Genomic DNA, 57,671 nt, shown 5'->3' with positions numbered 1-57,671 from the left:
CGCGGGCTGCGCCTCTGATCGCACGCTTTCTCTCTATCCCCGGATCGTACGCCGCCATCATCTCGCGCCGGGGGGCGGCGTGATCCCGCTGAAAACGATCGGCCCCCTCCGATCCCGGTTCTATCTTCGGGGTCATGAAATCAGGACGGGTGTGATGATCAAATGTGCCGTCCCTCATCACCGGATCTGTTCTGCTGTCTCGCGAGAAGATAGTGCGGGGGAGGGCACGAACGCGTGATCCCGTCGAAGAGTGATCAACCCTTTCCCGTCCGGTTCTATCTTCGGGGTCATGAAAATAGAACGGCGTCATGATCTGAATTGCCGTCCCTCCTCACAGAATCATTTCTGGTACTTCGCGAAAAGATAGGGCGGGGGGCGGTACGGGGTGGCGTGATCCCCGGAATAATGATCGGCCCTCTCCCGTCACGGTTCTATCTTCGGGGCCATGAATACAGGACAGATGTGACGACCGGATGTGCCGTCCCCTCATCACCGAACCCGTTCTGCCGTCTCGCGAGAGGAGAGGGTGGGGACGGCGATGGCCTGAGTTCATTTCTGTTGTTTTGCCGTGCGTTGAAACGCGAGGGCCGCCGGCGGGGCCGTCTCGCGAGAAGATCGGACGGAGGCGGCGACGAACTCAGATCTCTCAGATGCCCTCTCGCAACGATCGGGATCTCCCCACACGCTGAAGCACCGCTCAGAAAATGTTCGACCGCGTATGCTTGAACCGCAGGTTCATGCCGAATTTTACAAAGCCAAAAAAAAGATTTCAGAACCTCGTGACAATCGTCACGATGTCCTCGTCGGCGAGGGTGTGCTGGAGACCGACCCGCTGGGCGTCGTGCTTCACCGACTTACCCCAGATCTTGGCATACTTGAACTTCTCGACGAATTCACGATGGAGCCGGTTACAGACGTCCTCGATCGTCGAACCGCTCCTGACGATCAGGGGCTCCTCCAGATCGGCCGGGCCGCCGAGCGGTTTCATGTAGACCCGCATGAAGCCCAGGTTCTCGTAGATCGCGTCCTTGAGGGCCTCGATGTTGTAGCCGGAGTGGGCCGAGATCATGTAGGGTTCGTCGCCGAAACGCTCGACGACTTCTTCTCTGACCTCGTTCCTCATCGCTTCGTCGACGAGGTCGACCTTGTTGATGGCGACGAAGGCCGGGACATAGATGCGGTTGCCGATCATGGCGTCGATGAAGTCGTCCTGGGAGACGTTGCCACGGACCAGGACGTCGGCATTGGTGGTCTTGTTCTCCGCGAGGATCGAGCGGACTTCGTCGATCTCAAGCGCCTCTTCGCCGACATAGTTGAGCCTGATACCCCCGTTGGCCGCCTTCTTGATGGTGATGTCGGGCTTGGGCTTGTTGATCCTGATGCCGGCGTCGTAGAGTTCTTTCATCAGGACGTCGACGTGCCGGCCATTGTAGACATCGCCGAGGATCAGGATGAGGTCGGCGCTCCGCACGACGGCGATCACCTCCTTGCCCCGCCCCTTGCCCATCGCGGCACCGGCGATGAGCCCCGGGATATCGAGGACCTGGATCTTCGCACCCTTGTGCTCGAGGACGCCGGGCACGACCGTGAGAGTGGTGAAGGCATAGGCCCCGACCTCGCTGTCCTTGCCGGTGAGCCGGTTGAGGAGGGTGGACTTCCCCACCGAGGGGAAACCGACCAGAACGACGGTGCCGTCCCCGGACTTCTTGACCGAGTAGCCCTCGCCGCCTCCGGCCGACTTCATCGCCCGCTGGACGGCCTCTTCTCTCATCTTGGCGACTTTCGCCTTCAGGCGGCCGATGTGCTTGGAGGTGGCCTTGTTATAGGACGTCCGCTGGATCTCATCCTCGATCTCTTTGATCTGATCTTCAAGACCACTCATTCCTCAATACTCTGTCTGCCGACTACATAAGGGTCATGGATAGGGAACGCTGGCGCTCTCTCGCGCGGCTCGTATCGCAGAGTTATGGTCATGGTCTGATCCGGCGGCGCGGACAGGAATGGTTAAATACCGTCATATCAAATATTGTAGAGCACTGAGGTGCAATCACTCGCTGCTATAGTGTAGACCGGCCAATCATGCAGGACTCTCACTCCTGCGACTGGGGTTCGAATCCCCATAGCAGCATTCTCTTGTTTTGCGACGTTTTGATACCATCCATCCCATCCCACGGTTCCGTCATAGTCAAAATCCGCACTGAAGAAAAGAATAATGAATAGATTTCAGGGACGTCTAACAGGAAAGAGGAGCTTCAGACGCCCCCCCATACAAATTCTGTACCTCTGTTTTCAATAACTGGAACTTTCTGAGCGTCGAGTCCCTTTCCCGCCTGTATGAAGGCCAACAGACCAGAGAGCATAGACTTGATCGTACCTTCATTATCAGATTCCGCCAGGGGAATCTGCAACTCACCCTGCATTGCATACAGAACATATTTTGATCTTGAGGGATTTACCCCGAGGAAGATCAAGTCAATATTCTCCGCATTTACAAGAGTAGAGTCGCCAAACAGCTTTACTTTGATCCATACAGCCATAATTTACCCCATCACAGAACACGAGATCGATTCATGATGAAAATGATTATTTTCTGGAGTTTTTCTCTCCAGCAGCCTGTGCACGGGCCTTGAAGTCCTGGTTCTTTCCGGCCCTGTCCGCGTGTGCCTGGATCCTCGATGCCGCTTCAGAGGTCATTTTCTTATCTGCCATGTTTTCGTTCACTTCCTGGGGCAGGGGAGTTCCCTGCACCCATAGAAAAGATCTCTCCCCACATTTATAAATGCATGTATTTGCATGCATATGCATATGCATGGACAAGGCTAAAAGGCAGAACCGCCCATTACCATAGGAGAGATGCATGGCACCACCCGATAAAAAACGGACATCTATTGCCCTTGACCAGGAGACAAAAGACGTCTTCGACTGGTCGATGCAGAAGAACGGAGCGAAGAACATATCCGGATATCTCCGGAAATTGCTTGAGAACAAACACGGAAAACCATGGGACCGACTGGTCGAAGAGGCATATAACGAGACGTTGGTCTGCGAAAAGCACAACCAGCCCTACATTGCCTACTGCATGGACTGCGACATCGCCCTCTGCGCAGGGTGCAACATCAAGGGACACCTCGAGGCCGGCCACGACATCCAGAACTTCTGCCGTCGACACCAGATTGCATACAAAGAATCCTGTCTCCTCTGTGAAGCAGACCGATGGAGCGGGATCGCGGACATCCCTACAATCAAGGCACCCGGACTCAGGTCCATCCTCGAATCAGACGAACCGATCATCATCATCGACGTCAGGACCGAGAAAGAATGGGAAGAAGGTCACCTCCCCACACAATGCCGCCCCTATAAATATCTCTTCAATATCCCCTGGTACTATTTTGACCTCAGGGAAAAAGACCAGTACAAAACCCTTGAAGAGATCACCGGCAAGCACCCCGACTATCGCTACCTCATCATGAGCCAGGGGCAGCCGAAGAGAGAGGGAACGATCACCGGATCGGCACGAAGCCTCATCTCGGCTGTCAAACTGAAGGTCTTCTTCCAGGTCGAACACATCGAATATGTTGACGGAGGATGGGCCGCCTTCCACCATGCCTACCCCGATATCGTCGAGGAACACCGTGCAAACGGCCACTGCAGGATCTGTGAATTTTACGAATAGAAGGCCAGCATGGAATACCAGGCACATACTCCCACATACCCAGGAAAAGCCGGGCGAATGCTCCGTGAACTCATCGCCGTCTACCCCTGGCGGTTCATCGGGTTCATCATCCTTGCCTCCCTCATCCCAAAAGTCTATGACCTCACGAATATGTTCTGGGTCGGCCAGATCAGTTACGACGCCCTTGCCGTCACCAAACAGTACGACTTCCTCGCCGTCGCCGTCGAGGTGATCAACGAGACCGTACCCTTTGGTGTGCTGGCCCTCATCGCCCAGAACTACACCGACCGGAAAAAAGTGCTCTCCATCCTCAAGTCAGGCCTTGTGATCCAGGTCGCCCTCTCGGCCGTGCTGACGGCGGTCGTCTTTCTCTGCACACCGACATTTGTCTCGACGATCGGAACCCCGGCCGAGATCGTCACCCTGACCGAGTCCTATATCCACCTCATGGCCCTCGCGCTTCCCTTCGACGCCATCGCCTTCCTCCTCCTCATCGCGGTCAAGGCCATGAGAAAAGGAAAGGCCGCCATGCTGATCGTCCTCCTCTCGGTCGTCCTGAATGTCGTCTTCGACCTCCTGTTCATCTCCACCCTTGACATCTCCCTCCACCTCGGCGTCATGGGGGTCGCGCTCGGCTATATCCTCTCAAAAAGTATTCTGGCGGCGGTGTCCCTCGGCTACCTTGTCCACATCCTTGATCTCAACATCCTCAGGTTTGTCAGGGAGATCCCCGCACGCCTCTGCATGATCCCGATCTTCAAGATCGGCGGGTGGACCGGCCTTGACTCCCTCGTCAGGAATGCCGGTTATGTCGGCATCCTCATGGCCCTCAACCTCATCGGCGTCAGCCAGTTCGGCGGGTACGGCCTTGCCATGACCGTGATGTGGACGCTCCTCGTGCCGGTCCTCGCCCTGGCAGAAGCGACCAATGTCGTTGTCGGCAACTATTATGGTGCAGGCAACTACCTGGCCATCCCAAAAGTGCTCGCGATGTCAGAGATCCTTGCCCTGGGCGTCATCGGATGTATCGCCATGGCCGGCCTCCTCTCCTGGGACTGGCTCTCTGCGGTCTTCAACCCCAACCCCGAGATGGTGGCGTACTCGGTACAGGCCTTCCACTGGCTCATCGTCCCGTACATCTTCTTCGCCGCCGGGATCATCCTCAAGAGTCTCTTTTACGGGACAGGTATGACTAAGTACATCTTCTTTGTCTCTCTCATCGTGCAGGCATGTGTGGTCTTCCCGTTCGTGATCCTCATGAAGGCCGGCGCGATTGTCCCGGTCTTCACCACCGTGATGACCCTCTTTGTCTTCACGTTCACCCTTGACCTCATCTGCACGGTATTCTTTGCACACCATCTGCTCGGGACGTTCCCGCAGGCAGAGAGAGGGGAGGCGGCGCATGCCTGAGAAGAGAGAGTCCCTCCCACCGGCAAAGATCCTCCTTGTCGGCACTCTTGGGAGCGGGAAGACGACGGTGGCAGAGCATCTCTCAGATAGGACCGGCATCCCGTACCGGTCCATCGACCGATACAGGGAAGAGCACGGTGACGGCACCGTCGCCGGCGAATACCGGGCACAGACCGCTTTCATGGAGGCATGCAGCGCCACCCGCCCGGCCGTCATCGAGTTCTCCGGATGCGGTCCTCACGCCGGCATGGCGGCCGTCGCACTCAGGGAGTCAGGTCTGCCGGTCTCTGTCATCTGGCTGGACGCCCCGGAGAAGATCTGTCTGGAAAGAGCAGAGAGGCGGAGCGGTCAGGTGCCCTACCCTCTTCCCTGGGGGGATGTCGCCCTCTCCATCTCCTCCATCTCATGCGACCTCAAAAAGACGTGGGAATGGGTCTGGACGTCTGGCAGGAGATTCCGTACCCTCCATCTCCCTCTCAATGGAGGAGAGACGGCCGAAGAGATCACGGACAAAGTTGTCGCATTTGTATGGGAGTAGGGACAGTGTATGGGACGATCGTACTCGAAGAAGTCCGGGGCTTTGCCGGGTCGCACAAAGACGTTCGCGGCATGGTGCTCACAGGCTCGTGGGCACGGGGCGAGGAGACCGAACAGTCTGACCTCGACCTCTTCCTGATCGCGAGGACAGATCCTGATACTCTCCTGCACGACCTTGCCGATGCCATGGACGCGAGGGAGGTGATCAGGTCAAAGCCAGAGAAAGGGGTCTTCTTCCTGGGTGATACCTATCTCAAGGCCGACATCACGGTCGTCTCTGATACTTCAGAGATCGAGAAGATGTACAGGGGCTCACGGATCACCGACCCCTCGCGCTCGGTGCTGGTAGACAAAGACGGGACGGTCAGGGCGGCCGTCAGCACATGGATCCGGCCGCCCGAGATACCTGACCTCATGCCCGAGATCGCAAAGGTGACAGAGAGTTTCATGGAGATGTTCGAACTCGCGTCCAGATACGCCGCCCAGAACGATGCCTACCGTTTCTACTTCACCTACAACATCGCCCTCGCCCGCTATGCCGCTCTTCTTCAACTGCAGAAGGGAAACGATGCCTACCTGTACACCCCCCGGTCCCTGCTGGAAGAGATGGATGCCGAGGGGCAGAGAGCGTTTCGCAACCTTGCCGCGAGCCTGGATCTCAAAGATGCCGCGGAGTTATTGGAGAGGCTCTCGAAGGCCTTTGTCCGAGCATACCGTCACCTGCACTCCCGGCATCCAAACCTGCCCCGGGAAACAAAAGAGATCTACTTTTTTTTGACAGCGATCAGAAGACGAGACACAATAGAATAGCGGTGTAGAATTACACCTCTGGATTCTATATTGGGGGGCACAACCCCCCTCACAGTCATCCGTCCGCCTTTCCACTCCCATCGCCATCCCGGGGGCTCGGTGGCTGCGACCGGAGGGGGAAGGTGCGATGATCAGACGCACCGCCCTGATCGCAGACCCTTTCCCGCCGCCTCGCGTTGGGAAGACGGCGAGACGCAGCGTTCCTGATCATGGGTCCCCTCCACACCCCAAAGATCTGCTCAAAAATTTTCCACAGCATGCTTCAGGTCTGCCCTTCACCCACGCCCGGTTCCCCGGCAACCCGCGTGACCAGCACCTTGTCCACCCGGTTGCCGTCCATATCCACCACCTCGTAGCGCAGATTGCCCAGTTCAATATAATCGCCAGTCCGGGGTATCCGTTCCAGAACATACATGATCAACCCGGCAAGAGAGTGGTACCGCCCCTCTTCTTCTCCTGGAAAGACATCCACCGACAGGATTTCCTTGATATTCTCGACAGCGGTGCTCCCGTCGATCAGCCACGAACCGTCCTCACGGACGACCACCCCTACCTCGGCCCGCTCCCTCAGAGTACGGACATCCCCCACGATCGCCTCCAGCACATCATGGAGCGTCACAAGGCCCTGGACACTCCCATATTCGTCGGTTACCAGCGCGATATTCAGCCCGGTCTCCTTGAACGCCTCGATCAGTTTCAGGACCTGGAGTCCCTCGGGGACAAAGAAAGGCTCTGTCACGGCGGCCCTGATCGCGGGCGAAGTGCCTTCCTCCATCTTTGCCATGACCTTCTTCACCGAGACCATGCCGACGATGTTGTCCGGGTCTCCCTCGTACACCGGAAACCTGGAGCGCCCGCTCTGGACCATCTTTCTCAGGTTTTCCGTATCAGGGTCATCGAGATCGAGCGCGACGATATGGGGGCGAGGCGTCATCAGCGACTCGACCCGGCGGTCATCCAGATCAAAGACACCTTCCAGCATATGCAATTCAGATCGCTCAAAGACGCCGGCCCTGGTCCCTTCCTCGAGCATCATCATGATCTCCTCTTCGGTGACCGGGGGCTCTGCGGCATCCCGGATCCCCATGACCTTCAGCACCGCCTCGGTCGAACGACTGAGGACGAAGACGACCGGCGTCGCGACGACCGAGAGCAGGCGCATCGGCCGGGCAACCGTGGACGCGATCGTCTCCGCGTTCGTGAGGGCGATACGTTTCGGGACGAGTTCTCCAAAGATCAAGGTCAGATAGGTGATGACCAGGACCACCAGCGTGATGCTCAGCACCTGGCTGTACGGCGCCAGGGCGGGGATCTCCTGGAAGAAGGGGACGACGCCCGCAGCAACCGTCGCGCCGCCAAAGGCACCGGCAAGGATCCCCACCAGGGTGATCCCGATCTGGATGGTCGAGAGGAACGACGTCGGGCTCTCCGCAAGGGCAAGCGCCGTTGCCGCGCCGGCATCCCCTTTTTCCGCACGTTGCTGGAGTCGGGCCTTCCTGGCCGAGACGATAGCAAACTCAGACATCGCAAAGATGCCGTTGAACACAATCAGAATAACGATAATCGCAATCTCGATGAGATATGACATTTGACTGAGAGAGTGTTGGAGACCGGGTTTATAAATCCATTGAGAGCGATGAATCTGCAGGCGGAGATATTCGATTTACTATGAGGCCATCTCAAAACTTCTCTGGCCTTGATAGGTGAGTGGAAGAAGGTTCTGAAGCACGGTGTCGTTCGAGAAATTGTTGCCGCCCCGCCCCTATCTTTATCGTGGGGGGGCTCGGGCGGTCTCCCCCAGGCAGGAGAAAGCAAGGAAACACTTTTTATTCTCTCTGTGGGCGGCACATCGGATCAATCATACCTTCCTCCGTCACTCGCACCGGGGCTGCCGCCCTCTGACCCCTCCGATGGTGTGAAGTGGGGAGGGCGGAGGAATGGCCAGAAAGTGTCTCGATCCAGATGATTGATCGAGCCAGGGATACTTTTGGGATATGCTCAATGACAATACAGCAACCTTCCCCCTTATCTTCTGCGGGAGAGGGTGCGAGAGTTCTGGGATAGCTTGAGTCGGGATCAGTATCTGCCGGCAGTGACACTTGCAACATTGCAGCAGATGCTGCAAAGATCAAACGGCCTGAAAAGGGGTTGAATCATGCTGTACTGAGAGAGAGAGAAACTTCTCTCTCTCAGTATTATGTTACAGCAAAACCCACACCCACACGGTGGTATCGGTTCTTCCGTGTCCGGGTGCGTGCGTGTGTGATACCCGAAATGTTGCAAACGATCCGCCGATCCCGGAGTGCAACGGAGGAAAACCGGATCAAAACCCCATACGTCGCCCGTTGAATGGCGGCACCTTCCGCAACCTGCTGCAAACTGCTGCAAAAAAGGGGGGTCTGCTGCAAAAGATCCCCTGCACCATCTTTCCCCTGATCTCCTTGCATGAGGTCTTGCGACGATGCGTCGTACACCGAAGGTGTTCCCGACCGACACATAATACTATGCCTGAACATCGCGAACCTCTCCGGCAATCTTCATCGCCATCCTGGCACGGACATTCATGGTTTCCCCGGACATCGGAGAGGGCGCGGCTCCACATCCAGGATAATTTTTTTATCATCATTCCACCCGGAGCAAAACTCTCCCACGGGGCAAACTTCGGCATGCTATCTTCCACCGCGACACATTCCATAATATAGGTCGAAGATCCTCTCAAACGGCTGAAAAGATTTAAAAACGACACCATTATCAGCACTGAGAGCAACATGATCGGCTCCTGCCCGGCGACGACCGAATGCATACAGAAAAGGCACTTCACCTCCTTTTCCGGGAGCATCTGTATGAACAAACTCTAATCTGAAGGATACATTATGACAGAAACCACCATCACCTCCAATCCTGACCCAAAAACGGCGGACCACCAGAGAATGATCACCGAAGGCGTCGCCGTCCTCACCGGCGACCCGAAAAAGGCCATCCTCATGATCGCCGGCCCGATCATGGTCGCCATGCTCTTCCAGGCGGTCTACAACCTCGCTGACGCGGTCTGGGTAGCGGGCCTCGGTGACGACGCCCTCGCCGCCGTCGGGTTCATCACGCCGATCTTCATGATCCTCGTCGGCCTGGGCAGCGGCCTCGGGGCCGGCGTCACCTCGGCCGTCTCCCGCCGCATCGGCGCGGAGAATAAGGCCGGAGCAGACAACGCCGCGATGCACGGCATCGCCATCATCCTGATCCTCTCGGTCGTTGTCACCCTGGCCCTCCTCCTCTTCATCGAACCCCTCGTCCTTGCCCTCGGCGCCGGGGAGACCGCGGGCTATGCCATCGAGTACGGCCGCATCATCTTTGCCGGGACCATATTCATTCTCTTTGCCGACGTTCTCTATGCCGTCTTCACGGCCGAAGGGAACACCCGGAGGACGATGTACGCCTGCGCCGGGTCCGCGGTCCTCAACATGGTCCTCGACCCCATCCTCATCTATGGTGCTGGCATGGGCATCGCGGGAGCGGCCTGGGCGACACTCATCTCGATGGCCTTCGTCTGCGTCATCCTCCTGTACTGGCTCCTGGTGAAAAAGGACACCTATGTCTCCATCGAATGGCAGCGTTTCTCCCCTGAGAGGCACACGACCATGGACATCTTCGCCGTCGGGATCCCTGCAAGCCTGGAATTCGTGCTGATGTCGGTCGCCGGGATCATCATCAACGGCACCCTCGTCCATCTCGCCGGGTCGAATGCCGTCGCCGTCTATACCGGCGGGTGGCGGATCGTCTTCTTCGCCCTGATCCCGTTCATCGCCATGTCCATCGCCGTCGTCTCGGTCTCGGGCGCGGCTTACGGCGCGAGGAAGTACGACAGGCTCAGGGTCGCCCACGCCTTCGCGGTTCGATCGGGCATCCTCATCGGCCTCGGTCTCTCTCTCCTCACCTGGTTTCTCGCGCCCTTCATCTCCTGGATCTTCACCTACTCGGCCGGGAGCGCACACCTGGCCGGAGGGATCACCGCCTTTCTCATGACGATGTGCTTCTTCTACCCCTTCATCGCACCGGGCATGATGTCTGCCGGAGTCTTCGAGGGGACCGGGAAGGGCCTCTTCGCCCTTGCCGTCGAGTTCCTCAGGAACCTTGTCTTCATCGTCCTCGCCGTCTGGGTGCTCGGCGTCGCCCTCGGTTTCGGGGAAGTGGGAGTCTGGTGGGGGATCGTCACGGGGAACATCCTCGGCAGCATCGTCGGGTACCTCTGGGCGCGGGTTTACCTCTCGCGGCTCATCAGGCAGCGGGCCGGCCACTCCACTCCCGCCCCTGTGCAACGCCCTGATCACGAAGGGTAAGGGATGCGGGCGTCGGGAGAAGGAGACCGGGATCAACAACCCCGGATGTTCTTTTTTTGTATTGGACCGGATTGATCTCGCCACAAAAATGCCTGATAAATCACAAAAAGATCTAATTCTATCATAACCAGGCATAGCAGCCCAGGCAAATGGTTTATATTTGATTTATAGAGCGGCAGAAGTACATTATATAGATTGCTCTGCCCCCATAGAAAAGAATCTATATCATACTGTTATTTTTATTATATCGCTCCGGAGGACACCATTATGGAAAAAGAAGTTCCTGAGATTATAATAAATCCATCAAACATCTTCAGAATTCTCATCTGCGTATCGATCCTCGGATATCTGGTATCCGGGGTGGCGGCCTCCCCTCCGCCTGCGTACTCGGTGAACGCCACCGGGTGGTGGGACGAGACCGGTGCTTTCAACCCTGCCCCGGCAAACCCCATCCAGGCGGCGCTGACCAACGCCTCTGCCGGCAGCGTGGTCACTGTCGTTGAACAGACATCCTATCCTTCTTCCCTCGTCTTCGATGCAAAATCGATCACCCTCGACCTCAACGGATCGATACTTGACGGGTCGGCGATCACGGACCGGCCAGGGATCACGCTTGCAGGCGCGAATGACGTCACGATCAAAAACGGTCAAATCGCCCATTATCAGGACAGCATCCAATTCACGGGGAACTCTGACGGCGTTTCGATCTCTGACGTGGCCATTGTGAGTTCCGGGCGGCACGGGATCTACTTCTACAGGGACTGTGCAAACACCGTCTTCTCGAACATCACCATCACCGATCCGAAGAAGACGGGCATCACGAAGTACGATTATTCCAAACTTGCAAACATCACCGTCCGCGACAGCACGGTGACCAACGCCGGCAACAACGGCATCGTCCTGAATGACTACAGTTCCTATCATGTTCGCGACATCGTCCTCTCAAACGTCACGGTTACGAACGTCACAGAAACCGGCATCAGCGTCGGGCAGGACCGCATATCACAGAGCAGGAACGTTACGGTGCGCGACTGCACCGTCAAAGGGGCAGGTGAGAACGGCGTCCGAGTGCTTGGCCGGGGCACGGTGGTCATCGACGGCGTCGAGACCGGAGAGAACGGGAACAACGCCGGGGACGGCTCCTATTATGGCCTCTATCTCAAGGGATTCGACGCCCCGACCGTCACCCTCACCAACACCACCGTCGAGAACAACAGGAACGGCCTCTATCTGGATGGAGTCTCCGATCTCCTCCTGGACGGCGACGTCATCGTCCGGGACAATGGCGGGTATCCCTATTATCTGCGAAGCTGCGACAACATCACCGTCCGGGACAACACTCTCGGCCCGAAGAAACCCTATACCCACGGCCTCTACCTCGCCGCAGTGACGAACAGCACCTTCCAGAACATCACCGTCGCCTCCCCCGACCAGCACGGGATCTACTTCAGGGAGGACTGTGCGAACACTCTCTTCTCGAACATCACCATCACCGATCCGAAGAAGACGGGCATCACGAAGTACGATTCTTCCAAACTTGCAAACATCACCGTCCGCGACAGCACGGTGACCAACGCCGGCAACAACGGCATCGTCCTGAATGACTACAGTTCCTATCATGTTCGCGACATCGTCCTCTCAAACGTCACGGTTACGAACGTCACAGAAACCGGCATCAGCGTCGGGCAGGACCGCATATCACAGAGCAGGAACGTTACGGTGCGCGACTGCACCGTCAAAGGGGCAGGTGAGAACGGCGTCCGGGTGCTTGGCCGGGGCACGGTGGTCATCGACGGCGTCGAGACCGGAGAGAACGGGAACAACGCCGGGGACGGCTCCTATTATGGCCTCTATCTCAAGGGATTCGACGCCCCGACCGTCACCCTCACCAACACCACCATTGAGAACAACACGAACGGCCTCTATCTGAACGGAGTCTCCGATATCCTCCTGGACGGCGGCGTCATCGTCCGGGACAATGGGGGGTATCCCTATTATCTGCAAAACTGCGACAACATCACCGTCCGGGACAACACTCTCGGCCCGAAGAAACCCTATACCCACGGCCTCTACCTCGCCGCAGTGACGAACAGCACCTTCCGGAACATCACCGTCGCCTCCCCCGACCAGCACGGGATCTACTTCAGGGAGGACTGTGCAAACATGGTCTTCTCGAACGTCACCATCACCGATCCGAAGAAGACGGGCATCACGAAGTACGATTCTTCCAAACTTGCAAACATCACCGTCCGCGACAGCACGGTGACCAACGCCGGCAACAACGGCATCGTCCTGAATGACTACAGTTCCTATTATGTCCGCGACATCGTCCTCTCAAACGTCACGGTTACGAACGTCACAGAAACCGGCATCAGCGTCGGGCAGGACCGCACGTCACAGAGCGGGAATGTTACGGTGCGCGACTGCACCGTCAAAGGAGCAGGTGAGAACGGCGTCCGGGTGCTTGGCCGGGGCAAGGTGGTCATCGACGGCGTCGAGACCAGAGAGAACGGGGGCAAAGCCGGGGACGGCTCCTATTATGGCCTCTATCTCAGGGGATACGATGACCCGACCGTCACCCTCACCAACACCACCATTGAGAACAACACGAACGGCCTCTATCTGAACGGAGTCTCCGATATCCTCCTGGACGGCGGCGTCATCGTCCGGGACAATGGCGGGTATCCCTATTATCTGCAAAGCTGCGACAACATCACCGTCCGGGACAACACTCTCGGCCCGAAACCCTATACCCGCGGCCTCTACCTCGCCGCAGTGACGAACAGCACCTTCCGGAACATCACCATCGACAGAGCAAACGGCGACGCACTCTGGTTTGAGGGCACATCCACAGGACTTGTCTTCGACGCCATCACCATCACGAAACCAGGCAAAAGCGGGATCTACTTCTACAGGGACTGTGCGAACACCGTCTTCTCGAACGTCACCATCACCGATCCGGCGGCGGGCATCACGAAGTACTATTCTTCCAACCTTGCAAACATCACCGTCCGCGACAGCACCGTGACCAACGCCAGGGGAGACGGCATCGCCCTCGACGACGACTCTTCTCACGCGGTCCGCGACATTGCCCTCACCAATGTCACGGTCAGGAACGCAACAGGAAACGGCATCATCATCAGGCAGGACAGTCGTGAAGAGAGCAGGAACATCACTCTCCGGGACTGCACCGTCGAAGGAGCAGAAAAGTACGGAGTTGAACTCAGGGCGAGAGGGACGGCCGTCATCGACGGCGTCGAGACCAGAGAGAACGGCGACAACGCCGGGGACGGCACCTATTACGGCCTCTATCTCAAGGGATACGACGCCCCGACCGTCACCCTCATCAACACCACCGTCGAGAAGAACAGGAACGGCCTCTATCTGGAACAAGTCTCCGATCTTCTTCTGGACAACGGCGTCACCGTCCTGGACAATGGTGGGTATCCCTATAATCTGCAAAACTGCGACAACATCACCGTCCGCGACCACGCTCTCGGCCCGAAATCCTATACCCACGGCCTCTACCTCGCCTCAGTGACAAACAGCACCTTCAAGAATATCACCGTCGCCTCCCCTGACCAGCACGGGATCTACTTCAGGGGGGACTGTGCGAACACCATCTTCTCGAACATCACCATCACCGATCCGGCGGCGGGCATCACGAAGTACTATTCTTCCAACCTTGCAAACATCACCATCCGCGACAGCACCGTGACCAACGCCAGCGAAAACGGCATCGTCCTCGACGACGACTCTTCTCACGCGGTCCGCGACATCGTCCTCACCAATGTCACGGTCAGGAACACAACAGGAAACGGCATCATCGTCGGGCAGGAAAGTCGTGCGGAGAGCAAGAACATCACCCTCCAGGACTGCACCGTCGAAGGATCCGGGAACCACGGCATCGAACTCAAGGCCAGGGGCGGAGTACGGGTTCTCGACTGCGAGGCCAGCGGGAACGCCCGGACCGGCATGGTCCTGACCGGCATCGAGCGGCCCCTCCTTGTCTTTGAGAACGCCACAATCACCGGAAACAACCAGGCCATGCAGATCACCGGCATCAACGCCACGATCACCGACTCCGCCCTTGCCGGCACCACCGGAGACCTCGACCTGAGAGGGAACGCACACATCACGCTCTCGAACACCACCCACGACCGGACAAAGGTCACGCTTGACGGAACCTCCCGCCTCGCCGTCCTCTGGCCGCTCATCGTCACGACCACCGATCTGACAGGGAACGTCGTCGCCGGCGCGGACGTCACCGCCGCCGACGTGAACGGGACCGTGGCACTCACCGCACAGACCGGCGCAGACGGCCGGACCGGCCCGCACCTCCTCACAGAATACACCCGGAACGGCACCGCACCCGCGGTCCTCTCCACACCCTACACCTTGACGGCCAGCGCTCCGATCGGTTCGGCCTCAGACACCACCGACCTCTCCAGCCCCACGACCGTGACCCTCCGCCTCTTCAAGGACACCGAACCCCCGGCGATCACCTATGTGGCGCCGACCCCTGAGGACGGGGCCAGGTCGCCCGCGAACGTCACGGTAAAGGTACTCGTCACCGACGACGTCGGCGTCGCCGGGGCACTCCTCGAAGTGAACGGCGTCAACGCCACGATGAATCTCGACGGAGCCGGGACGACAGTGTACGCCAGCGCGAAGATCACCGGGGACGGCGTCCACCGGTACCGCGTCTATGCCAATGACTCTGCCGGGAACATGAACGTCACCGGAATGCGGAGCGTGGGCATCAGCACCACTCCCCCGCCCGGCGTCACCGATCTCGCCGCCACCACGATCTCGGAGACCGCGATCACATGGACCTGGACCGACCCGGCAGACCCGACCTTCGACCGGGTGATGCTTTTCCTCAACGGCACCTTCCTGACCAACGTCTCGGTGGGCGTCGGCACCTACACCACGACCGACCTCGCACCCGACACCGCTTACCTCCTCAGCACCAGGAGCGTCGACTTCTGCGGCCAGGCCAACGCCACATGGGTGAGCACCACCGCGAGGACCGCACCGGACCGCACCCCGCCGGCAAGCGTCACCGACCTGACCGCCGCCACGGTCTCGGAGACCGCGATCACCTGGACCTGGACCGACCCGGCAGATGCGGACTTCGACCGGGTGATGCTCGCCCTCGACGGCACCTTCCTGACCAACGTCTCGGCGGGCGTCGGCACCTACACCACGACCGACCTCGCACCCGACACCGCATATCTCCTCAGTACCAGGACCGTCGACATCGCTGGCAACCTCAATCAGACCTGGGTGAACGCCACCGCAAGGACCACACCGGACCAGACCCCACCGGCAGGCGTTACCGACCTGACCGCCGCCACGATCTCGGAGACCGCGATCACATGGACCTGGACCGACCCGGCAGATGCGGACTTCGCCGCGGTCAGGGTGTACTGGGACGGTGCTCTCGTGGAGGTACCCGCAGGGGAAGAGCACTTCAACGCAACCGGGCTTGCACCCGATACCGGGTACCAGATCGGCACCAGGACCGTCGACACCGCGGGCAACCTCAACCAGACCTGGGTGAACGCCACCGCGAGAACCGCACCGGACCGCACCCCGCCGGCCGGCGTCACCGACCTGACCGCCGCCACGGTCTCGGAGACTGCGATCACCTGGACCTGGACCGATCCGGCAGATGCAGACTTCGCCGCGGTCAGGGTGTACTGGAACGGCACGGACGTGGAGGTACCCGCAGGGGAAGAGCACTTCAACGCAACCGGGCTTGCACCCGATACCGGGTACCAGATCGGCACCAGGACCGTCGACACCGCGGGCAACCTCAACCAGACCTGGGTGAACGCCACCGCGAGAACTGCACCGGACCGCATCCCACCGGCAAGCGTCACCGACCTGACCGCCGCAACGATCTCAGAGACTGCGATCACCTGGACCTGGACCGACCCGGCAGATGCGGACTTCGACCGGGTGATGCTATCGCTCAACGGCACCTTCCTCACCAATGTTTCGGCGGGCGTCGGCACCTACACCACGACCGACCTCGCACCCGACACCGGCTATCAGATCGGCACCAGGACCGTCGACACCGCGGGCAACATCAACCAGACCCGGGTGAACGCCACCGCGAGAACCGCACCGGACCAGACCCCACCGGCAGGCGTTACCGACCTGACCGCTGCCACGATCTCGGAGACCGCGATCACCTGGACCTGGACCGATCCGGCAGATGCGGACTTCGCCGCGGTCCGGGTGTACTGGAACGGCACGGACGTGGAGGTACCCGCAGGGGACGAGCACTTCAACGCAACCGGGCTTGCACCCGATACCGGGTATCAGATCGGAACACGAACCGTCGACACCGCGGGCAACATCAACCAGACCTGGGTGAACGCCACCGCGAGGACCGCATCTGTTCAGCCCTCACCGACCCCCACCTCCTCGTCATCAGGCAGTGGCGGCGGCAACTCCAGGACCTCTGCCGCCTCGGCAAAACCTCTCTTGCCTGACCAGCAGAGCAGTCTCAGTTTCAAAGGGACGGCGATCTATGTCATCGATGTCATCGCTGCGGACGCCACCCGCGACCTCCTCTTCACCGTCGAAGACGCCGGTTCTCTCCCGGCCGGCATACCCTGCCCCGACGATGAGACCTACTGTATCGAGCACGTGGAGCAGTACCGCACCAATGACAGCGACATCGCCACCGCAACGATCAGGTTCAGCGTGTCGAAGGCATGGCTCGACGAGAGGGGTTACCATTTCTCGGACATCGTCCTCCTGCGCTTCCACAACGGCGTATGGACCGAGATCCCGACGACGTTTGAAGGAGAAAAAGATGGGTATTACTACTACTCCGCCGAAACCCCGGGCTTCTCCTACTTCGCCATCGTCTATCGAGAGAACGGGACAATCGTCCCCGAAGTGACCGCACCGGCACGGGAAGCGGCGGCCAACACCTCCGTCACGTCAGAACCGACACCGCCCCCCGAAGCCACCAGGACAACCCCGACACAGAGCCCTTCGGTTATCTTCGGGATTCTGGGCACCTCAATTGCCATCATCGTTGCCTCAGGTGCGGCCAGGATAAGAAAGCGGTGACTTCCGCGTTCCTCCCACCTCTTTTTTCCGGCCCTCTCTTCAGCAGGGTGCCGTTCCGGACCCTCAACCCCCCTGTAACCTTCATCCATCGCCTTCCCTCATGCTCACGCCGGGGGAAACCCCCCGGACCCCCCCACGGACGAAGATAGCCGAGGGCCGGCGAAGTGAACACGATCCCCACCGATTCTCCCCTCTTGAAAAAGCGCGATCAAGCGACGGGAAATTTTCATCCCGTATGCTTGAACCCCACGTTCATGCCCGATTCTACAAAGCCCTTAAATATCGTCTCTCCCTATCCCCGGCATGGACCCGACCGCGTTCTTCGCCGCGTTCTTTGCCGCTCTCTTCGCGATCGCCAATCCGATCGGCAACGTACCCTTCTTCATCATGTACACCGCAGACGTCTCATCGACCCGCACCAGGCACGCCGTCGCCCTCCTCCTCGGCGGGGTCATCGCCGGGACGATGCTGCTGTGCATGTTCTTCGGCGCCGACATCCTCAAGTTCTTCGGCATCTCGATACCGGCCTTCCAGATTGCCGGGGCGATCATCCTGCTGACCATCGCCTTCTCCATGCTCTCGGGCACCCACACCGACCGTACCCACGCTCTCACCGCCGCGACAGGCGAAGGGTCAGTCTGGGAGCGTGCAGAGGCCGTGATCCCGAAGGTCATCGTTCCCCTCGTCATCCCGATCTATGTCGGGGCAGGCACGATCAGCGCTCTCGTCCTCTACGGCCACCAGGCCCTGGCCGACGATGCCCTCCTTCTCCCGGCCCTCGGCGTTGTCCTGACCGTCTGCATCCTCATCACCCTCTGCAACTTTGCCTCGGACTACATTCTCCAGTTCTTCGGCAAGCAGGGGCTTGAGATCGTGGTCAGGATCTTCGGGATCGTCATCGCCGGCATCGCCATCCAGATGTTCTTCCAGGGACTCGGCGGACTGACCGTCGGCTTCGTCAACCCGAGCATCTAATGAGGCTGGCCGGCAAAATCCTACTTCAATTTCTTCGGCCCGGTAGAATCTCATGAGATGTGCTTCCGCGTCATCTCTCGTTCTATACGGCCCTCTTTCCGGCTTTCTCTCGAACCCCTCCATCCTCCCAATCGCAGTGATTTCCATGCGATATCCCCGGCCATATGTCGCCGTCCGGGGGGTCCATGGACGATTGTATCACCCCCAGTCATACGGCCCCTCAGGAGACGGGATAGATCTATGATATCGGACCCGTTTCGTGAACAGACGCAGATTTATCCGATCCTCGGATCTCTGCAATGTGAGCCCGGATCAGAGGGTGGGATCGCGGAACGGAGGTTGATCTGAGCGTGATTTTGTTGGGGTGGGGTTATGATTGCAGACAGACAACGGGCGACCAGGTTCCCGCTCTGGCCCTTACCCCCCCGGGTCATCACCCCCGGTCACTTCCCCATCATCGGCACACCGCACTTCGGGCACTCGGTCTCCCGGCAGGGCACGCCCATGACCTTTGGTTTTTCATACCCGCACGCCGGGCATACACAGGTTCCAGGCGGCACGCCCCGCCGGCCTTGCCCCCTTCCGGGCGGTCCTCTCTGAACATCAGGCATGACTGATTCACCTCAGGCGGCAATTGGCCGCCAGCATTAAAAAGGATCGGGTGGAGCTAGTTGTCGACCCAACAGTTGCGTCGGCAACCATTATCCCTTCACGGCACCAACCTGATCTCCATGCGACCCCCTCACGAGAAGATTCCGCTCGGGGCCCTCGTCTCGGTCATCCACCGGACCCACCACATCATCATCGACGAGCGGATGAAGCGGTACGGCCTCTCCTCAGGCCAGCTCTTCACCCTCATCCACCTTGCCCACCAGCAGGGGATCACCCAGGAGACCCTGGCCCGCCGCTTCCACGTCGACAAAGCCACCGTCGCCCGGGCCGTGCGGCGACTGGAGGACGCGGGATATATCAGCCGCACCGTCGACCCCGAGGACCGCCGGGCCGTCAGGATCTTCCTGACTGAAAACGGAGAGAAGATCGTCCCCGAGATCGTCAGGATCGATCACGAATGGGAAAAAGAGGTCTGCGCCGACCTCACCGACGAAGAACAAACGATGGTCCGCACCCTCCTCAGGACCATCGCCCAGAACAGCCTCGACATCATCCTGGAGAATGAGTATGCAGGAAACGAAAACAAAACGCCCTGAAGAGACCGGCACCACAAAGGGCGTCTCCATCCTCACCGGCGACCCGAAGAAGGCCATCATCAAACTCTCGGGCCCGATGATCATGGCGATGTTCCTCCTCTCGGTCTACAACCTCGTCGACGCCGTCTGGGTTGCAGGACTTGGTGACGACGCCCTCGCCGCCGTCGGGTTCGTGACCCCGGTCTTCATGATCCTCATCGGCCTCGGGAACGGCCTCGGGGCCGGGGTGAGTTCGGCCATCTCGCGCCGGATCGGTGCAAAAGATAAATCAGGAGCAGATCGTGCGGCCATGCACGCGATGCTCCTGACCATCCTCCTCTCGGTCATCTTCACCCTCCCCCTCGCCCTCCTCGCCGGTCCGGTTGCCGCCGCCCTCGGTGCCGGCGAGACCGCAGACCTCGCGGCGACCTATGGGAGCATCGTCTTCTCCGGGACGATCTTCATCCTCTTCACCAACATCGCCTATGCCGTCCTCAGGGCCGAAGGCGACACCAGACGGACGATGTACGCCATGGGGGTGTCCGCCGTCGTCAACATGGTCCTCGACCCCATCCTCATCTACTGGGCCGGGATGGGCATCGCCGGTGCAGCCTGGGCCACCGTCATCGCCGTCGCCCTCGTCTCGGTCGTCCTGCTCTACTGGTTCCTCGTCAGGAGAGACACCTATGTCACCCTCTCCTGGCAGGGTTTCTCCCCTGACCGGGCGATCGTCAAAGACATCCTCAGGGTCGGGCTCCCGGCAAGCATGGAGTTCTTCCTGATGTCGATCGTCGTCATCGTCATCAACGGCCTCCTCGTCCATGTCGCCGGCACCGAAGCCGTCGCCGTCTATACCTCAGGGTGGCGGGTCGTGATGTTTGCGATCATCCCCTTCGCCGCCATCGGCACCTCGGTCGTCTCGGTCGCCGGTGCGTCCTATGGTGCGCGGCTCTTTGAAAATCTCAGGACCGCCCACACCTTCTCGGTCGGCCTGGGGGTGGCGATCGCCCTCGCCATCAGTGCCGTCACCTGGATCTTCGCCCCGCAGATCGCCCTCATCTTCACCTACTCCCCGGAGAGCGCCCACCTCGCCCCGACGATCGTCGCCTTCCTCCGGACGATCTGCTTCTTCTATCCCTTCGTCCCGCCGGGCATCATGTCGGGTTCGGTCTTTCAGGGAACCGGGAAGGGGATGTACTCGCTCGTCCTCAGTCTGCTGCGCAACCTCGTCTTCATCGCCGTCTTCGCGTACCTGCTCGCCCTTCCCCTCGGCCTCGGCGAGGCGGGGGTCTGGTGGGGGATCGTCATCGGCAACATCCTCGGCGGGATCGTCGGGTACGGATGGGCCAGGATCTATATCGCCCGCCTCCTCAGGGTGAGCAAAATGGGTGGGAAGGCGGCCGTCTGAAAGGTGCACCAACCGCGACCTTCATCACCGACCGGGGCAGAGGAGATCAGAGGGATAAACCCATGCGTCAGACAGTCACCTTTGCCCGCCCCGACTTCTCTGCCCTCAGGGAGAGGGGGCTCATGCCGGTGGACATGCACACCCACACGAACCACTCGGACGCCCCGACCCGGGTCAGAGACGCCCTCCGCAAGGCCGAAGACCACGGTTTCGGGCTTGCGATCACCGACCACAACGGTATCGGCGGCGTCCTGGAGGCGCGGCGCCTGGGCACGGAGACGACGGTCGTCCCCGGGATCGAGGTGAGCGCCTGGGACGGTCCGCACATCCTCGTCTATTTTTACGACACCCACGACCTGGAAGATTTTTACCGGTCCCATATCAGGGACGCCCGGAGCAAAAGCCCGTACCTTGCCACCCGTCTCACCACCCCCGAGGTCCTGGAGCGGGCCGCGGGGTACCCCTGCGTCGTCTCGGCCGCCCACCCGTACGGCTACCTCCTCTTCAACAAGGGGGTACAGAAGTGCATCGACCGTGAGTACCTCGAACCTACGATCCTCTCCGAGTTCGACGCCGTCGAAGCGCTCTGCGGCGGCATGGGTAGGGGGCAGAACGAGAAGGCCGCCCGCCTCGCTGAAAAAGAGGGGATCGGGGTCACCGGGGGGACCGACGGCCACCTCCTCTCAGACCTCGGCACCGTGGTCACCTGTGCCGACGCCGCGGATGTGGGATCGTTCCTCGACGCCGTCGCCAGGCGGGAGACGACGGTCGTCGGGCTTGAGAAGAACGCCCTCGAGAAGTGCGCCATGGCCGCCGGGGTCGTCCCCCAGTACCTGCCGTACCTCGGCCCCTCCCTCGCGGTCCACTGGCACCAGAACCTCCCCCGCCTCCTCCGCATCCCCGAGCGGTTGAGAGCAGGGTTAAAGCACCCCTGAAAAGAGCCGGAAGACCATCTCCTTCGCCTTCACCCGCCGCGACCGGGCCGCGTAGACCGCAGGCGTCACCTCGGTGCAGGCGGCCAGGTCGGCTTCGAAGACCGCCTGAAGCCGCCCGGCCACCTCCGCGTCGTAGATGAAGGCGTTGGCTTCGAAGTTCAGGCAAAAACTCCTGATATCCCAGTTGGCGCTCCCCACCGAGGCCGCGGCGCCGTCGACGACGATAGTCTTGGCATGGAGAAACCCGGCGTCGTAGGTGTAGGCCCGCACGCCGGCCGCGAGAAGGTCGCCGATGTACGAGTACGTTGCCCAGTAGACGAAGGGATGGTCGGGCTTGCAGGGGATCATCACCCGCACGTCGACGCCCGAGAGCGCGGCGATGGTCAGGGCGTCGAGCACGCTCCCGTCAGGGACAAAATACGGCGACTGGATGTAGACCGACTTCTCTGCCGAGGAGATGAGTTTGAGGTAGCCCTTCTTGATCTCTTCCCCGAGCGAGTCGGGGCCGCTTGAGACGATCTGGACGACGGCGTCGCCGGTGAAAGTGCGGGCCGGGAAGTAGCGTTCTTCAAACCCGAGATCGTCGCCGGCGGCATAGTTCCAGTCCTGGAAGAACCTGAGTTGCATGAAGGAGGCGGCGCTCCCGGCGATCTTCAGGTGGGTGTCCCGCCAGGGGCCGAGCAGGGGATCCTCGCCCAGGTACTCGGTACCGACATTGAAGCCCCCGATGAACCCGACCGTCCCGTCGACGACGGCGATCTTCCTGTGGTTGCGGTAGTTCACCCTGAGGTTGAAGGGGAGGTAACGCGACGGGAAGAAACTCGCCACCTCACCGCCCGCCTCGGTCAGGGGCCTGAAAAAGTCTGCTCTGAGCCGTCGGCACCCGACGGCGTCGTACAACAGCCGCACCTCGCACCCTTCGGCCGCCTTCTCCGCAAGCGCCGTGATCATCCGCCGGCCCAGGCTATCGTCCCTGATGATGTAATACTGGAGATGGACATGGTCGCGGGCCGAGTGGATCGCATCGAAGAGGGCCGAGAACTTGTCGTCTCCCCCGGTGTAGACCTCCACCTCGTTATCGGGGCAGAGGACCGCCATGTCGTGGCGCAGCAGCATGGAGGCCAGGGGCCGGAAGGCCCCGAGGCGGCCGCTGAGAGGAGAGGTGCCGGCCGTCATCCACCCCTCCTGCTCCCTGAGGATCCCTTTCAGCATCTCGTCGTCCTTTTTTTTCAGGATGAACAGCCGTTTTTTGTAGATGTTCTGGCCGAGGAGAAGGTAGAAGACGAACCCCAACACCGGGATGAAGACCAGGACGACGATCCAGGCGAGGGCGGCGCCCGGATTTTTCCGCTCGAAAAAGATGATCAGGAGGGCACAGACGGCGTTGAGGACGAACAGTCCGGGACATATGATGGCGGGCACTCCCATATCGCCGACCCCCTCGTCTCTCCATGGACGCCGGTACGTCATCAGCCTTTTGTCGGAGAGGAGGGGGTCTGATCCAGTACCCGTCCGTCAAGAACGGCCCCGGCATGGGGCCGCCTTCGGTCCCGGCACCATGTCGGAACCTTCATCATCCCTTCGCCTGAAGACACTTCCCTGAAGAAGGGAGAGGGATGACCGCCGGCGACCCGGGGAGCAGGCCGCCAGACTGGCTCGTGGAGATCACCGAGGCACTCGGGTCACCGGAAGGCGGCGCCGCACTCTGCATGGCCCTCGGCATCCGCCCGCTCCCCTGCCCCCTCCCCCTGGAGAACAGCGGCGTCTTCCTCCTGGCCGGGAGCATGGAAGCGCCGCTCGCCCTCTGGACCAGGGAAGAGATCGAGGTGCCGGAAGGTTCCCTGGTGCTCGTCAGTGCTGGAGAGAAGGGCGCACTGCTCTGTCGGTCGGGAGAAGGGCACACCAGGATCGTCCTCGACCCGGCTGACCCGCGGGAGAGCGACCGCCGTGCGCTGACCGCACTCCGGGACGGCGAAGACTACGGGCAGGCGGCCACCTCGCGCCGGTTCGTGGAGGAGTGCATCCCCCTCTTCGGGTCGGTCTCGCGGGCGACCGGCGACCGCGAGGGCTCCCTCACCCTCTTCGTCGACCTCGTGATGCTCTCCATGCCCGGTGCCGAGGGAGAAGGTCCGGGCGATCTCTGGGAGCGGTACCGTGCCGGGGGGCGGTACGGCACCGACCGGTTCGCCGCCGGGGTGGCCGCACCGTCACTCGCAGCGGCGCTGCAGGGTTGCCGGCCGCCCGACTCTCTCGACGTCCCGGACCGCTTCTGCAAAAATATTCTGGAGATCATAGAGCGGTACCGTTTCACCTGCCGGGAAGAGACGCCTGCCGAGCAGGAGGCCGCCGTCGGACCCGAGGCGATCGCCCTCCTCACCGAGCACCTCGCCCCGGCAGGCGACCACAGCCTCACCGGGGTCTTCTACACCCCCGTCGCGGAGGTCTGGTTCATGTGCCGCCGCGCCCTGGTCGAGGCACTGAGTGTCCGCCTCCCTGAAGTCGGGGCTGAGGCGCTCTACGCTCTCGTCTTTTCGCAGTCTGCAGCAGGGCTGCCCGACCGGGCCCGCGCCCTCGCCGCACTCGACGAGATCACGGCCATCGACCCGGCCTGCGGGTCGGGCTCGTTTCTCGTCGGGATGCTGGGGGTGCTCGAGGAGACGGCCCGGGCCCTGGGGGGGTCCGGGATCAGGACGATGGTGCGGGCCGTCGGGGAGGGGCTGCATGGGACCGACGTGATGCCGGCCGCCGTCAGGGCCGCGGGTCTGCGTCTCCTCCTCAGGCTCCGTGCAGGTGAGGGAGGAGGGGCGGCCAGTCCCTGGCAGAATCTCCGCGTCGGGGACACCCTCGCCGCCCCCTGGGAAGGCTGCTTCGATATCGTCATCGGCAACCCTCCCTATGTCAGGCAGGAACTGATCGCTCCTCCGGGTTGGGAAGGGGCCGGGACGCACGAGCGGCAGGCCTACAAGGATGCCCTGATCCAAAAGGCCGGGACGGTCTTCCCGGCCCTCGGGCGCCCTGACCGCCGGTCGGACCTCTACATCTACTTCTTCCTCTGCGGGCTGGCGATGCTCAGGCGGCCCGGCGGGATTCTCTGCTTCATCACCCCGACCACCTGGCTCGACACCGCCTACGGCAGCGGGCTGCAGGAATTTCTTCTCAGAAATGTCCCGATCATCGCGGTCTACGACCTCCCCGGACGCACCTTCGCCGGCGCCGACGTGAACACCGTCATCACCCTCCTCGGTTCACCCTCAAAAGAGTCGGACAGGTGCCTCGGCCATCCGGCCAGGTTCGTGCGGGTCGCCGCACCCCCCGGTGACCGGGACCTCGCCGGGGACCTCGCGGCAGTCGAGAGGGCCAGGCCCGCGGCCCGGGATGGGAATCTCGCGGCGATGGCCGGAAACCTCGTAAAGGTCGGGAAGTGCCGGGCCTTCCCGGCCCTCCAGGCAGACCTCCTCGAGGAGGGCCGGGACACGCGGGACGGCAGGTACGCCGGGAGTGCCTGGACCGGGAAATTTCTCAGGGCCCCGGAGATCTTCTACACGGTGCTCAGGAAGGGTCAGGGCCTGTTCGTCAGGATCGGCGAGGTGGCGCCGTTCAGGCGCGGGATGACCACCGGGGCGAACGCCTTCTTCTATCTCGACCGGGCGGGGCAGGACCGGTGGGGGATCGAGGACGAGTTCCTGGTCCCGGTGATCAAGAGCCCGCGCGAGTGCCTGACGACCAGGATCGACCCGGCCGCCCTGCAGTACCGGGCCTTCGTCTGCACCCGCGGGAAAGACGTCCTCGCCGGCACCGGTGCCGGTCGTTACATCGAGAGAGGCGAGGAGCGGCAGGTCAGGATGCGGGAAAGGGGGGAGCGAGTGGGAGCGGCCAGGGGATACCAGAACTTCCGCTCTTTTGAAACGAAGAAACGATGGTATGCCCTCGAACCAAAGGGGGGCACCCTCTTCTGGATGAAGGAGACCTACGAGCGGCTCGGCTGTTTCGTCTCCGAGACCGAAATCCTCTGCGACTGCCGTTTCTACTGCGCCAGTGCCCCGGTGGCGGTTCAGAACGCCGTCAACAGTACCCTGGCCCTCTTCCTGGCCGAGACGCTCTCGCGCAGCAGCCTCGGTCTGGGCGCGAGGTCGTTGATGGTCTATGAAGTCAACCGGCTGCCGGTCCCGGCCGGGATCGAAGGGCTCTCCGGGGAACTGCTCCTTGAGGACCGGAAACTCGGTTCGGTCTTCGAGGAGTGCGGGATCGATCCCGGCCGACCGATACGGGACCAGCGGCCCGGGCCCCTCCCTGACCGGGCGCGCCTGGACGCCCTGGTCTTTGAGGCCTTCGGCCTGACTCCCGCCGAGCAGGAGGAGGTCTACCTCGCCCTCTGCGAGATGGTCCTGGAGCGGACCGGGCGGGCGCGGAGTCTCGGAGGTCATCCCCGGACCCCTCCCCGCAGAAGATAGGAGGGGGATGGCGTGCGTTGGAAAAGTACACCGCACCAAGGAAAATGAAGAATGCCGGCCACCTCATGACCGATACGCAGAGGACATAGTCACTCTCAAAACGATCGGCCCTCTGCCTTCCAGGTCCTATCTTCATCCCTGGGGTCAGGGAGCAGCGCCCCCAGCATGGTGGTGTGGGTAGGCACGTCGATCTGATCGGCCGCCCTCAATCGTTGAATCTTCACCACCATCTCGCGCCGGGGGGAGACCCCCCACGACGAAGATAGCCGAGGTACGGCACGACGCTCGACTTCGATTCGCTCCTCGTTCGTAAGGATGAGGGTCAAGAATCGATCCAGTTCTGAGATGATATTTTCATCCCATATGCTTGAGGCGTTCTTTCGCCTCATGCAAGATTACCATGAAAATGATCCTGACGATCATCGCTTCAGGTTTGCATGAGAGTTTGAACTCGCCATATCCCTTTGAAGCCTATACGCAGAGGATAGAATATCCCTCTGATAGATTGGCCGCCCCGAATCGTCAAATCTTTCCCGCAATCTCGCGCCGGGGGAAACCCCCGGACCCCCACGACGAAGATAGGTGGGGGCGGCGATGGAACACGATCCCCCCCGATTCTCCTGTCTTGAATAGAGAAAGAGCAAACGACGAGAAATTTTCATCCCGTATGCTTGAGCCAGGGGTTCATGCCTGATTCTACAGAGCGGAAAAAATCCGTTCCAATCCCGACAATTGTCCTGGCCCGAGCGACTCTTGAGAGATGCTCTTCAGACAAACCTGAACTCCCACAACCTCCTCCCAGAGACCTCCCGCGCTTCGAGGTGCTCCATCTCGTGGGCAACGGCGAACGCCTCGGGGCCCTCGAAGGTGAGGACGTCCCCCGCCACCTCCCCGGCCGAGACCTCACGCCTGGCCGGATCGACCAGCACCCGCACTCCCCTGCGCACCCTGACCTGCACGCGGGAAGGGCGGACGACCAGGAGTCGTTCCGGTTCCTCGCCGCACTTCTCCAGCCTGGCGACCGCCCCCTCCTCGCTGAGAACCTCCGGGTCGACGAGGAGATAGATCTCTTCGATGGTGGCCCCCTTCCCATCATCCTCATAGACCGTCGTCTTCTTCACGACCGAGACCGCCCTCAACCCCTCTGCCGCATAACTCCAGGCGCCCCCAAAACGCATCGAGAAAAAGACCGGGAGGAATGCTTCTGCAGGGAGAGAAAAACGGTCGGCAAGCCTCCACTCGGCCCCAAGAAAAGCGAGCACCCGGCGGGTCTCGGCGTCGTCACCCCCCTCCATCGGTGCAGGCCCTCGACGGCGGAGCAGATAAATACCCCGCCACCCATCTCCCGGCAGAGGGAGATGATGAAACTCACACCGATCCTGGCCATTCTTGCGATCGCCGTTTTCACGGCCGGATGCACCTCCGAACCGCCGGTCGGGCCGCCGAAGGTCACCGTCACCGGCGTCGCCGTCAGTGACCTTAGCCTGGAGAGCATGGACCTGGTGGTCATCCTTGCCGTGGACAACCCCAACCCGATCGAGGTGACGATCAGCAAGGTGGAGCTGGACGTCTCCTACTCCAAAGACAGAGCAGAAGTGCTGCTCGGCTCAGGAACCGCAGGACCGATCATCGTGCCGGCATCCAACCGGACGGAGTTCACGGTCCCGATCACCATGGACAATGCGGCCATGCTCTCTGCGGCCGCGATCCTGCTCCTCTCCGGAGAACTGGAGGTGAAGGCCGAGGGTATGGCGACCATCGATGCAGGCGTCGCTTCGTTCGACGTGCCTTTTGAGAAGACAGAGAACGTCGTGGTGCGGGACTGAAAAGGTGCCACGCAACCGGCACCAACCTTTTTTGCACGCACGCCACCCTGCCACCATGCAGCCTGTGAGCGGGATCGCCCGGCCCCTTGACTTCTCCTATCCGACAAACCGTGCAATTGTCATTTTCTCCCTCGCGGTCTTCGTCACCAGAACGGCGGCGACGGCCCTCACCGGCATCGGGATCGTCGGGTCGACGATCCCGGGCGCCGCCGCTGGCCTGGCCGTCTTTCTCGCCTGGGCCCTCGGGCGGGAGGTCGACCCCGATCATGCCTATTCCGCCCTGCTGGCGGCGGCGCTCACGGCCGCCGCTCTCCTCGTCCTGCCGGTCTTCGACGTCATCACTCTCCTCTGGCTCCTCCTTCTCCTGCGGGTCGTGAACCGGACGACCGGGCGTGCGGCAACGACCACGGACGTCGCGCTCGTGCTCATCCTCACCCTCTGGCCCCTCAGGCAGGGGTTTCTCATCGCAGGGCCGATTGCGGCCGCGGCGCTCATCCTCGACGGAACCTTGAGGAAGCCCGCCCCCCACCGCATCCCCGCCGCGGCCCTCGCGCTTGCGGCCGCGGCGACGGCCTTCTTCGCCGGACGGGGCACCGCGATCACGACCCCTCCCCTCCCGATCGGCATCACCATCGTCGTCGCGACGGTGCTCTTCCTCCGGGCGATCGTTGCCTCATCGACCGTCCGGTCCTCGGGCGACGGCGGAGGAGGACCACTGGACCCGGGCAGGGTGAGGGCAGCACAGGCCCTCGCCCTCGCGACGGCACTCGTTGCTCTCCCCTGGAACCCTGCAGGGGTCGCCCCCCTCTGGGCTGCCGTCCTTGCCGCCGGGATCTGGCAGGTCTGGCTGATGATACGAAAAAACAGGTGAGTTGACCGCAACCTATTTATCCAGCATACCGAGGTACAGGCATGCTCGGACCAATCATCGGGATCCTTCTCGCACTCCTCGTAGCGCTGCTCCTCTTCTTTGTCCTGAGAAAAGGGATCGCCCTCGTGATCAACGCCGTCGTCGGCGTCGTCATCCTCTACCTGATCAACCTCTTCAACGTAATGAGCCTCTTCGGACTGCCCGACATCCCCATCGACATCATCACCGTACTCATCAGTGCCCTCGGCGGGATCATCGGCGTGATCATCGTGGTGATCCTCCATCTCCTGGGGATCCCGCTCTGAGTCTCTTCAGTGCCCGGACAGGGACACAAGGATAAGTGACAACCCCTCCAGCGATATACCGATACCATTATATTTTATTTTGCAAATAAGAACTCAATTATCATGCCATTCATATACTACGGCCAGGGCGTGGCCGACTGGTACGACGACTTTTTGGAGCGCCTGGTTTCCCATCTCGCCCTTGAAGGAACCGAGATCACCGACGAAAAACGGAACGACCAGACCGCCACCATGGGCGTCAAAAGAACCGGCGAGCAGGGTACCCTGCTGGTGATGCCGTCGGGGAAAGACGTGAAGGTCACCTACACCGTCATCCGCGAGAAAAAAGAGGTCGCCCGCGGCCTGATGGGAGGTCTTGTCGGCGCCGGCGTCGGGAGTGTCCTCGGCGGCATCCTCCGCCGCGACGACGGGAGCATCACCGACGCCCTCGGCGGGGCCGCCGCCGGCGGGGCGTACGAGGCCTACCACGGATATGAGGAGTCACGAGAGGACAGGACCGCCTTCGCCGCCCTCGTCGCAGAGAAGGTCAAGGAGGTGGAAGACGAGATCTGGGAGATCAAAAATGCCCAAGCCGAGGCGCAGGAGGCGAACCGCGAACGCGCCAGAGAGAGGCGGGCCGAGGTCGAGGCCGAGGAGGACGAGATCCGCACCGAACTCGAGGAGATCTCCGGGGACCTGCTGACGCTCAGCGAGGAGATCGACCTTCTCGAGGAGGACGGCCAGAAGGGGAAGGGCAGGAAGGTGCGAGCACGGGCCGACCGGGCCGAACGCCTCTTTGCCGAGGCCGAAGAGGCGTGCGACACCGGCGAGTACAGGACGGCCAGGTCAAAAATCCGGGCGGCACGCTCGATGATCGAAGGGGCGATGGCGACCCTCGATGATGAATAGACGGCACGATACCGATCGGTCAGTTCCGTGGCCCGAAGCGACAACGGAACAGGGTGCGGCGAACACAAAACAGAAAAGGATATGAGAATGAGAGGGCCCCGCCTGTTCATTCCTTCTTTTCGCGGCCCTTCCGTGCCTTCTCGGCAACCTCATTGACGGCACGCTCCAGCGCCGACCCGGCGTCCCGTGCCTTCTTCTCCAGGTGGCCGCGTCCCTCCTCGGTGAGGAAGAGGTGACGACCGAGTGCGGTCACGTCTCCAACCGCCCGACGCACCGACTTCGAGGCCTCGTCGATGAGGTCGTCCACCGAGGGTGCCGATGGTGCTGCGGGTGCCGGTTCCTCATATTCGACCCACCGCCCCTTCTCAAAGTGTCCTTCTTTCTGAGTCATCGAATAGATCTTTTCCGCGCCTGAGGGAAATACCCTTGCCGGGCCGTCAGTCCGGTCACCGGGCCGGGCCATAGAGACGAGCCCATAGAACCCGAATTCAAGACTCTGCATAATTGAGCATGAGGGAAAAGCATGCCTCAAGCATACGGAATGAAAAATCCTGGTGGTCTCCGGTGTGTGGATCCTTGTTCTCTCTTCGGAGCAGAACACCACATGGGATCACCACTTCATTGCCGCCCTCAATCGTAGAACTTTTCCCACAATCTCACACCGGGGGGGGGCGAGTGCCCCCCTGATCCCCCTCGACAAGGACAGGCAAAGGCGGCAGTTGAGTGGTGTTCCCACCTGGTGTCCCGCTCCGAGGGAGGAGCACGGATCCACGCACACCCCATAAACCCACAAGAATGTTCATCACGTATGCTTGAGCCCGAGTGTCATACCCGATTCAACAGAGCCATTTAATCTCAAATTTACAAACGCTCCGCAGAGCATAGAAATATATACCGACCCGTCAGAGTGCCATCAGATGGAACAAAATATCGAGGTCTGTGGAATGATCTGTACGGACTGCAACCATTTTTCGGAATGTGGAGGGTGCGAAGCGGTTCGAGGCAGGCCATTCTGGACGGCATATGTCGGAGCCGAAGAGTGCCCGATCTATGGATGTTGTGTGGGGGAGCGGCATCTCGAACACTGCGGACAGTGCCCGGAACTCGTTTGTGAGCGGTTCACACGTTTCAAGAATCCCGAGATGACCGATGAAGAGGCCGCCGCCGCCCTCGACGCGACGAAGAGCCGGCTCCTCACCAGGAGGAGAGAAGAATAAAAGTTATGGGGTCGGCAGACTCCAACCGGATCATTCTTCCTATTCGCGGCCCTGCCGCATCTTTCCAACCACTCCGATGATGGCACGCTCCAGTGTCACCCTGCGTATCAACTTCGGGGCCCCATCAATGAGATCGTCCCTCGAAGGTGCCGACGGTGTATCAGACGCCGGTTCCTCATCCTCAACCCCTGTCCCTTCTCAAAGTGTCCTTCTTTCTGAGTCACCGACACGATCATTTTACTTCCAGGGTCACCATCATCTCTCACCCTTCACGACGTTGGGGACAGAAGCACCGAACAAACCCTCAGGAACAGCCCCAATAAAAAAAATGCATACAATACCGATATGCCATCACAAATATACAAAAATTATAATGCTCATGGCAGGTACATGCTCAATAACATGGCACGCCGCCGGCGGTGCAGCACCCCTCCCACCATAATCCAATCAAGCACCCGAGAGAAACACTAACCAGGATAGCCTATTCTTCAGCGCCCCTCCGGCCGTACCGTCTGGTGATATGCATATGGGCAGAGATCCTCTGAAACTGGCCGTCCTCTCGGCCTGGGCCGCGGCCGGCGGGCTCTTCGTGGTAGGCGGGGCAGGATACATACTCACCGGCAATATCTCTCGGTACCTGGACCATCTGCACGCCCTCTCGGTGGTCGTCCTCCTCCTGGCAGGCTTCACCCTTCTGGTCTATACTCTCTTCGGGCTCAGGGCATGGCTGGACCGTCGTCACCGCGAGAGGATCGGGATGAACCGGGAGTTCGCCGACCTGAAGCGCTCGGTCGACGAGATCAGAAATAAAGTCGAGAAGATCGAGGGAAGACCCGACGACGGGACCGAATGAAACGGCCCATCGGGCCGTGTAGAATCGATCAATGAGTCGAGAGCATGTCTCAAGCATACTGGATGAAAATTCTAGGGGGTTATCAGTGTGTGGATCCTTGCTCCGCCTTTGAAGCTGGACACCGTATCTTCCAGATGCCCTGTCGCAAGGAATGAGGCCATCCACACCCTGAAGCACTGCTCAGAGCAATTTTCATCAGGTATACCTGAGCCCAAAAGGCTCATGCCCGATTTTATAGAGCCAGAATTTCAGCTCTGTAGAATTTTTCATGAGGCGAGCGCCCGCCTCAAGCATACGCGATGAAAATATCAGATCAGATCTGGATCGGTTCGTGACCCTCATCCGTGCGTTCGAGGAGCGAATCAAAGTCGAGCGTCATGCCGCCCCTCGGCTATCTTCGTCCGTGGGGGTCCGGGGGTGAAACCCCCGGTGCGAGATACCGGTGAAGATTCGACGGGAGGGGGCGGCCCCTCGGATCGACGTGCCTTCCTCCATCATACGCGCCGGGGGCGCTGCCCCCGGACCCCGGTGATGAATATAGGGGCGGGAAGGCAGAGGCCTGATCATTCATGAGATGCATCTGCAATCTGCATATCAGTCCTGAAGGCGTTTATGGAACACCTGAAGATAGGATCTTCAGGATCATTTTCATAGTAATTCCTCTAGACAGTCATCTCTGCGGGGGTTGGCCGCCCCCCGGACCCCGCGCGAAGATAGGCGGGGGCGGCGAGTAAACACGATCCTCACCGATTCTCCTGTCTTGAAAAAGAGCGATCAAACAACGGAAAATGTTCCTCTGGTATGTTTGAGGGGTGTCCTCGCTTCATGCCGGATTCTACAGAGCCCAATGTTCATCACATAGGCGTGAACCCGGGGTTCACGTCCGTTTCTCCAGAACTGCTCACTGGATATTCGCGAGCCGCCCCTTTACCTCTTCAAGACTGCAGTGCTTCAACTCCATCAGGGCCGAGAGGACAGCGTCTGAGAAGATGAGGGCGGCTGTCTCGTACAATGTCCCGAACGGAGCAAACGCCGGAGAGACCGACCGATACTCTCCGGTGAGCTGACGGACCTCGTACTGCCCCGAATCAACCTGGATCGGTGGGGCCGAGGCGCCCAGGTCCACGACACAGTCGGCCATGCGCCCGAGCTGCGAATCAGGGGTGGCCGTAATCAGACAGATCCGGCCTTCGAGTTCCTGGGCTGTCTCACAGAAGTCGACGACCGACGTCGTCTCTCCCGATCCCGAGAAAGCGACAAGGGTGTCCCCCTTCCCCAGCGCCGGGGTGATCGTCTCCCCGACCACATAGGCCTCCACCCCCAGATGGCAGAGCCGCATCGCAAACGCCCGGGCCACCAGCCCAGACCGGCCCGCACCGACCACATAGATCCGGCGCGCCGCAAGGAGGTGGTCGATGAAACCCGACGCCTGCTCCTGGTCCAGGCCTCGGGCCGTCTCGGCAACTTTCTCAGAGGTCAGGAGCATCAGGTCGACGATGCTGTAGCACTCCTCTACCATAGTGGAACTTGGAGCATAACGGTACATCATCCTGTCGGTCTGGCTCCGACGGGTTCATGCCGCCATCTCAGCCTCTTTCTTCTTCTTTTTCTCCTGATAATCCTCGATCGCTTCGTGCAGGGCGTCGGCCGCAAGGTTGGAACAGTGCATCTTCACCGGCGGCAGCCCCTCCAGTTCGTCGGCGACGTCCTGGCGGGTGATCGCCAGCGCCTCGTCCAGGTGCTTGCCCATCGCGAGTTCGGTGACCATGCTCGCCGTCGCGATCGCAGAGCCGCATCCGAAGGTCTTGAACTTGATATCGGTGATCACGTCGTCCTCGACCTTGATGGTGACCTGCATCAGGTCGCCGCAGACCGGGTTGCCCACCAGCCCGAGACCATCGGCATTCTCGACCTCGCCCACGTTCCTCGGGTTCATGAAGTGGTCCATGACCCGCTTCGAGTAGCCAATCTGTGGCCTGTCCTCCATATCTTCCACCTCTGAATTATAACGGGGAGATCCCCCTGAGACGCCCCACCGTCTCACGCATCGCATCGGCGACATACTGCACGTCGGCGACGGTGTTCGACCGTCCCAAGGTCATCACCACCGAGCCATGCGCCTGTTCGTGGGTCAGCCCGATCGCAAGCAGGACGTGGGAGGGTTCCAGCGTCCTGGACGAGCAGGCCGACCCGGTCGCCACCTGGATGTCGAAGAAGGTGTCCAGGTTCAGGAGGATGCTCTCCCCCTCGATCCTGCTGAACCTGAAACTCGCGTGATGCGGGAGGCGGGCGGTCGGGTGGCCGGTGAGCGCCGCCTCCTCGATCTCCAGGACTTCCCTGATCAGGCGGTCGCGGATCGCCTGCTCCCGCGCCATCTCCTCGGCCATCTCCTCTGCCGCAAGCCGCGCCGCCTCGCCCATCCCGGCGATGGCAAAGACGTTCTCGGTCCCTGACCGCAGCCCCCGCTCCTGCCCGCCGCCCGGCATCACCGACTGCACCTTCACCCCCGGCCCGACGTACAGCGCCGCCGCGCCCCGCGGCCCGCCCAGGTCGTTTCCGGAGAGGGTCAGGAGATCGATCCCGTCCTCCTGCACATCGATCAAAACCCGACCGGCCGCGGCGGTGGCGTTCACATGGAGATACGCCCCCGCCCCATGCACCAGCCTGCTCACCTCGCGCATCGGTTCGACCGTCCCGATCTCGTCGTTCGCGTAATTCACCGAGACCAGAACGGTCTCGGGCGTGAGTTCTGCCTCCAGGGCGGCCAGGTCGACCGTCCCGTAGCGGTCGACCGGGATGAACCCCAGTTCAAACCCCTGTTTCTGGAGATCTTTGGCCGGGTTCATCACCGAGATATGCTCGACCGCACTGACAAGAACCTTCTTCCCCTTCTTCCGGTTTCGCAGTGCCGTCCCTCTGATCGCCAGGTTATTCGACTCGGTCGCACTCCCGGTGAAGACGATCTTCCGCTGGTCCGCCGCACGGATCAGGGCCGCGACCTGCCCCCTGGCCGCCTCCACCGCCCGCCGCACCGAGAGCCCGCGGTCATACAGGGAAGAGGGGTTGCCGAACTCCTCCTCCAGGTACCGCCTGGCAAAGGCAAGGACACGTGGGTCCACCGGCATCGCCGACGCGTGGTCCAGGTAGACCATTGCTTCCACCCCCCCTTAGAAGGTCAGGACCGCCTCGGCCTCCAGGGCCAGGTCGTTGAGCGTCGCCCCGCCGGCGATCACTCCCTCGGGGATGAACTCGCCCCTCGGGATCCCGAGCAGCTGCGTGCTCTGCTCGCAGATATAGACCTTCACCCCGGCATCGAGCGCCTGCCGCATCACCTCGGCCAGCGGCGGGAAGGCCCCGACCCCGACCTTCTCGGCCTCACCCTGCTTGACGACCATCACCCCCTTGATCATAAAGAAGATTGCCGCCTCGTCCCCCATGTTCACCGCCGTCGCCCCGAGGATGAACGGGGCGTACAGCCGTTCCGGCGTATCGGGTCCGCTCGTCTGGACATACAGTATCTTCGCCATCTCACCACCTCACGTCGTCCTCCTGATATAGAAGGTCAGGATCCCCTCCTCCTTCTCAAAACGAACAATCTCGTGTCCGGTCCGCTTCGCCCAGCGGGTGATGTCCTCTTCAGCCGCCGGGTCGTCGGCCTCGACCTTCAACACCTCTCCGACGGCGACCTTCTCGATCTCCTCTTTCGTTCGTGCAATCGGTTCCGGGCAGAAGAGCCCGACACAGTCCAGTTCCCGTGCCGGAACCTCCTCATCGATCAATCGCACTCACCTCTCGAACAGACATACCCTGAAATCATCTCAGTCCGGCCCCCCCGGTCTGCTGGGCATGGGTTGCCGCGGCGGATAAACCTAACTCAAAAGGGAGCGTGCGGGATCAGAGGGAGTGAAGGAGTGATGATCGGATGGCTGTTGGAAGAGAGAGGATCAGGATCACAGCCAGGAAAATCTCGCTCCTCTCTTCATGCCAGGGTTCAGGGGGCAACGCACCCGGTGTGAGTGGTGGAGGGTGCGATGATCTGAGATGTCGCCGCCTCCCATCGCCGGATCTCTCCTGTCCCGGGTATACCGTCCCCTCTCGCACGAACTGTCCTGCCATCTCGCGAGAAGATAGGGCGGGAGACGGCATGAGGCGCGTGATCCCTCCGAAAAAAGATCAGCCCTCTCCCGTCCCGGGTCTATCTTTGGGGTCATGAAAACAGGACAGCGTCATGATCAAACCATGCCGTCCCCTCATCATCTGATCTTTCCTGCCGTTTCGCGAGAGGATAGGGCGGGGGACGGCAACAAAGATTGACCTTCCCCGTCCGGTTCAATCCTCGGGGTCATGAAAACAGGACAGCGTCATGATCAAACCATGCCGTCCCCTCATCATCTGATCTTTCCTGCCGTTTCGCGAGAGGATAGAGCGGGGGACGGCAACAAAGATCGACCTTCTCCCGTCCGGGTTCTATCCCCGGGGTCATGACGACAGGACGGCGTGATGATCGACCATGCCGCTCCCCATCACCGAATATTCCCGCCGTCTCATGAGATCCTCCGCCCCGGTGAAAAAGACGTGAACCCGATCCTCCGCGCCTGACAGAGGCCGCTCTGAAAAAAGATAGTGGGAGTCTCACACCGGGACGGCGTACTTCTTCTCGAGCCTGTTCGCGACCAGGGTGGTGACCGTGACCAGGAAGAGATAGACGATACCGACCACGATGAAGGTCTCGTTGAAGGTGAAGTACTTTGTCGCCACCAGTTTGCCCGCACCGGTCAGTTCGATGACCGTGATCATGTAGGCAAGCGAGGAGTATTTGATGAGATAGATGAACTCGTTGGTCAGTCCGGGAATGGCACGGCGGAGCGCCTGCGGGAGGACGATGTAGCGGATCCCCTGGGAGCGGGTCATCCCGAGTGCCTGGGACGCGGTCATCTGCCCTTCCTTCACCGAGAGGAGCGCACCTCTGATGTACTCGGAGCTGTATGCCCCATTACAGAAGATAAAACCGACCACCGCCGCCCACTCGGCCGACGGGAACCTGATCCCGATCGACGGCATCCCGAAGTACAGGATAAAGAGCAGGAGGAGGAGGGGCGTCCCCTTGACAAAGGTGACAAAGGCCTTGCAGGGGAACGAGACCCACCGGTCCCCATAGGTCCTGCCGACCGCAAGACCGATTCCCAGAAGAAAACCGAACGGAGCCGCCGCTGCAATGAGGAGGAGGGTGACCAGGACACCCTCCCAGAGGGCGGGGAGGAGAACTGTCGTCAGGAATACTATATCGTCCATCGTCTCGCCACGTCAGTCTTCGTCGAAGTCCTGGAACGATCCGATGAACTCGCGTGTGCGGGTGAAGGTCGGACTGGTCATGAGGTCGTCGGGGGATCCCTGCTCCTGGACCTTGCCGTGCTCCATGAAGACGATCTTGTTCGCAACCGAGCGGGCAAAACTCATCTCGTGCGTCACCACCAGCATCGTCATGCCCTGCCGGGCGAGCGCCTTCATCACCTCGAGCACCTCACGGGTCAGTTCGGGATCGAGGGCGGAGGTCGGTTCGTCGAAGAGGATCACGTCCGGGTCCATCGCCAGCGCACGCGCGATCGAGACGCGCTGCGCCTGACCGCCCGAGAGTTCGGCAGGATAGTTCTCCGCCCAGTCCTCCATCCCGACACGACGCAGTTCCGCAAGCGCTTTCTCGCGGGCGGCGGCGGGGTCCATCTTCTTCACCTTCAACAGCGCGATCTCAACGTTTCGGAGCGCCGTCAGGTGATCGAAGAGGTAGAAGTTCTGGAAGACCATCCCGATCTTCTGACGGAAATAGTTGATCCGTGCACCGGAGTGCGTCACCTCTTCACCGTGCAGGTACACCCGTCCTGCATCCGGTTCGGTCAACTGGTTGATGCACCGCAGCAGCGTGCTCTTCCCGGTCCCGGAAGGACCGATGAAGACGATCGTCTCCCCTTTCTTCACCTCGAAGGAGACACCGCGGAGCACCTCCCGCTCACCATACTTCTTATGAATATCCTCGACCCGGAGGATGCAATCCTCTGAACTCATCTCTTCACACACCTCCCTGTCCAAATCCAGGGATACTGATCCTCTTCTCCAGAATGTGCAGTCCCTTCATCCCTGCATAGTTGAGGAGAATATAGATCCCGGCGGCAGCCAGATAGATCGGCATCGCGATATAGGTCTGAGCCACAATATGCGTCGTCCGTGTCAGGATCTCGGCCACGCCGATCGCATAACAGACCGAAGTATCGGTCAGCACCGTCGGGTATTCGTTCGACCATCCCGGCAGAGCGATCCGTACCGCCTGCGGGAGAATGATGCTCCGGATCGCCTGCATCCGGGTCATCCCGAGCGACCGGGCGGCGATCATCTGCCCCTCGCTGATCGAGAGGATGGCGCCACGGAAGATCTGAGACTGGTACGCCGCCCCCCTCAGTCCCAGCACGACGACAGCGACGAGGAACGGCGAGATGTCGAGGTTCAAGGTGGGGAATATCCCGAAGAAGAAGAGGAACAGGAGCACGAGGACCGGCAGACCTCTAAAAAACCAGACATATACCGATATGACACTCTGGAGAACCCGACTCCCATAGATCTGGCCGAGCGCCATAGGGAGGCCGAAGAGCAGCCCCAGACTGAGGGAGGCAAGCACCAGAGCAAGGGTCTGGACGATTCCTTCAAAGAGATACGGGAACCAGTCCACCAGGATAGTTATAACATCCATGTTCAGTCCCTATGGCCACACAAAGGAGCGGCCACATTCTATGTGTTCACCAGGAATACAGTATTTCATGGTTATCCTGCATTTCAGAAAAGGTTTGGGGTTTAACCCCTTACCCAGCCAGATGCAAAGCATCCGGAACAGAGCGGCCGCTCAGAGCATCTCGTACTTCTTGAGAAGCTCCTCCCACGTCGGGGAGGCCATCAATTCGCCCAGACCTTCGTTGACGGTCGCGAGGAGTTTGTTATCCTCCTTGCGGATAGCCACACCATAGTTCTCGCCGGTGTAGATCTCACCTACGATATGGAGAGGCAGACCCTGGATCGAGTTCATATGCGGGGGCTTGTCGTAGATCGTCGCATCGACCTGCCGGTTGTTCAGGGCAGTGACGGCGATCGGGAAGCTGTCAAAGTACTTCAGGTTCTCCTTGGGTATGATGCCTTTCTCGATGAGGTTCTGCTCCACCCAGTACGCACCGGTCGTCCCACGCTGGGCGCCGATCACGGCCTTGCCCGCCATGATGTCGTCCATCGTAAGTCCGGAGTCATCATGGACGGCAAAGGACTGGTTGATCGTCAGATACGGCACGGAGAAGTTCACCTTCTCGAGACGCTCCGGCGTGATGGTCATGCCTGAGTAGACCATATCGATCTTGCCCTGCTGGAGCGCGGGGATGATGCCGTCCCAGTCCATGCCTTTGATCTCGACCTTGAAACCTTTCTTCTCGGCGATCCACTGGATCGACTCGACGTCAAGCCCGGTGATCGTTCCGTCCTTCTCCATATAGGCATATGGAGGATATGCTGAGTCGACACCGACAATGTACGTGGGGACATTGTCGGAGCCGCCAGCGTCCTGACCCTGGTCGGCCGGGGCCTCGCTCCCTGTACACCCTGCAAAGCAGACTGCAAAGGCAAGTATGAGGACCAGCAGACCACCACCCAACTTCATGTTCATTCATAGAAAATTTGGGTCGGCCCTGATATATCTTTTATGAATTGTGAAACGGAGAGCCAGGAAAGAAAAGACCAGGATCTTCGGATGAATAGAGATACAATGGCTGTTTCGAACCATGCATAGGCCAGGAGCGCCCATGATCATTCATCCGGATCAGGCTGTGTAGAATTGGGCATGAGCCTGAGGCTCAAGCATACGCGAGGAACATTGCTCGTCGTTTGATCTCCCATATTCAGACAGAAAAATCGGTGGAGACCTCAATCCACCGCCGCCCCGCCCCTCTTCGTCGTGGGGGTCCGGGCGTGAAACCCCCGGCGCGATACGGCGGGAAAGAATCTGCGTGTCTTCTATGTTTCAAATCCGTGCGGGAGTGCGGCGTGGAAAAATCTTCATTCACCACTACAGAACCGATCTCCGGGATCATCTTCATGGTAATTCACCATGGACCCCGGGCTCATGCCCGATTCAACAGAAATGATTTCTACAGGGCCCTGAAATAAAAAAATTATTCAGAGGCCTGTTCGTCCACGTCTACGCCTTCATGGTTCCGGTAGACAAAGGCGAGGACCACCGCAACAAGCGGGAGGACGACGACCTCGGCCCACCCGAGCAGGTTGGCCGCGAGCGGGTAGTCGCCATAGGGATCGGCGATCCCGTCGATGACGTTGATGATCAGGGCCAGGCCCAGGAAGAGGGGGATGACGACCCAGATACAGACGTCCCACCAGCGCCCGACCTTCCAGTCAGAGAACCGGTTGACGAACTCGCGCAGCTTCGGAGCGCCATAGACATAACCGATAACGGCCGCCTCGGCAAACCCGACCAGGAGGATCAGGAAGTTGTTGACATAGTGGTCGATGATATCAAGCCAGAGGATACCGGCATCGGTCATATAAATGAGACTGACAGCAAAGGCGGCGATGCAGATCGCACCGGTGAGAACCCAGCGTTCGGCCCGGACGTAATCAGTAAGACTGGCGCTCACCGCCTGCACCAGGGAGAAGGCCGAACCGACCCCGAGGGTGATGAGCATCGCAAAGAAGAGGACGCCGAAGAGTTGGGGAAGGACCGGGAGCGCACTGATAACCGCAGGATAGGTCACGAACGCCAGTTCGATCCCGCCCCTGACCACTTCGGTCACCGAGACGCCGTGAGTGAAGGCAAGATAGCCAAGGGTGGAGAAGACCGCGATACCGGCAAAGATCGAGGTGAAACAGTCGGCGATGGCGATGAACACCGCGTTCTTCACCACATCGGACTTCTCGCCGAGGAACCGGGAGTAGGCGATGATGATCGCCATCCCGATCGACATCGAGTAGAAGACCTGGCCGTAGGCGGCGATCCAGACACCGGGATCCAGGAGGGCCGAGAAGTTGGGGGTCAGATAGTAGGCAAGCCCGTCCATCGCGCCCGGCAGGGTAATCCCCCTGAGCACGAAGATGATGATCAACAGCCAGGGGACGACGACGGTGACCCAGACCATCTTCTCGACCGACCTGACGCCCTTGAAGATGGAGAGATAGATCCAGATCCAGGCGAGAATTGCACCGGCAAGGACCATCAGGTTCAGGCCGCTGATGGAGAAGAACCCGTCAGAGAGCTGGAGAAAGTCGTCGTAGAAGAACGCACTCGGGTCACTGCCCCAGGCAAGACTGAAGGAAAAGCCCAGATAGTCAAAACTCCATGCCACGATCACCGAATAGTACGTGACGATCAGGAACGCAACCAGGACGGCGGCCCATCCGATCACACTGTACCCTCTGCCCAGGAGACGTTTGAATGCCAGCGGCGGACCAGAACGGGTCTTATACCCGACCCCGGTTTCCAGGATGAGGAGAGGGATACCGACGGTAAACAGCGCAAGCAGGTAGGGAATGAGGAACGCACCGCCACCGTTCTCATACGCAACGTACGGGAAACGCCAGAGGTTTCCCAGGCCGATCGCCGAACTGACAACGGTGAGAATGAACATTTTTCGGGCTCTGTAGAATCGGGCATGAACCCCGGGCTCAAGCATACGGGATGAAAATTTTCTGAGCTGCGCTACGGCGTGTGGGCGGGACCCCAATCCTCGCGACAGGACCTTTGAAAGATCTGGTTTCATCGCCGTCCCCCGGCTATCCTCGTCGTGGGGGTCCGGGGGGTTCCCCCCGGCGCGAGATTGCGGGAAAGATTTGACGATTTGGGACGCCCGATCCATCAGAGGAATTTTCTATCCTCCGTGTATCGGCTTCAACGGGATATGACGAGTTCAAACTCTCATGCAAACCTGAAGAGAGGATAGTCGGGATCATTTTCATGGTAAACCATCCTCTTTTCATCATCTCAACCCCCCTGTGAATTGAATCCATCGCCTTCCCTCATGTTCACGCCGGGGGCTCCGCCCCCGGACCCCCATGATGAAGATAGGTTCGGGAAGGTGGAGAAATGACCATGAAAAGGGGGTTTCAGTTCCCCGCCTATCTTCGCGCGGGGGGTTCGGGGGGCGGCAAGCCCCCCGTCGAAGAGAACCATCAAGATGATTTCTACAAAGCCATTTTTCGAGAACTCCAACGCTGATCTTCTGCCATAATACTGAAAAAACGTTTCCTGAGAGTTCAGATTAATGATTTGGTCACAAATTATCATTGAATTCTCTCAGAAGAGCAGATCAATCTGGATTTACGGGGTATACCCCGGTCCCTTCAGAATTATAGTTAGAGTTGTATAATTGGCCCATTCTGGCCGAAAATTGGGAGAGAGCGCCGGATATTCTCAGGACGTGACCATGCCCGGGATGGCGGTCCGCTTCTCCAGCCAGTTGACGGCGATGGTGGCCCCGGTGACCATGATGAGATAGAATACCCCGACCATGGCGAATGCCTCGAAGAATACGAAATATTTGGACGCTATGTCGGCGCCCGCACCGGTCAGTTCGGGTACCGTGATGAGGTAGGCGAGGGACGAGTACTTGATGAGATAGATGAACTCGTTTGAGACCCCGGGGATCGCCCGGCGGAGCGCCTGCGGGAGGACGATGCTCCTGATCGCCTGGAGACGCGTCATCCCGAGCGCCTGGGCCGCGGTGATCTGCCCTTCCTTCACCGAGAGAAGGGCACCCCTGATATATTCGGAGTTGTAGGCCCCATTACAGAGGACAAAACCGATCACGGCCGCAACAAAGGGTTCGAAGACGATCCCGATCGACGGCAGGCCGAAGTACAGGATGAAGAGGAGGAGGAGGAGGGGCGTCCCCTTGAAGAAGATGACATAGAGTTTGCAGAGGAACGAGAGAAGCCTCCCGCCGTAGGTCCGGCCGACGGCGATGCCGGTGCCTAACAGGAACCCGAAGGGGGCCGAGAGGACGATCAACTGCAGGGAGATGATCGTCCCGCTCAGGAGGGCGGGGAGGAGGGTCTCAAGGAAAAAATCTGCTTCAGTCATCCTGCGTTCCAGTCAATGATTCGGTGAATGATCCGACGAACTCGCGTGTGCGGACGAACGCCGGACTGGTCATGAGTTCGTCGGGGGATCCCTGCTCCTGGACCTTGCCGTGCTCCATGAAGACGATCTTGTTCGCAACCGAGCGGGCAAAACTCATCTCGTGCGTCACCACCAGCATCGTCATGCCCTGCCGGGCGAGCGCCTTCATCACCTCGAGCACCTCACGGGTCAGTTCGGGGTCGAGGGCGGAGGTCGGTTCGTCGAAGAGGATCACGTCCGGGTCCATCGCCAGCGCACGCGCGATCGAGACGCGCTGCGCCTGACCGCCCGAGAGTTCGGCAGGATAGTTCTCCGCCCAGTCCTCCATCCCGACACGACGCAGTTCCGCAAGCGCCTTCTCACGCGCCGCAGCAGGGTCCATCTTCTTCACCTTCAGCAGCGCGATCTCCACGTTTTTGAGCGCCGTCAGGTGGTCGAAGAGGTAGAAGTTCTGGAAGACCATCCCGATCTTCTGCCGGAAATAGTTGATCCGTGCACCGGAGTGCGTCACCTCCTCCCCGTGCAGGAACACCCGCCCCGCGTCGGGCTCGGTCAACTGGTTGATGCACCGCAGCAGCGTGCTCTTCCCGGTCCCGGAAGGACCGATGAAGACGATCGTCTCCCCTTTCTTCACCTCGAAGGAGACACCGCGGAGCACCTCCCGCTCACCATACTTCTTATGAATATCCTCGACCCGGAGGATGCAATCCTCTGAACCCATATTTTTATGCTCCTTTTCCGAATCCCGGGATGCTGATCTTCTTCTCAACCCTGCCGAAGAGCCACATCCCGCCATAGTTGAGAAGGATGTACACGACCGCCGCCCCGACATAGACGGTCATCGGCTCGTAGGTCACCGAGACGATCTGGTCGGCCCGGAACAGGATCTCCATCACCCCGATCGCATAGCAGACCGCCGAGTCGGTGAGGAGGATCGGGTACTCGTTCGACCACCCGGGCAGGGCGATCCTCGCCGCCTGCGGCAGGATAATGCTCTTGATCGCCTGCCCCCTGCTCATCCCGAGCGACCTGGCGGCGGTCATCTGCCCCTCTCCCAGCGACTGGATCGCACCGCGGAAGATCTGCGACTGGTAGGCCCCTGATCTCAGTCCCAGGACGATGATGGCCACCACGAAGGGCGAGACGTCTCCAAGACCGATGAGCGGGAAGACTCCGAAGAAGAAGAGAAAGAGCAGCACCAGGTTCGGAAGCGCCCTGAAAAACCAGACATAGACCGATATAAGCCCTTTGACCGCCCTGGACCCATAGACATGGGCGACGGCCATCGGCAGCCCCATCAGGAGGCCCAGGCCGAGAGCGGCAAGGACGAGGACGAGCGTGACCACTATCCCTTCTACAAGATAGGGGAGCGACTGGGCGATCACCTCAAGGACACCGGTCACCTGCACTCACCACACCGCAGGGAACCCCGTCCAGTCCGAAACATGGGGGCTCGAATCACGTTTGATAAGAATTGAGCACCATCATTGAAAAAGGTAGAGGGGATGAAGAAGCGCAAGGGAGGCGCTTACTCCATCTCGTACTTCTGCTTGAGTTCGTCCCACTTCGGGGAGTTCATCAGTTTGTCCAGGCCCTCGTTGATGGTGGCACGCAGCTCGTTGTCCTCCTTGCGGACGGCCACGCCGTACTCCTCATCGGTCTGGATCTCACCGAGCATCACCAGGGGCTTGCCCTGGATGGATTCCTTGATCACCGGGACGTCGTACATCACCGCGTCGACCCGCTTGTTCTGGAGGTCGGTCAGGGCGAGCTGGACGTTCTTGTAGAGCTTGCGGTTGTCTTCGGAGAGCTTCCCGGTCTCGACGAGGTGCTGGTCGATCCAGGTGTGGGCGGTGCAGCCGCGCTGGACACCCATCACGACCTTGCCCTCCTTGACGTCCTCGATGGTGAGGTCGGAGCCCTCACGGACAGCGACAGCCTGGTTGACGATCCAGTAGGGCTTGGAGAAGTTCACCTTCTCGAGGCGTTCGGGGGAGATGGTCATGCCCGAGTAGACCATGTCGATCTTGCCCTGCTGGAGCGCGGGGATGATGCCGTCCCAGGCCATGGGTTTGATCTCGACTTCAAAGCCCATCTCGTCGGCGATCCACTGGATCGACTCGACATCAAAGCCGGTGGGCTTTCCATCAAGGGTCATCGAGGAGTACGGCGGATAGTCGCCGTCGATGCCCACGATGTACTTGGTCTTCTCGCCGGTCTGAGCAGCAGGGGTGGTCTCAGTGGCGTTCGTCTCAGCAGCAGGGGTGACTGCAGGAGTGGGTTCCGGCACATCGGGGGAAGTACCGGTGCATCCGCAGAGAGCAACCGCCAGAACGACGATCGCTGCAACAAAAGCGGTCAGGATCCTTTTGTCCATAAAATATGATCGGCCCACGACAATATATAGCCCTTGTGAAATGGGAACGTCCACGGGCGCAGGTTAACCGAAATGAGCGTAAGTTAAGGAGTTCTGATCGGCCGGGAGAGGGAGTGCCACCGCCCCCTCGCATGGCAAAAGCGCTATGGCGGTCGGCACCCATCAGGGATCTATGCGCATCGGTATCATGGCAGATACTCATGACTGTCTCCCCCTGGTGGAACGGGCGGTCGAGGTGTTGAACAGGGAGGGCGTCGGGCTGGTCCTCCACACCGGCGATTATGTCGCCCCTTTCACCATGAAGGCCCTTGAAAGACTGGAGGCGCCGGTGATCGGCGTATTCGGGAACAATGACGGTGACCGGGAAGCACTCAGAAAAACCGCACTGGATGGTGGCAACGTCGACCTGCGCGGCGACTGCGCCAGGACCAGCGTCGGAGACCTCTCCATCGGGCTTGTCCATGGTCATGACACCGCCCTGCTCACCTCGCTCATGGAGCGCGGCGACCTCGACGTCCTTGTCTCCGGCCACACCCACCATCCCCTCATCGGTCGGCATGGGAGGACGCTGATGATCAACCCGGGCGAGACCTGTGGATATCTCACCGGCACACCGACTCTCGCCGTCCTGGAGACCGGGACGAAAGAGGTGCACCTGATCAGGCTGTGATCAATGGATTTATTCCAGACCGATGCATCTCCCCGGAGGACCGAACGCTCGAAGATCGGCTCTGGAGATATCCTCTGGATCGTTCTCCTCGACGGGAGACGGCACGAGGCAGTGTTCCTCTCTGCTGCACTTTCGTGACAAGAAGAGTCGGGCGCTTCTATCTCCGGGGTCGCGACGAGGGGGAAGCGTGACGATCGAACGTGCCGCCCCTCCTCATCACTTCGTTTGTTCTGCCGTCTCGCGAGAGGATAGGACGGGGACGGCACGGGGTGGCGTGATCCCCTGAAAAGCGATCAACTCCCTCCCGTCCTGGTTCTATCTTCGTGGTCGCGGCGACGGGGGAGGTGCGGCGATTGAGTGATATCTCCATACGCCGCCCTGTTCGAGGAAAGAGATCGAAGATCCTTCCACACGAGCAGATCTCAAAACTCTCCGGGGTTGAACATCTCCTCCAACCGAAGTGCTTCCCTCCAGGCATTCTGACCATATCCTTCACCAGGGGGGCGTCGCACCCCGGACCCCCCACCGATGAAGATTGGCGGGGGATTGCATCTCATCCTCATCTTCTTCGCTCTGCCTTCCTATCTCCATCGCCATCCCTGGGGTCCGCGGGCAAAGCCCCCGGCACAAACATAGAAGGAGGCGATTGCGTCGTGTTCACACCCTGAAATGTGAGGATTTCCACAAAACCAAAAAAAAGATCAGCGCCGCCTGATGGCAGCGGCACACCCGAGAAGACCCGCGGCCAGCGGCACCAGCAGTCCGCCTGAAGAGGTCGGGACGGTCGTGGTGGTGACGGTCGTCGTCGGGACCGCGGTCTCCTCAGGCTCGAAACCGATCGGTGGGTTCACATGGACCAGGAAAACCGAGATCGGTTGTGGGCCGGCTACAACGGGTTGGCCGGGACAGGCGGATGAGAGGGCCTCTCCCCGGATAAAGGTGATCGAAACACTCGAGTTGTCGTTTCTTCCGTTGTACGTGAGGTTTTCACCGGGCTTGAGGACATCTTCAAAGACCTTCATCCCTTCGCTCAGGACGGTAACGTTCATCTCGACGGCCGGGCAGACCGAACCGGTGCAGTTGGCGCAGTCAGGGACCGCTTCGTAGGTGAGCGTGTAGTTGCCGAGAAGCGGGGCCGGCAGGGTGGCCGGGTCGCCGACGATATCGGTCGCATACCAGGTTCCCTCCGAGGGCGTCAGTTTCCCGACGGCGATCCAGCGACCGCCCTCGCCGCCGACCGAGGTGACCTCGACGGCATCGCCGACCTCGAAGACCGAGAAGACGGCCGGGTCAGGGACCGTGCCGTTGACCTCGGCACTCTCGTTCATCGCGGCCCATCCGCACGGCGGCGTCACCGAATAATTGCACTCGTACCTCGCATCAGGCAGAATGGTCATCGTACCATTCTCGACATCAAGTGCTGTGATCGTACCTTTCTCCGTGACCTCGAGGAGCACTGCCGACGCGGCAGGCACAGAACAGAGGAGACACAGAGCCATGGCAAGAAGAATTTTCTTATACATGATATTTTCACCATTCCTCCTCCGACCGGAGCGTATCCCGGAACCGGAGAGATCGATGGTCATTCATCATCAGGGAGAATAAACCTTTGCTGTGCCGCACCTTTATGCCCCTGCCCGCCGCACCAGAGAGGCATGGAGAGGGCAGCGCAGGGCGATGTCGTCCTCGTCGAGTACACCGGCACGCTTGATGACGGCACCGTCTTCGACCACTCTGAGGAACCGCAGGAGGTGACCCTCGGGGAAGGGACGATCAATCCGGCCTTTGAGGAGACACTGATCGGCATGGCACCCGGGGAGACGAAGACCGTCTTTCTCCCGGCGAAAAAGGCATATGGACCTCACAAAATGAGACTGGTCTTCAGGATCAGACGCAAAAAACTCAACCTCCCTGAGGAACCGGTCCCGGGCGGGATTGCACGGGTCAGCCTCGAGAACGGGAAGAGCTCGCTCGTCACCATCAAGGAGGTGAGCGAACGCTGGGTGGTCGTGGACGCCAACCACCCGCTCGCCGGAAAAGATCTCACCTTCAGCCTCACCCTCATGGAGATCAGGAGACGGGCCTAGTCTCGTATCATCACTCAATTATCCGACCGGGATGCCACTGATCACACTCTTCACGACAGGGCACCGAGCGAGACCACCACTTCGTCGCCGCCCCGCTCCTATCCTTACCGTGGGGGGGGTCCGGCGGGTTTCCCCCCGGTGCAGGATGGGGATGAAGATTCAACAATCTGGGCGGCACGAATGGATCGATATGATGAAGAGAGAGGGGGGAAGGCAAGGGCCGAATCATGAAAAAGATCGTGCCGATCCCTACGATCTCTTCACGCGAGGAGAGAGCTCTCGTTCAATTGCATCGTGTTGACAACTTTTCGTTCTTGACTCGACACGAGGTACCGACACCCTTATCTTCACCCCTGCATGAGGGGGGGCGATGGACGAGGTCAGGATTTACGACGTCGCCTTGGGAACGGTGAGGACCGTGGCACGGTGCCGACTCTCCGGGGAGGAGTGGCGGCAGAGGCTCGCCCCCGAGGCCTTCAGGGTAGCGAGAGAAGGAGGCACCGAACCGCCCTTCACCGGGAAGTACCACGCCTGGAAAGCGACAGGGGTCTACCGCTGCGTCTGCTGCGGCACCGACCTCTTCCTCTCGGAGACGAAGTTCGATTCCGGCAGTGGGTGGCCGAGTTTCCGGGCCCCGGTCTCAAACCTGAACATCAGGACACAGATTGACCGGCGTTTCGGCATGGTCAGGACCGAAGTGCTCTGCGCCCGGTGCGACGCACATCTCGGCCACGTATTCGAGGACGGTCCGCCGCCGACAGGACTGCGCTACTGCATCAACTCCGCATCCATCGTCTTCGCCGAAAAGTGAGCAGAAAACGGATGAAAACGCTTAATCCAGATAAAGGAGTAATTCTCTTATGGGAAGCGTGTACGCCGGCGAGGCCGCGGCCCTCAGGGACGAGGTGCGCGAGGCGGTCAGGAGTGCGGAGGAATATAACCGGGGCATGGAAGCGGCCCCACAACGGACCTGGCCTGAAAGTATTGTGCTTTTCCTCGCCGTCGTCACCACCGCCGCCCTCTTTCTCTTCGTCGACGGGGCCCTCCTCTTCTGGATCGTGGCCAGTTTCTATCTTTATATGTTCCACCCGCTGGCCATGTTCGTCCCCTCGGGCGGGGCCGATAAGGCCAAACTGAGTAAAGAGGATCTCATCGAATACACCCGCTATCTCCGCGACGTCGGTGCGATCAAGGAGACCGTCACCACCAGACGGGGAGCGGTCGCCGAGGTCTTCTGGAACCTCTTCTTCATCAACAGTCAGCCCCTGGCACCGGGGTTCTGGCTCATCTACTCCCTGGACATCCTCTTCGTCCTTATCCTCACCGCGACCGGAGAGACGGGCTGGCAGGTGGCGGCGATCGTCGGCGTGCAGTCTATCGCGATCATCGCCTTCTACATCGCCATCTGGCACATGAAACCCTATTCGCCCGGTTTCTTCGGGAGAGTCCTCGGCCTGCGCCATGATCTCAAGACCGGGATCGCGGGCGGCGTCAGGTCGGGCTTCGTCGCTCTCCTGGTGATCGGCGGCGTCGCCGCCGTCGCCGGGATCCTGGTCGTCTCGGCGATGCTCCTCCCTGGCATGACCCTCGGCAGACTCCTGGATGTCGAGGCGGTCTCCAGGTTCAGGACGTTTCTGCCGGTCGTCCCGCTCCTGCTCGCACAGTTTGTATTTCTCCGCGCCCTCCAGGGGAGGTACTCCAGATCGCTCCTCCTGGAGGTGAACAGGACCGAGATCGAGGGGATGAAAGAACACCTCCTCCCGGCCGCAGAGAACCTGGCCGTTCGGGCCGAGACGGAAGAAGACGATCAGGAGATCGCAGATGAACTGACCGGGATCCGAAAAACTCTCATCCAGCTGAGCGCCTACCGCCCTGAACGCCACTGTCTTGGCGGCCACTTCTCGGTCTATGCCATCGTCCCCAACATCGGGATCATCCTCACCGGCAAAAAGAAGAGAGATAAAGAGGATGCATAGATCTCCCCCGAAACCGGCCGCGTAGAATTCGGCATGAACTCCAGGCTCATGCATACGCGATGAACATTCCTGGTGGTCTCTGGTGAGTGGATCCTTGTTCCCTCTTCAGAACAGGAATCACATGGGACCACCACTTCATCGCCGCCCCCTCCGATCTTCGTCGTGGGGGGTTCCGGGGGGTGAAACCCCCAGACATGAGAAGGCGGTGAAGAGTCTGCAATGGGGGGCACTCACCCCCATCGCGACACAAATATGACCATATCAACCGCGATTTCAGGATCGGCCCCCCTGTTCCAGAGGTATACCCGGCATATTTTGAGGTCATCCCAAAACTTCTCTGGCCTTGATAGGTGAGTGGAAGAAGGTTCTGAAGCACGGTGTCGTTCGAGAAATTGTTGCCGCCCCGCCCCTATCTTTGTCGTCATCACCTCAACCCCCCTGTGACCTTCATCCATCGCCTTCCCTCATGCTCACGCCGGGGGCTCCGCCACCGGACCCCCAGGATGAAGATTGGGGCGGAAGGCGGAGAAATGAATATGAAAGGGGGGTTGCAGTCCGTTGCCTATCGCTCGCGCGGGGGGTTCGGGGGGCGGCAAGCCCCCTGTCGAAGAGAACCATCAAGATGATTTACCATGAAAATGATCCTGACGATCCTCTCTTCAGGTTTCCATAATGGTTTGAATCCACCAAACGCCTTCAGGACTGATACACAGATTGCAGATGCATCTCCTGAATGATCGGGCCTCTGCCTTCCCGGCCCTATCTTCATCCCGGGGGTCCGGGGGCAGAGCCCCCGGCGCAAGGGTGCGGGAAGGCATGATGATCAGATGTGCCGCCCTCATCGCAGAATCTTTCCTGGAATCTCGCACCGGGGGCTCTGCCCCCGGACCCCCACGACGAGGATAGCCAGGGGGCGGCGATGAAACCAGATCTTCCAAGGGTTCTGTCGCGAGGATTGGGATCCCGCCCACACACCGTAGCGCAGCTCAGAAAATTTTCATCCCGTATGCTTGAGCCCGGGGCTCATACCCGATTCTACAAAGCCGAAAAAAGAAAAGAATCTCGCCGGCTCCTGCAGACCCCGCCGGGCGCAAGATATAGGAGAGGGTCGGGCCCCCCCTCATCGGCCATATATGGGCGGCGAGTGTGCCCGGATCTCAGCGCGATCCAGAGATATCCTGGAAGTTTCTGGCCTCAAATCACTCTCAGAGACGGGATCTGACACCGAGAAGTGCCGGCGGGAAAAATGAGACTAGTAGTCCTCAAGACAGTCCATTTCATCCTCGTACTCGTCGACAGGACCGTCACTCTGCCAGAGGTTGTCCTCATAGCATTCAGGACAGATCTCATGCGGCCACGTATCGGTCCTGAAAGGGCGCTCGCAGTATGGGCACACCCGGGTGTATGCTCGTCTGCAGACCGGACAGAGACCTCTCTCTTCCTCCTCCTGAGAGTGCGGAATAAACCACTCCCCACAGAGTTCACAGCATATACGCTCCGGCGTCGAAATTTCAGCGCCTCCAGGGACCTCTGCAGCAGCCGGCCCACAGGAAAATTCACCCTTTTCTTCTCTCATCTTACGTGGCATCTCATGTACTTCTCGAATTTTCCGTAATTTTAAATTTTTCATCTCTCACCGCCCTGTAGACCGATCATGACGTATTATCAGGCGGATTTCCAGAGCCGAAAATGACCATTTGCAACCAGACATCAGCCACGTCCCGGGACGATACCCCTCCTGATAAGTGCGAAATTTTTCGGAGTTTTGGGAAGGTATTTTTATTTTCTGGTTCGATAGTAGCCTGATAACCATGCGTACGCGCACACTCATCCTCTGCACCGCCCTCATGGTGCTCGTGGCCGCCGGCATCTGGAGTGCCAGCGCAGCAGCCACCACCACCACCGATGAGCGGCTCATCCACGCCTCCGGCACCGGCGAAGTGACGACGACCCCTGACCGGGCAGTCATCTCCTTCGGTGTCGAGACCGAGAACACCGACCCGAAAGCCGCCCAGGCAGCAAACAGCCAGGCGATGAACAAGGTGATCAACGCTCTCAAGGCTGCGGGTATCGCCTCCGAAGATCTCAAGACCACCGGCTACAACATCTGGCATGAAAAACCCGACAACGACAAACCCTTCAGAACCCAGGCGGTGATCTACCATGTCTCCAACACCCTTCAGGTCACCCTTAAGGACGTGAACCGGGCCGGCGAGGTGATCGACATCGCCGTCGCGAACGATGTCAACCAGGTCAACGGGCTGTACTTCACGCTCAGTCCCGAGAAGGAGCAGGCACTTAGAGCCGAGGCGCTCACCCAGGCTGTCGAGCACGCCCGATCTGACGCCGACGCCGTTGCGGCCGCTGCAGGCGTGATCATCACCGGCCCCAAGGAGGTCACCATCGGCGGCACGTATATCCCGTACTATGAGCGCAGTTTCAACGCACCGATGGCGATGGACGCCGCTGCCGGGATGCCGACCCCGATCGAGGTCGGCGAGGCGAAGGTCACGGCATCGGTCTCGATCTCATATCTCTGCGCCTGAAAAACCCGCACCCTTTTTTTCCTGTCTGATTCCTCTTCTGGAGCGCCGCGTGAACCTGAAAGTTGGAGGGGGGAAGATGCTCTCCAGCTGCTTTGACGTGGCCTTTCCCGTTCCCATCCCACGGAGGCGGGGGAGCGCGCCGCCCCACGGACGAAGATAACAGAGGGACGGCGATTGAACGGAACCCTCTCGTATGCCCTGTTGTGAGGAGAGGGATCGCTCCAACCTCTGAAGCGTTGCTCAGAAAACGTTCATCGCGTATGCTTGAGATCGGCGTTCATGCCGAATTCTCCAAAGCAAAAAAAAGGGGCTTTGTAGAATCGAGCATGAACCCTCGGCTCACGCATACGCGATGAAAATTTTCTGAGCTGCGCTACGGCGTGTGGGCGGGACCCCAATCCTCGCGACAGGATCTTTGGAAGATCTGGTTTCATCGCCGCCCCGGCTATCCTCGTCGTGGGGGTCCGGGGGCAGAGCCCCCGGCGCGAGATGGCGGTAAAGATTTGACGATTGGGGGCGGCCGATCCATCAGAGGAATATTCTATCCTCTGCGTATCGGCTTCAACATGATATGAAGAGTTCAAACTCTCATGCAAACCTGAAGAGAGGATCGTCTGGATCATTTTCATGGTAAATCATCGTGATGGTTCTCTTCGACGGGGGGCTGGCCGCCCCCCGGTCCCCCCGCATCACGATAGGGGGGCGGACTGCAACCCCCTCTCTGTGGTCATCTCTCCGCCTTCCCGACCCTATCGCAATCCCGGGGGTCCGGGGGCAGAGCCCCCGGCGTGAGCATGAAGGAAGGCGATGGATGAAGGTCACAGGGGGGTTGTGGTGATGAAAAGAGGATGTTTTCTACAGGGCCAAAAAAGGATTATTTCCTCCGTGCAGCGAGTTCCCCGAGGACGTCCTCGATGTCGATCTCTGCTGCTCTGAGGGCGAGGAAGAAATGGAAGAGCAGGTCAGCGCCTTCCTCGATGGTCCGGTCGTTTTCTCCGTTCTTGACGGCAAGGATAAACTCAGTCGCCTCTTCCCCTACCTTTTCGAGGGGTTTGTCGATCCCTTTCCGGTGCGTCAGAATCGAACTGACATAGGAGTCAGGGGAGGGGTGTTCGGCCCGTTCGTTGATGACGGCCCAGAGTTCTTCAAGGACTTCCAGATTCTTCATGCGTTTTGCATCTCCTCTTCGAGAGGCGGGACGATCTCGCCGACTTCCTCACCGAAAAAGCGTCTGACCAGAAGTCTTGCCTTTTCCACGGTGCTGCCCCCCTTGCCGATCGCGATCCCGAGTTCGCTCTTTTTTCGTATCACGATCTCCAGTTTGCCGGTGGTTTCATCGGTTTTGACGCTGTCCACCTCTGCCGGTCTGAGGATATTTGCGATGAACGCCTCTCTCTCTTCTGCGTATTCGACCATCTCGATCCGTTTACCGAGGACTTTCTGCATTTTTCGGATGTTTTCACCTTTTTTACCGATGGCAAGTCCCATGTCCCCGGGTTTGATCACGTAGATCACCCGGTCGAACCGGTCGTCGATGATGCAGTCGACTGCCACTGATTTGGTGAGAATGCGGAGTTCCTCGATGTATCGTCTCTCTTTAAAGCCAATACTCCGTTCCATTTTTAAAATTCCTGATATTGCGTATTTCCAACGTTTCTTTTCGATTTTTGCAATTCGTGGGAAATTCTGTCGGGTGTTCTTATATAGTTTGTGTGAGAGCAAAAAAAAGGTTGGCAGGTCTGACATACCGGCCAACACGCACTGGCATGGTGCTCAGTCTCGGATTCATAGAGGGTTTGAGTGGAATGAAGATGTCTGGTCGTCCCCCCGGGCGGGATGTCCGGCCACCCGCGGATGGACCAACCACTCATCTCTATAATTTCATATATATACTTTCTCCCCTGAGCATGATCAGGAAAACCGGTGTTGCCGACCCGCGCCCCCTTGCTTGAATGCTCCGGTGTTTTTCTCTCTGATTGTCTCTATTCCTTCTGTACAGTGTGACGGTGAGAGATAGACGAGTTTCTTAAGGCTTTCAATGTCTTCTTCGGAGACTGAATGGAACCCGCCGACCGCACCCATGACCGGGCCATGTCTTTCGACGGTCCTGATGATCGCACTGATGTGGGGATGGGCGCAGCCGGTGATGATCAGATATCCGCGCTCTGTCCTGAGGGCGAGCGCCTGTTCGGCGGGGTTGTCGCCGCATGGGCCGGTGGAGAAGAGGCCGGGTGCCAGTTCCCGCCACCCGTCGACGATCTCAGTCCTGCCACCCGCCGCAACGGCTGATTTTGTCTCCTCCGAGAAGGTATCGAGGATATAGACGGCAAGGTCAGGGTTCCGGCCGAGCACGGCCTGAAGCCCTCCTACGTGGTCCCAGTGGTCGTGAGAGAGGACGAGCATCCTGATCCCGGCCGGCTCGATCCCGAGCGCCCGGAGGTTCGCCGAAAGGACGGCCGGATCGCCGCCGGTATCGAAGAGGAGGGCTGCCTCCTCGATATAGCATGAGAAGCCCTTTGCCGTCCTGAGCGCCGGGTCGGAGGGAACGTTGTTGTAGACTTCGGTGACGGTGTACATTGGAGAAGAGATGATTTCTTCTTCTATAGTTGTTGTGTTTGAGGAAAAAGAGCGTTTCAAAACCCCCGATCCCATCCTCGCGACAGGGTGATGGGGGTGAACACCGCTCAATCTCCACTCCCTGCTATCCTCATCTGAAGGGTCCGGCGGATCTCCTCAGGCGCGAGAGAACGGTTGAAATGTCTTCCTCCTTCCGTTGCATTGCAGAATCTTTCCCACCGTCTCGCACCGGGGGGTTGCACCCCCCGGACCCTCCACGGACCGAAGATAGGTGGGGGCGGCAATGGAACACAATCCCGTCGGTTCTTCAGTCTTGAAAAAGAGCGATCAAACGACGAGAAATTTTCATCCCGTATGCTTGAACCCGAGGTTCATGCCCAATTACTATGAAAATGATCCTGACGATCCTCTCTTCAGGTTTGCATGAGAGTTTGAACTCGCCATATCCCGTTGAAGCCGATATGCAGGGGATAAAAATATTCTTCTGATGGAATCGGCCGCCCCCGTCGTCGAGATTTTCCTGCCATCTCGCGCCGGGAGGTTGCACCCCCCGGACCCCCCACGACGAAGATAGCCGAGGGGCGGCATGATGCTCGACTTCGATTCACTCCTCGAATACAAGGATGAGGGTCAAGAATCGATCCAGATCTGATCTGATATTTTCATCGCGTATGCTTGAGGCGGGCGCTCGCCTCATGAAAAATTCAACAGAACCTACCGTTCAGAATTCCAGAAAGAAAGTGCTCTGGCTCGACCGAGAATCCAGGCCTCAGAACGTTCCTGGATATGATCCTGGAAGAGATGATGATTTCTTAAGGACCTTTTTTTGGTCTCTCCACCGTCACGAAAGATACGTGGAGAGATCGACAAAATCCGGCAGATCCTCTTCTTCGACTCCAGCCTTCTCGGCCACCATCTCCTCGATCCCGATCGGCGCCCCGGCCCGGAGGGCGATCGCAATCCCGTCGCTGGGACGGCAGTCCAGACTCTCCTCCCCCTCCTCGCGCACCGAAAGGAGCCTGGCATAGAAGACGCCATCCCGCAGGTCGTCGATCGTGAGCCCGGTCACCCTGATCCCGTACGACTCCATCATTGCAACAAAAAGGTCATGTGTCCCGGGCCTGGGGAGGAGATCGTCGTTGAGGGCATTGTTGATCGAGATCGCCTCCCACAGCCCGATATAAATCGGCAACGCCTTTCCGGAGGGGAGACCAAGCAGGACAGCAGGCACCGCCCCCCCGGCACTGGCAGTGAAGAACACTCCCCGTACAGTCGCGTCCACGGCTCCCATGAGTTACGAGATCATCTCACGGCTGTTAAGGGTTGCGGCGGTCAGAGTCTCTTGACCTCACGCTTGAGGATGCCGATGCTCGCCACCAGACCGACGAAGATGTTGAAATAGTAGAAGATCATCCGCCAGAGGAGGACAAAGACCCCGACAATCGCAGAGTCAACAAAGATCCCGTAGATCGAGGTGGCGCTCACCTCCGCAATCCCCGATCCACCGG

The 57,671-nt window shown here is 59.9% G+C and carries 52 protein-coding genes and 1 tRNA gene (1 of these 53 cut by a window edge); 24 read left to right on the top strand and 29 right to left on the bottom strand.

The window, feature by feature from the left end; genetic code table 11:
• Positions 1–769: 769 nt before the first annotated feature.
• A complete protein-coding gene (locus E2N92_RS10305; RefSeq protein WP_220681086.1) occupies positions 770–1,882 on the bottom strand; it encodes an OBG GTPase family GTP-binding protein in 1,113 nt (370 codons plus the stop codon).
• A 171-nt stretch (positions 1,883–2,053) separates the two neighbouring features.
• Between E2N92_RS10305 and E2N92_RS10300 the strand changes: the two genes are divergently transcribed.
• Positions 2,054–2,128 (top strand) — tRNA-Glu (locus E2N92_RS10300).
• A 124-nt stretch (positions 2,129–2,252) separates the two neighbouring features.
• Here E2N92_RS10300 and E2N92_RS10295 read toward each other — a convergent pair.
• Entirely contained in the window at positions 2,253–2,537 is a 285-nt protein-coding gene (locus E2N92_RS10295; RefSeq protein WP_220681085.1) for a hypothetical protein, read from the bottom strand.
• Between the two features lie 46 nt (positions 2,538–2,583).
• A complete protein-coding gene (locus E2N92_RS10290) occupies positions 2,584–2,859 on the bottom strand; it encodes a hypothetical protein (RefSeq protein WP_220681084.1) in 276 nt (91 codons plus the stop codon).
• On the opposite strand from E2N92_RS10290, the gene E2N92_RS10285 reads away from it, so the two are divergent.
• Genes E2N92_RS10285 through E2N92_RS10270 form a run of 4 tightly spaced genes read left to right on the top strand, consistent with a single transcriptional unit; the run spans position 2,858 to position 6,430 of the window.
• Positions 2,858–3,673, top strand: coding sequence for a B-box zinc finger protein (locus tag E2N92_RS10285; RefSeq protein WP_220681083.1), 816 nt, complete (start codon positions 2,858–2,860; stop codon positions 3,671–3,673). The genes E2N92_RS10290 and E2N92_RS10285 overlap by 2 nt on opposite strands.
• Positions 3,674–3,730: 57 nt before the next feature.
• A complete protein-coding gene (locus E2N92_RS10280; protein WP_220681082.1) occupies positions 3,731–5,083 on the top strand; it encodes an MATE family efflux transporter in 1,353 nt (450 codons plus the stop codon).
• Positions 5,076–5,621 (top strand): AAA family ATPase, encoded by a 546-nt coding sequence (locus E2N92_RS10275; RefSeq protein WP_220681081.1) that lies wholly within the window; start codon positions 5,076–5,078, stop codon positions 5,619–5,621. Before E2N92_RS10280 ends, E2N92_RS10275 begins: the two co-directional genes overlap by 8 nt.
• Positions 5,612–6,430: a nucleotidyltransferase domain-containing protein gene (locus tag E2N92_RS10270; RefSeq protein WP_220681080.1), complete on the top strand. Its 819-nt coding sequence runs from the start codon at positions 5,612–5,614 to the stop codon at positions 6,428–6,430. The genes E2N92_RS10275 and E2N92_RS10270 overlap by 10 nt, the downstream gene beginning before the upstream one ends.
• Positions 6,431–6,692: 262 nt before the next feature.
• Here the strand turns inward: E2N92_RS10270 and E2N92_RS10265 are convergent, their stop codons facing one another.
• A complete protein-coding gene (locus E2N92_RS10265) occupies positions 6,693–8,018 on the bottom strand; it encodes a hemolysin family protein (RefSeq protein WP_220681079.1) in 1,326 nt (441 codons plus the stop codon).
• Between the two features lie 1,285 nt (positions 8,019–9,303).
• Here E2N92_RS10265 and E2N92_RS10260 point away from each other — a divergent pair.
• From E2N92_RS10260 to E2N92_RS10250, 3 genes are all read left to right on the top strand, one after another.
• Complete coding sequence (locus E2N92_RS10260) at positions 9,304–10,764, top strand: MATE family efflux transporter (protein ID WP_220681078.1); 1,461 nt, start codon at positions 9,304–9,306, stop codon at positions 10,762–10,764.
• 267 nt (positions 10,765–11,031) lie between these two features.
• Entirely contained in the window at positions 11,032–17,859 is a 6,828-nt protein-coding gene (locus E2N92_RS10255) for a right-handed parallel beta-helix repeat-containing protein (RefSeq protein WP_220681077.1), read from the top strand.
• Between the two features lie 303 nt (positions 17,860–18,162).
• Positions 18,163–18,834, top strand: a complete 672-nt coding sequence (locus E2N92_RS10250) for a MarC family protein (RefSeq protein WP_220681076.1) — start codon at positions 18,163–18,165, stop codon at positions 18,832–18,834.
• Between the two features lie 443 nt (positions 18,835–19,277).
• On the opposite strand, the gene E2N92_RS10245 is transcribed toward E2N92_RS10250, so the two are convergent.
• Positions 19,278–19,445 carry a DNA repair protein RadA gene (locus tag E2N92_RS10245; RefSeq protein ID WP_220681075.1) on the bottom strand — a complete coding sequence of 56 codons (168 nt, stop codon included), beginning with the start codon at positions 19,443–19,445 and terminating at the stop codon, positions 19,278–19,280.
• 120 nt (positions 19,446–19,565) lie between these two features.
• On the opposite strand from E2N92_RS10245, the gene E2N92_RS10240 reads away from it, so the two are divergent.
• The 3 genes from E2N92_RS10240 to E2N92_RS10230 all read left to right on the top strand — a co-directional run bounded on the left by E2N92_RS10240 (position 19,566) and on the right by E2N92_RS10230 (position 22,364).
• Positions 19,566–20,042, top strand: coding sequence for a MarR family winged helix-turn-helix transcriptional regulator (locus tag E2N92_RS10240; protein WP_220681074.1), 477 nt, complete (start codon positions 19,566–19,568; stop codon positions 20,040–20,042).
• Entirely contained in the window at positions 20,014–21,429 is a 1,416-nt protein-coding gene (locus tag E2N92_RS10235; protein WP_220681073.1) for an MATE family efflux transporter, read from the top strand. Before E2N92_RS10240 ends, E2N92_RS10235 begins: the two co-directional genes overlap by 29 nt.
• 62 nt (positions 21,430–21,491) lie before the next feature.
• Positions 21,492–22,364 carry a PHP-associated domain-containing protein gene (locus E2N92_RS10230; protein WP_220681072.1) on the top strand — a complete coding sequence of 291 codons (873 nt, stop codon included), beginning with the start codon at positions 21,492–21,494 and terminating at the stop codon, positions 22,362–22,364.
• Here the strand turns inward: E2N92_RS10230 and cls are convergent.
• Positions 22,350–23,834, bottom strand: a complete 1,485-nt coding sequence (gene cls / locus E2N92_RS10225; RefSeq protein WP_246589176.1) for a cardiolipin synthase — start codon at positions 23,832–23,834, stop codon at positions 22,350–22,352. The two genes, E2N92_RS10230 and cls, sit on opposite strands and share 15 nt — an antisense overlap.
• Positions 23,835–23,980: 146 nt before the next feature.
• Between cls and E2N92_RS10220 the strand changes: the two genes are divergently transcribed.
• Complete coding sequence (locus tag E2N92_RS10220) at positions 23,981–26,815, top strand: Eco57I restriction-modification methylase domain-containing protein (protein ID WP_220681071.1); 2,835 nt, start codon at positions 23,981–23,983, stop codon at positions 26,813–26,815.
• Between the two features lie 95 nt (positions 26,816–26,910).
• Here the strand turns inward: E2N92_RS10220 and E2N92_RS10215 are convergent, their stop codons facing one another.
• The gene (locus E2N92_RS10215) at positions 26,911–27,204 is read right to left on the bottom strand and encodes a hypothetical protein (protein ID WP_220681070.1); all 294 of its coding nucleotides are present in this window, start codon (positions 27,202–27,204) and stop codon (positions 26,911–26,913) included.
• Between the two features lie 378 nt (positions 27,205–27,582).
• Complete coding sequence (locus tag E2N92_RS10210) at positions 27,583–28,110, bottom strand: RimK/LysX family protein (protein ID WP_220681069.1); 528 nt, start codon at positions 28,108–28,110, stop codon at positions 27,583–27,585.
• 66 nt (positions 28,111–28,176) lie between these two features.
• Between E2N92_RS10210 and E2N92_RS10205 the strand changes: the two genes are divergently transcribed.
• The 4 genes from E2N92_RS10205 to E2N92_RS10190 all read left to right on the top strand — a co-directional run bounded on the left by E2N92_RS10205 (position 28,177) and on the right by E2N92_RS10190 (position 30,705).
• Complete coding sequence (locus tag E2N92_RS10205) at positions 28,177–28,641, top strand: LEA/WHy family protein (protein ID WP_220681068.1); 465 nt, start codon at positions 28,177–28,179, stop codon at positions 28,639–28,641.
• Positions 28,642–28,696: 55 nt separating this feature from the next.
• Positions 28,697–29,512 carry a hypothetical protein gene (locus E2N92_RS10200; RefSeq protein ID WP_220681067.1) on the top strand — a complete coding sequence of 272 codons (816 nt, stop codon included), beginning with the start codon at positions 28,697–28,699 and terminating at the stop codon, positions 29,510–29,512.
• Positions 29,513–29,553: 41 nt separating this feature from the next.
• Positions 29,554–29,817: a pro-sigmaK processing inhibitor BofA family protein gene (locus E2N92_RS10195; RefSeq protein WP_220681066.1), complete on the top strand. Its 264-nt coding sequence runs from the start codon at positions 29,554–29,556 to the stop codon at positions 29,815–29,817.
• Between the two features lie 102 nt (positions 29,818–29,919).
• Complete coding sequence (locus tag E2N92_RS10190; RefSeq protein WP_220681065.1) at positions 29,920–30,705, top strand: hypothetical protein; 786 nt, start codon at positions 29,920–29,922, stop codon at positions 30,703–30,705.
• Positions 30,706–30,811: 106 nt separating this feature from the next.
• Here the strand turns inward: E2N92_RS10190 and E2N92_RS10185 are convergent, their stop codons facing one another.
• Positions 30,812–31,096: a hypothetical protein gene (locus E2N92_RS10185; protein ID WP_220681064.1), complete on the bottom strand. Its 285-nt coding sequence runs from the start codon at positions 31,094–31,096 to the stop codon at positions 30,812–30,814.
• 526 nt (positions 31,097–31,622) lie between these two features.
• On the opposite strand from E2N92_RS10185, the gene E2N92_RS10180 reads away from it, so the two are divergent.
• Together E2N92_RS10180 and E2N92_RS10175 are read left to right on the top strand one after the other, a co-directional pair.
• Positions 31,623–31,922, top strand: a complete 300-nt coding sequence (locus E2N92_RS10180; protein ID WP_220681063.1) for a DUF3795 domain-containing protein — start codon at positions 31,623–31,625, stop codon at positions 31,920–31,922.
• Between the two features lie 526 nt (positions 31,923–32,448).
• Positions 32,449–32,775 (top strand): hypothetical protein, encoded by a 327-nt coding sequence (locus E2N92_RS10175; protein ID WP_220681062.1) that lies wholly within the window; start codon positions 32,449–32,451, stop codon positions 32,773–32,775.
• Positions 32,776–33,676: 901 nt separating this feature from the next.
• Here E2N92_RS10175 and hxlB read toward each other — a convergent pair.
• The 14 genes from hxlB to E2N92_RS10105 all read right to left on the bottom strand — a co-directional run bounded on the left by hxlB (position 33,677) and on the right by E2N92_RS10105 (position 46,307).
• The gene (hxlB, locus tag E2N92_RS10170; protein WP_220681061.1) at positions 33,677–34,294 is read right to left on the bottom strand and encodes a 6-phospho-3-hexuloisomerase; all 618 of its coding nucleotides are present in this window, start codon (positions 34,292–34,294) and stop codon (positions 33,677–33,679) included.
• Positions 34,295–34,348: 54 nt separating this feature from the next.
• A complete protein-coding gene (gene nifU / locus E2N92_RS10165) occupies positions 34,349–34,762 on the bottom strand; it encodes a Fe-S cluster assembly scaffold protein NifU (RefSeq protein WP_220681060.1) in 414 nt (137 codons plus the stop codon).
• Between the two features lie 16 nt (positions 34,763–34,778).
• A complete protein-coding gene (locus E2N92_RS10160; protein ID WP_220681059.1) occupies positions 34,779–35,927 on the bottom strand; it encodes a cysteine desulfurase family protein in 1,149 nt (382 codons plus the stop codon).
• Positions 35,928–35,942: 15 nt separating this feature from the next.
• Positions 35,943–36,302 carry a DsrE family protein gene (locus E2N92_RS10155; RefSeq protein ID WP_220681058.1) on the bottom strand — a complete coding sequence of 120 codons (360 nt, stop codon included), beginning with the start codon at positions 36,300–36,302 and terminating at the stop codon, positions 35,943–35,945.
• A gap of 9 nt (positions 36,303–36,311) precedes the next feature.
• Entirely contained in the window at positions 36,312–36,554 is a 243-nt protein-coding gene (locus E2N92_RS10150) for a sulfurtransferase TusA family protein (protein ID WP_220681057.1), read from the bottom strand.
• Between the two features lie 853 nt (positions 36,555–37,407).
• Entirely contained in the window at positions 37,408–38,067 is a 660-nt protein-coding gene (locus tag E2N92_RS10145) for an amino acid ABC transporter permease (protein WP_220681056.1), read from the bottom strand.
• A 12-nt stretch (positions 38,068–38,079) separates the two neighbouring features.
• Positions 38,080–38,835: an amino acid ABC transporter ATP-binding protein gene (locus E2N92_RS10140; protein WP_220681055.1), complete on the bottom strand. Its 756-nt coding sequence runs from the start codon at positions 38,833–38,835 to the stop codon at positions 38,080–38,082.
• A gap of 4 nt (positions 38,836–38,839) precedes the next feature.
• Complete coding sequence (locus E2N92_RS10135; RefSeq protein ID WP_220681054.1) at positions 38,840–39,514, bottom strand: amino acid ABC transporter permease; 675 nt, start codon at positions 39,512–39,514, stop codon at positions 38,840–38,842.
• Between the two features lie 150 nt (positions 39,515–39,664).
• Positions 39,665–40,468: an ABC transporter substrate-binding protein gene (locus tag E2N92_RS10130; protein WP_220681053.1), complete on the bottom strand. Its 804-nt coding sequence runs from the start codon at positions 40,466–40,468 to the stop codon at positions 39,665–39,667.
• A 505-nt stretch (positions 40,469–40,973) separates the two neighbouring features.
• The gene (locus tag E2N92_RS10125; RefSeq protein WP_220681052.1) at positions 40,974–42,440 is read right to left on the bottom strand and encodes a sodium-dependent transporter; all 1,467 of its coding nucleotides are present in this window, start codon (positions 42,438–42,440) and stop codon (positions 40,974–40,976) included.
• Between the two features lie 782 nt (positions 42,441–43,222).
• Complete coding sequence (locus tag E2N92_RS10120) at positions 43,223–43,891, bottom strand: amino acid ABC transporter permease (RefSeq protein ID WP_220681051.1); 669 nt, start codon at positions 43,889–43,891, stop codon at positions 43,223–43,225.
• On the bottom strand, positions 43,884–44,651 hold the full coding sequence (locus E2N92_RS10115) for an amino acid ABC transporter ATP-binding protein (protein ID WP_220681050.1): 768 nt from the start codon (positions 44,649–44,651) through the stop codon (positions 43,884–43,886). The genes E2N92_RS10120 and E2N92_RS10115 overlap by 8 nt, the downstream gene beginning before the upstream one ends.
• Before the next feature lie 4 nt (positions 44,652–44,655).
• Entirely contained in the window at positions 44,656–45,333 is a 678-nt protein-coding gene (locus E2N92_RS10110) for an amino acid ABC transporter permease (protein WP_220681049.1), read from the bottom strand.
• A 125-nt stretch (positions 45,334–45,458) separates the two neighbouring features.
• Positions 45,459–46,307: an ABC transporter substrate-binding protein gene (locus tag E2N92_RS10105; RefSeq protein ID WP_220681048.1), complete on the bottom strand. Its 849-nt coding sequence runs from the start codon at positions 46,305–46,307 to the stop codon at positions 45,459–45,461.
• A 145-nt stretch (positions 46,308–46,452) separates the two neighbouring features.
• Between E2N92_RS10105 and E2N92_RS10100 the strand changes: the two genes are divergently transcribed.
• Positions 46,453–46,977: a metallophosphoesterase gene (locus E2N92_RS10100; protein ID WP_343222840.1), complete on the top strand. Its 525-nt coding sequence runs from the start codon at positions 46,453–46,455 to the stop codon at positions 46,975–46,977.
• Between the two features lie 701 nt (positions 46,978–47,678).
• On the opposite strand, the gene E2N92_RS10095 is transcribed toward E2N92_RS10100, so the two are convergent.
• Positions 47,679–48,500, bottom strand: a complete 822-nt coding sequence (locus E2N92_RS10095; RefSeq protein WP_220681046.1) for a hypothetical protein — start codon at positions 48,498–48,500, stop codon at positions 47,679–47,681.
• A 132-nt stretch (positions 48,501–48,632) separates the two neighbouring features.
• Between E2N92_RS10095 and E2N92_RS10090 the strand changes: the two genes are divergently transcribed.
• The 5 genes from E2N92_RS10090 to E2N92_RS10070 all read left to right on the top strand — a co-directional run bounded on the left by E2N92_RS10090 (position 48,633) and on the right by E2N92_RS10070 (position 53,586).
• The gene (locus E2N92_RS10090; protein WP_220681045.1) at positions 48,633–49,064 is read left to right on the top strand and encodes an FKBP-type peptidyl-prolyl cis-trans isomerase; all 432 of its coding nucleotides are present in this window, start codon (positions 48,633–48,635) and stop codon (positions 49,062–49,064) included.
• Positions 49,065–49,434: 370 nt separating this feature from the next.
• Positions 49,435–49,875, top strand: a complete 441-nt coding sequence (gene msrB, locus E2N92_RS10085; protein WP_220681044.1) for a peptide-methionine (R)-S-oxide reductase MsrB — start codon at positions 49,435–49,437, stop codon at positions 49,873–49,875.
• A 49-nt stretch (positions 49,876–49,924) separates the two neighbouring features.
• Positions 49,925–51,040 carry a hypothetical protein gene (locus E2N92_RS10080; protein ID WP_220681043.1) on the top strand — a complete coding sequence of 372 codons (1,116 nt, stop codon included), beginning with the start codon at positions 49,925–49,927 and terminating at the stop codon, positions 51,038–51,040.
• A 1,246-nt stretch (positions 51,041–52,286) separates the two neighbouring features.
• The gene (locus E2N92_RS10075) at positions 52,287–52,655 is read left to right on the top strand and encodes a hypothetical protein (protein ID WP_220681042.1); all 369 of its coding nucleotides are present in this window, start codon (positions 52,287–52,289) and stop codon (positions 52,653–52,655) included.
• A 196-nt stretch (positions 52,656–52,851) separates the two neighbouring features.
• Positions 52,852–53,586, top strand: a complete 735-nt coding sequence (locus E2N92_RS10070) for an SIMPL domain-containing protein (protein WP_220681041.1) — start codon at positions 52,852–52,854, stop codon at positions 53,584–53,586.
• A gap of 874 nt (positions 53,587–54,460) precedes the next feature.
• Here the strand turns inward: E2N92_RS10070 and hisE are convergent.
• The 5 genes from hisE to E2N92_RS10045 all read right to left on the bottom strand — a co-directional run.
• On the bottom strand, positions 54,461–54,754 hold the full coding sequence (gene hisE, locus E2N92_RS10065; RefSeq protein WP_220681040.1) for a phosphoribosyl-ATP diphosphatase: 294 nt from the start codon (positions 54,752–54,754) through the stop codon (positions 54,461–54,463).
• A complete protein-coding gene (locus E2N92_RS10060) occupies positions 54,751–55,206 on the bottom strand; it encodes a NusA-like transcription termination signal-binding factor (protein ID WP_220682998.1) in 456 nt (151 codons plus the stop codon). The genes hisE and E2N92_RS10060 overlap by 4 nt, the downstream gene beginning before the upstream one ends.
• Before the next feature lie 291 nt (positions 55,207–55,497).
• The gene (locus E2N92_RS10055; RefSeq protein ID WP_220681039.1) at positions 55,498–56,163 is read right to left on the bottom strand and encodes an MBL fold metallo-hydrolase; all 666 of its coding nucleotides are present in this window, start codon (positions 56,161–56,163) and stop codon (positions 55,498–55,500) included.
• Between the two features lie 841 nt (positions 56,164–57,004).
• On the bottom strand, positions 57,005–57,454 hold the full coding sequence (locus tag E2N92_RS10050; protein ID WP_220681038.1) for a bifunctional nuclease family protein: 450 nt from the start codon (positions 57,452–57,454) through the stop codon (positions 57,005–57,007).
• A gap of 41 nt (positions 57,455–57,495) precedes the next feature.
• A protein-coding gene (locus E2N92_RS10045; RefSeq protein ID WP_220681037.1) for a flippase-like domain-containing protein crosses the window boundary here: on the bottom strand, positions 57,496–57,671 show its final stretch. The gene runs 850 nt beyond the window's last position; only the last 176 of its 1,026 coding nucleotides appear in the window; the start codon falls outside the window, past its right edge — the gene reads right to left on this strand; the stop codon is at positions 57,496–57,498.

Source organism: Methanofollis formosanus (assembly GCF_019633745.1).
Classification (GTDB): Archaea; Halobacteriota; Methanomicrobia; order Methanomicrobiales; family Methanofollaceae; genus Methanofollis; species Methanofollis formosanus.
This window is presented reverse-complemented; position numbering and strand designations above follow the sequence as displayed.

Coding starts and splice junctions, on each gene's coding strand:
- E2N92_RS10075 (WP_220681042.1), top strand. CDS start 52,287: ATGAGACTAGTAGTCCTCAAGACAGTCCATTTCATCCTCGTACTCGTC.
- E2N92_RS10090 (WP_220681045.1), top strand. CDS start 48,633: ATGGAGAGGGCAGCGCAGGGCGATGTCGTCCTCGTCGAGTACACCGGC.
- E2N92_RS10195 (WP_220681066.1), top strand. CDS start 29,554: ATGCTCGGACCAATCATCGGGATCCTTCTCGCACTCCTCGTAGCGCTG.
- E2N92_RS10255 (WP_220681077.1), top strand. CDS start 11,032: ATGGAAAAAGAAGTTCCTGAGATTATAATAAATCCATCAAACATCTTC.
- E2N92_RS10235 (WP_220681073.1), top strand. CDS start 20,014: ATGCAGGAAACGAAAACAAAACGCCCTGAAGAGACCGGCACCACAAAG.
- hxlB (WP_220681061.1), bottom strand. CDS start 34,294: ATGGTAGAGGAGTGCTACAGCATCGTCGACCTGATGCTCCTGACCTCT.
- E2N92_RS10155 (WP_220681058.1), bottom strand. CDS start 36,302: ATGGCGAAGATACTGTATGTCCAGACGAGCGGACCCGATACGCCGGAA.
- E2N92_RS10145 (WP_220681056.1), bottom strand. CDS start 38,067: ATGGACGATATAGTATTCCTGACGACAGTTCTCCTCCCCGCCCTCTGG.
- E2N92_RS10295 (WP_220681085.1), bottom strand. CDS start 2,537: ATGGCTGTATGGATCAAAGTAAAGCTGTTTGGCGACTCTACTCTTGTA.
- E2N92_RS10280 (WP_220681082.1), top strand. CDS start 3,731: ATGCTCCGTGAACTCATCGCCGTCTACCCCTGGCGGTTCATCGGGTTC.
- hisE (WP_220681040.1), bottom strand. CDS start 54,754: ATGAAGAATCTGGAAGTCCTTGAAGAACTCTGGGCCGTCATCAACGAA.
- E2N92_RS10270 (WP_220681080.1), top strand. CDS start 5,612: ATGGGAGTAGGGACAGTGTATGGGACGATCGTACTCGAAGAAGTCCGG.
- E2N92_RS10080 (WP_220681043.1), top strand. CDS start 49,925: ATGGGAAGCGTGTACGCCGGCGAGGCCGCGGCCCTCAGGGACGAGGTG.
- E2N92_RS10140 (WP_220681055.1), bottom strand. CDS start 38,835: ATGAGTTCAGAGGATTGCATCCTCCGGGTCGAGGATATTCATAAGAAG.
- E2N92_RS10105 (WP_220681048.1), bottom strand. CDS start 46,307: ATGGACAAAAGGATCCTGACCGCTTTTGTTGCAGCGATCGTCGTTCTG.
- E2N92_RS10260 (WP_220681078.1), top strand. CDS start 9,304: ATGACAGAAACCACCATCACCTCCAATCCTGACCCAAAAACGGCGGAC.
- E2N92_RS10115 (WP_220681050.1), bottom strand. CDS start 44,651: ATGGGTTCAGAGGATTGCATCCTCCGGGTCGAGGATATTCATAAGAAG.
- E2N92_RS10100 (WP_343222840.1), top strand. CDS start 46,453: ATGGCGGTCGGCACCCATCAGGGATCTATGCGCATCGGTATCATGGCA.
- E2N92_RS10240 (WP_220681074.1), top strand. CDS start 19,566: ATGCGACCCCCTCACGAGAAGATTCCGCTCGGGGCCCTCGTCTCGGTC.
- E2N92_RS10275 (WP_220681081.1), top strand. CDS start 5,076: ATGCCTGAGAAGAGAGAGTCCCTCCCACCGGCAAAGATCCTCCTTGTC.
- E2N92_RS10120 (WP_220681051.1), bottom strand. CDS start 43,891: ATGACTGAAGCAGATTTTTTCCTTGAGACCCTCCTCCCCGCCCTCCTG.
- E2N92_RS10055 (WP_220681039.1), bottom strand. CDS start 56,163: ATGTACACCGTCACCGAAGTCTACAACAACGTTCCCTCCGACCCGGCG.
- E2N92_RS10185 (WP_220681064.1), bottom strand. CDS start 31,096: ATGACTCAGAAAGAAGGACACTTTGAGAAGGGGCGGTGGGTCGAATAT.
- E2N92_RS10070 (WP_220681041.1), top strand. CDS start 52,852: ATGCGTACGCGCACACTCATCCTCTGCACCGCCCTCATGGTGCTCGTG.
- E2N92_RS10250 (WP_220681076.1), top strand. CDS start 18,163: ATGGACCCGACCGCGTTCTTCGCCGCGTTCTTTGCCGCTCTCTTCGCG.
- E2N92_RS10265 (WP_220681079.1), bottom strand. CDS start 8,018: ATGTCATATCTCATCGAGATTGCGATTATCGTTATTCTGATTGTGTTC.
- E2N92_RS10135 (WP_220681054.1), bottom strand. CDS start 39,514: ATGGATGTTATAACTATCCTGGTGGACTGGTTCCCGTATCTCTTTGAA.
- E2N92_RS10060 (WP_220682998.1), bottom strand. CDS start 55,206: ATGGAACGGAGTATTGGCTTTAAAGAGAGACGATACATCGAGGAACTC.
- E2N92_RS10285 (WP_220681083.1), top strand. CDS start 2,858: ATGGCACCACCCGATAAAAAACGGACATCTATTGCCCTTGACCAGGAG.
- E2N92_RS10180 (WP_220681063.1), top strand. CDS start 31,623: ATGGAACAAAATATCGAGGTCTGTGGAATGATCTGTACGGACTGCAAC.
- E2N92_RS10200 (WP_220681067.1), top strand. CDS start 28,697: ATGCAGCCTGTGAGCGGGATCGCCCGGCCCCTTGACTTCTCCTATCCG.
- E2N92_RS10160 (WP_220681059.1), bottom strand. CDS start 35,927: ATGGTCTACCTGGACCACGCGTCGGCGATGCCGGTGGACCCACGTGTC.
- E2N92_RS10175 (WP_220681062.1), top strand. CDS start 32,449: ATGGGCAGAGATCCTCTGAAACTGGCCGTCCTCTCGGCCTGGGCCGCG.
- E2N92_RS10245 (WP_220681075.1), bottom strand. CDS start 19,445: ATGCCTGATGTTCAGAGAGGACCGCCCGGAAGGGGGCAAGGCCGGCGG.
- E2N92_RS10130 (WP_220681053.1), bottom strand. CDS start 40,468: ATGAACATGAAGTTGGGTGGTGGTCTGCTGGTCCTCATACTTGCCTTT.
- E2N92_RS10190 (WP_220681065.1), top strand. CDS start 29,920: ATGCCATTCATATACTACGGCCAGGGCGTGGCCGACTGGTACGACGAC.
- cls (WP_246589176.1), bottom strand. CDS start 23,834: ATGACGTACCGGCGTCCATGGAGAGACGAGGGGGTCGGCGATATGGGA.
- E2N92_RS10290 (WP_220681084.1), bottom strand. CDS start 2,859: ATGCATCTCTCCTATGGTAATGGGCGGTTCTGCCTTTTAGCCTTGTCC.
- E2N92_RS10230 (WP_220681072.1), top strand. CDS start 21,492: ATGCGTCAGACAGTCACCTTTGCCCGCCCCGACTTCTCTGCCCTCAGG.
- E2N92_RS10095 (WP_220681046.1), bottom strand. CDS start 48,500: ATGTATAAGAAAATTCTTCTTGCCATGGCTCTGTGTCTCCTCTGTTCT.
- msrB (WP_220681044.1), top strand. CDS start 49,435: ATGGACGAGGTCAGGATTTACGACGTCGCCTTGGGAACGGTGAGGACC.
- E2N92_RS10210 (WP_220681069.1), bottom strand. CDS start 28,110: ATGGAGGGGGGTGACGACGCCGAGACCCGCCGGGTGCTCGCTTTTCTT.
- E2N92_RS10050 (WP_220681038.1), bottom strand. CDS start 57,454: ATGGGAGCCGTGGACGCGACTGTACGGGGAGTGTTCTTCACTGCCAGT.
- nifU (WP_220681060.1), bottom strand. CDS start 34,762: ATGGAGGACAGGCCACAGATTGGCTACTCGAAGCGGGTCATGGACCAC.
- E2N92_RS10220 (WP_220681071.1), top strand. CDS start 23,981: ATGACCGCCGGCGACCCGGGGAGCAGGCCGCCAGACTGGCTCGTGGAG.
- E2N92_RS10125 (WP_220681052.1), bottom strand. CDS start 42,440: ATGTTCATTCTCACCGTTGTCAGTTCGGCGATCGGCCTGGGAAACCTC.
- E2N92_RS10215 (WP_220681070.1), bottom strand. CDS start 27,204: ATGAGGCGAAAGAACGCCTCAAGCATATGGGATGAAAATATCATCTCA.
- E2N92_RS10305 (WP_220681086.1), bottom strand. CDS start 1,882: ATGAGTGGTCTTGAAGATCAGATCAAAGAGATCGAGGATGAGATCCAG.
- E2N92_RS10205 (WP_220681068.1), top strand. CDS start 28,177: ATGAAACTCACACCGATCCTGGCCATTCTTGCGATCGCCGTTTTCACG.